Origin of the sequence: Rhizobium sp. BK491, assembly GCF_014194925.1 — a bacterium.
Classification (GTDB): Bacteria; Pseudomonadota; Alphaproteobacteria; order Rhizobiales; family Rhizobiaceae; genus Rhizobium.
This window is the reverse complement of the sequence record NZ_JACIAR010000002.1, coordinates 1,294,829-1,341,354: the sequence shown is the minus strand read 5'-3', so window position 1 is coordinate 1,341,354 and position 46,526 is coordinate 1,294,829. Positions and strand designations below refer to the sequence as shown.

Below are 46,526 nucleotides of genomic sequence, written 5' to 3'. Positions count from 1 at the left end.
GCGTCGATCTGGTCGTACGCCTTGAACTCGCCGAAGTACTTCGTGATCGCTGCCGTCAAGGACGTCTTGCCGTGGTCAACGTGACCGATCGTACCAATGTTAACGTGCGGCTTATTGCGCTCAAACTTACTCTTTGCCATTTGAATGCTTCCTGTGAACGTAATGAGTGACCCCGGCGAACCGGTTTAGTGCCGCCGTTTAAGGCTTTCATCGCATTTGCGCAAGACTTAATTGCAGGCCCTATTCCGGGCGAAGCCTGGCCGATGGCGGATGATCTAAAGCCATCAACATTCCTTCGCCGCGTAAGGTTCGCCGGCCGATCCGGAAAGACAAAAAAGCATTTGCCGGTTCAGGCGCTTACATAGGGAGACACGGCGAAGAAATCCAGTGCCGCTAGTGGGGTAGGCATTCGTACGATCTCGAACGCAAAGCACCCTCTCCCGGCAGGAAAGGGCGCAGAATTATCAAACCACAATCAATCGTCGCTTGTCACGATGCATCATTCGACGCAGCCGATCGGAGACGCCGAAGCTTTGCAGCGATCAGTCGAGAAGATCGGCCGGCACCTTGCCGCCATTGTCCGCAAGCTTCTTCAGAAGAGCCTTGTGGAGGAACATGTTCATCTTGGCGGAATCGCCGGCATCACCGGTATAGCCAAGCTCCTGAGCCAGTTCCTTGCGCTCGGAAAGGCTCGCATCCATGCCAAGCGCCTTCATCAGGTCGACGATCGAATGTTTCCAGTCGAGCTTCTGGCCGCTTTTCTTGACAGCAGCATCGAGGATGGAGGCGATATCCACCGGCGCGGACGGTGCGCTGGTGGCAGGCGAGGTTGCTGCCGTCGTCGCTGAAGGAGCTGGCGTCGGCGCAGGCGCCGGATTGGCAGTTGCGGAGGTGGTCGACGGTGCCGGAGCAGCCTCGGCAGCCTTTGCCTGTCCCCAGATTGCACCCTTGATCTTGTCGAAGATACCCATTTGCGCTCTCCCGTTTCGGTTGCCTGAGCAATATGTATCGCTCGCGCAAATATAAGCAACCCTTCATGTCAAATATGCAAAGACAGAAGCCAACACGCCGAGACCGAAGCCGCCATCAGGACCGACAAGCATGCAAGGCACAATATCCTCTTCGCTGTAACGAAGAACGATGAAGATGCTAACAAACTGAAATTCTTGGAGCGGGTAGCGGGAATCGAACCCGCGTATTCAGCTTGGAAGGCTGCTGCTCTACCATTGAGCTATACCCGCGGGATGGTCAAGATCCGGCACGGAATGGTGGAGGGAGTTGGATTTGAACCAACGTAGGCTGAGCCAACGGATTTACAGTCCGTCCCCTTTAACCACTCGGGCATCCCTCCAGTATTCCGACTGGATCTTGCGACCAAGCTTGTCAGACCGTGGCGTCGCCGCCGTGATCTGCGCCGCGTATATGGCCGGACCACTTCCGTCTGTCAACACAAGGAATTACCAAAAATGACAAAAAAATTTCAGCCTGTGGGAAAAGCCCGGCACTGAAAGAGGCTAGGCGCTTGCGGACGCGCTGGTTATAAAGCCGCATGAGCAAAGATAAAATTTCCGGCCGCGCCGGCCCAGACAGCACCTCCGACGACAAGTCGGCCAAGGACACGCATTACGCCACCCTGCGTCGCGCGCATCGCGATGCCAAGCGCGAGCGCGGCGAAATCCCGACGCCGACGCCGCAGAAGCGCAAGAAGACTGGTGCTGACGATTGGAAGCCGCCGGCGCTCGCACCCGACCAGGTCTTTCTCTATGGCCTCCATACGGTCCGCGCCGCGCTTGCCAATCCCGAGCGCAAGAACATCAAGCTGTCGACGACGCAGAATGCGCTGGTGCGGCTGGAAATCGGCCCCGCCGACGCGCTCGGCATTCCCGTCGAGATCGTCTCGCCGCAGCATATCGATAAGGTGCTCGGCCCAGAAGCGATTCACCAAGGCGTCATGCTGGAAACGCGCCCCCTGCCCGTGCGCCGTCTCGAGGCATTGAAGGATAGCCCGTTGCTACTGGTCCTCGATCAGGTGACGGACCCGCACAATGTCGGCGCCATCATGCGCTCAGCGGTCGCTTTCGATGCGGGTGCCGTCATCACGACACAGCGCCACAGCCCGACCGAATCAGGCGTGATGGCAAAATCGGCCTCGGGCGCGCTGGAACTCATACCTTATATACAGATCACCAATCTCGCCGACGCACTCGGCGAGCTGCACCGGCTCGGCTTCACGACCATCGGGCTCGATTCGGAAGGTCCGGCACCGCTGGAAGGCACCTTCAGCGGCGACAAGATCGCCCTCGTGCTCGGCTCCGAGGGCAAGGGCCTGCGCCAGAAGACACGGGAGACGGTGAATGCGCTCGCTCGGCTCGATATGCCGGGCGCCATCAAGTCGCTCAATGTCTCGAATGCTGCCGCGATCGCGCTATATGCGACGCGGTCCTATCTCAAATCATAGTGGCGCCCTTGGCGGCCGCAGCACGTTGGGAGAATTTGCTTTGATCCGTCCTCTTGGTCCTGCGGCGGTTGCCGCTGCCCTTGCTTTGGCCATAGTCCAGCCGGCGCGCGCCGCCGATGACGAAATGATCCAGGCGCAAGCAGGCGTCTGGCTGGTTGCGCCGGAAAGCGGCGCCAAGGGCTGCCGCCTCACCTTCGGGACGAATGCGGTCTCCGGCGGCTACGAGATTACAGGGGCAGATGCATGTGCGACGCCGCTCCCCGCCCTTACCGCGGCCAAGATCTGGAATTTCACCGATGATGGCGCGCTGGCGATCGCGGACGGTGGGGGCAAGCCACTCATGCGCTTCCAGCAGGAGGAAGGCTCGCCGTGGGAAAGCGAAGGCGGCGATCGGACCTGGCTGCTGCCGGCGCTCGGCGTTGTCGATCACGTGCCGACTACCGAAAGCCTTGCAGGCACGTGGCGCATCCAGACGCCGGACGGCAAGCCCATCTGCGATATCACGCTCACAACCGACAAGGATCAGGATGGCACCGCCAAGATGTCATCCAGCGGCAACTGCGCCGGCGAAGTCGGCGACCTCAAGCTTTCCCTGTGGGCGACAGAAGGGTTCGGACTTGTCATGCTGGGCAGCGATGGCTCCTCGCTCTCTTTTGATATGAAGCCCGACGGCAGTTTCCAGAAGTCCGAGGAAGAGGAAGGCGAGCCGTTGCTGCTGGTCCGCAAATAGGTTGGTTGAAGCATATCGAAGCACGCTCACCGCGAGCGCTAAATCAAGCGCGTAATGCTCATCGCACGATCATCGGCGCCCGATGCCAGGCCGATTGGCGCCAAAGCACCCTCTCGGTAACCGGGCAGCCGTCCTGCAGCTTCGCCCAGGAGGTGACATTGAGGTTCATCTCGCATTGCGCGAGGTAGCTCCGCCCCCCGACGGTCATACAGGCGACCTCGCCGACCGCATGCTGCTTTCCATCCGCATTTTTACAGTAGCAGTTTCCACCAGCTAACACTGATGCGCCTGTAAACGCCGTGATCACGACAACCGGCAATCCCAAGGCGGCATGCCGCGATATCCCGCGCATGGACGTATCCTCTCCACCATTGACGGATAAAGTGTATGCCGATTTCTGGCGTTGTAAATGCATCTGCAATCCCGAGCAGGCAGGCGAATGGATGCATGAAGAACCGGGGGCGATTTGATGCGCTCACCAAGACCTATCGGCAGGCTCAGTGAACCATAGGGTCCGCTTCATCGAAGAACGACCTGATGCCATCGCGGGCGATCGTCGCCAGGAACTCGTCGAATGCCTCGCGATCAGTCGCGAAGGGCTCTTCCCATTCGATCAGATCCTCTTCCGGCGTGATTACCTCCATCCGCCAGTCGGCATTGGTGCCGGCCGGGCGAAAGATATCGACCAGGACGGTCACGCCATCGTCGGTGAATTCACCCGAAAGCTCGGAGTGTTCGAGTTTAGGCTTCTTGGGCTTGCTCGGCATAGGGTTCCAGGCACACGAATATAGGATTGATGACTGTTACGGGCGTTCGGAGCCCGTTAGCAACGAGATATTATGTCGTTGTCGCCGGTTTTCCATACCGGAGATGAAACGATCGACAATATTCAGGAAAAAATGGTGCCCCCGGCAGGGTTCGAACCCGCGACCCCCTGATTACAAATCAGGTGCTCTACCAACTGAGCTACAAGGGCGTATGGGCATGCCAAATAACAGACTTTGAAATCCTGTAAAGGGAAAATCGGTCGATCCACGTTAAAGCTGGGGATCGACCGATTCACCAGTTCGCGCGAAACGTCTTGTCGCGACAAGGGAATAACATTACGAAGAATCGCTATTCAGAGGACATTGCATGTCGCGCAATCTTCAATCCGTTTGTTTTCTCGCCTCCACCGCGCCAGAGGCTCAAGCGGCGCAGGAAGAGCTTATTGGCCTCTACGGCCAGACATCGCAGGAAGATGCGGATATTGTCGTGGCTCTCGGCGGCGATGGTTTCATGCTGCAGACGCTGCACAAGACGATGAATACCGGCAAACGCGTCTATGGGATGAATCGCGGCTCCATCGGCTTCCTGATGAACGACTACCGCACGGACGGTTTGGCCGAGCGCATCGAAGCAGCCGTCGAAAACGCGTTTCACCCCCTGCAGATGACCACACGCAATGCCGACGGCAGCTCCTGCGTCGCGCTCGCCATCAATGAAGTGTCGCTGTTTCGTCAATCCTATCAGACGGCAAAGCTTAAGGTGGAGATCGACGGGCGGGTTCGCCTGCCGGAACTAATCTGCGATGGGCTGATGGTGACGACGCCGGCGGGCTCCACCGCTTACAATCTTTCCGCCCATGGCCCGATCCTGCCGCTGGAAGCGCCGCTGCTTGCCATGACGCCCGTCAGCGCCTTCCGCCCCCGCCGCTGGCGCGGCGCGCTCCTTCCCAACAGAGTGACGGTCGACATCACCGTGCTTGAGGCGGAGAAGCGCCCCGTCAATGCCGCCGCAGACAATACCGAAGTCAAATCGGTTCTCGGCATTCAGATTCGCCAGAGCGAGGATACGACGGCCCGCATTCTCTCCGATCCGGACAGGTCATGGTCGGACAGGATCCTGGCAGAACAGTTTTCGGATTGACCGAGCTATCTGCATCAGGCCCAAGAGACGGGAAGCAGCCGGCCAGAAGCACCATGAAAAAAGCCCCGTCTCCGGGGCTTTTTTCTATGCATGAACGGATGCGGCCTTATTCGACGTCGTCGACGACCGCATCGGCAGCACCGCTGATGCGATGCGCAAGAGCAGCTTCCATGAACTCGTTGAGGTCACCGTCCAGAACATCGCTGGGTGCGGTGCTGGAAACGCCGGTGCGCAGGTCCTTGACCAGCTGGTAGGGCTGCAGGACGTAGGAGCGGATCTGATGACCCCAGCCAATGTCCGTCTTCGAGGCGGCTTCGGCATTGGCCGCCTCTTCCCGCTTCATCAATTCGGCCTCGTACATACGGGCGCGCAGCATGTCCCACGCCTTGGCGCGATTCTTGTGCTGCGAGCGTTCCTGCTGGCACTGCACGACAATCCCGGTCGGGATGTGCGTGATACGCACGGCCGAATCGGTCGTGTTGACGTGCTGACCGCCGGCGCCCGACGAGCGGTAGGTATCGATGCGGCAATCGCTTTCGTTGATCTCGATCTGGATCGAGTCGTCAACGACCGGGTAGACCCAGATCGAGGAGAATGACGTGTGACGGCGCGCATTGCTGTCATATGGCGAAATGCGCACGAGGCGATGCACGCCCGATTCGGTCTTCAGCCAGCCATAGGCATTGTGGCCCTTGACGAGCAGCGTTGCAGACTTGATGCCGGCTTCTTCGCCGTCATGGACTTCCAGCAGCTCCACCTTGAAGCGCTGGCGTTCGGCCCAGCGGGTATACATGCGCAGAAGCATGTTCGCCCAGTCCTGGCTCTCGGTGCCGCCGGCGCCGGAGTGGACTTCGAGGTAGGTATCGTTCGAGTCAGCCTCGCCCGACAGCATGGCTTCCACCTGCCGTCGCGCGGCTTCCGCCTTCAAGCCCTTGAGTGCTTCTTCAGCCTCGCGGACGACATCGGCGTCGCCCTCTTCTTCGCCCAGCTCGATCAGTTCGACATTGTCGGCAAGCTGCTGCTCCAGCGCGCGCACGCCACTAATGCCATCGTCAAGCTGCTGACGCTCGCGCATCAGCTTCTGCGCCTCAGCAGCGTCGTTCCAGAGGGTCGGATCCTCTGACTTGTTATTCAACCAGTCCAGTCGTCTTACCGCCTGGTCCCAGTCAAAGATGCCTCCTCAGCAGGGTGATAGCCTGCTTGGTTTCATCGACTACTTTCTCGATTTCGGCTCGCATAGTCCCACTTCTTCATTTCACCGCTCAAGACAAGCGGTCATCCAATTCAAAGAGTGCTGGTGACATAGATATACATGCCGCTGGTGTAAAGCCCCGCGGCCTGTCGATCAGACAAATAGGGTCAGATCAGAAGAGACCGCCGGATCCGGAGGTGACCGCCTGGTTCGCCTGCGGCGACGTTCTGAGGATTTCCTCAGGCGCAACCTGCGCCGCGGCATCGCCGCCGCCGATGACCTGCAGGCTGGTAGCCGGGCCGGTGCCGGGCTTGAAGGCTTCCATAATGGCATTCGGCTCGCCGGGCTGTGCGGCCATGCCGGTCGCGCGGTTGACCGCAACCATCGTCATGCCGGCCGGAACCTGGAACTTCTCAGGCGCCTCATCCTTCGTGGCAGCCTGCATGAACTCGTTGAAGATCGGCGCGGCAAGGGCGCCGCCGGTGCCGCCGCGGCCGAGCGTGGCTGGCGTATCGTAACCGATGTAAAGGCCGGCGACGAGGCTCGGCGTGTAGCCGACGAACCAGGCATCCTTCTCATCATTGGTGGTGCCGGTCTTGCCGGCGACATCGGTATTGAGCTTGATTTTGCCGGCGGCCGTTCCGCGGATGATGACGCCCTGCATCATCGACGTGACCTGATAGGCCGTCATCGGATCGAGCACCTGCTCGCGATTGTCGGCGATGACAGGCTCGTCCTGATTCTGCCAGGCGCTAACGTTGCAACTGTCGCAGACGCGTTCCTCATGCTTGAAGATGGTCTTGCCGTAACGGTCCTGGATGCGGTCGATGAGCGTCGGCTTGATCTGCTTGCCGCCATTGGCCATGACCGAATAGGCCGAAACCATGCGCAGCACTGTCGTTTCGCCGGCACCCAACGACATGGCGAGCACGGGGTTCATATGATCGTAAATGCCGAAGCGCTCGGCATATTCGGCAACCAACGGCATGCCCATGTCGGAAGCGAGACGGACCGTCATGAGGTTGCGCGAGTGTTCGATGGCAAAACGAAGCGTATGGACGCCGCCGCCCTCGCCTTCGTAGTTCGTCGGCTTCCAGACATCGCCATTGCTCAGCGTGATCTGCAGCGGGTCGTCCAGAATGACGGAGGCCGGTGTATAGCCATTATCCATGGCGGCCGCGTAGACGAAAGGCTTGAACGACGAACCGGGCTGCCGCTTGGCCTGCGTTGCACGGTTGAATTCGGACTGCGCGTAGGAGAAGCCGCCGACCATGGCGAGCACGCGGCCGGTATGCGGGTCCATGGCAACGAGACCGCCCTGCACCTTCGGCGGCTGGCGCAGGCGATAGCTGCTCGAATCGGCATTGCCGGTCTTCTGCACGTAAATCACATCACCGGGGCTCAATACGCCGCTCGGCAATTTGGCCGACTTGCCGCCGGCCGAGCGATAGGCCCAGCGCATGTCGGCGGGGGAGATCGTGCCGCGTGTCCGCTCCGTCGATACCTTGCCGGCGGCATCGACGCGCGGCTGCAGGCCGATATCAACGCCTTGATCCGATACGGAAAGGACGACGGCGACCCGCCATTCCGGCACGTCGCTCAGGCTTGGAACCTTCGCCAGCTCGACGCCCCAATCCTGTGAGGTGGCAATCTGCTTGAGCGGGCCGCGATAGCCGCGGCGCTCGTCATAATCGATCAGACCATCCTGAAGGGCCTTGCGAGCTTCGAGCTGCATCTGCGGGTCGAGCGACGTACGAACGGAAAGGCCACCTTCGTAGAGGGTCTTCTCGCCATATTGGTCGATCAACTGGCGGCGAACTTCCTCGGCAAAATAGTCGGACGCGAAGAGCGACGGGCCGCTCTTCGGCGGCACGACGCCGAGCGGCTGCTTCTTCGCCTCTTCACCGTCGCTCTGGCTGACATAGCCATTCTCGACCATGCGATCGATCACCCAGTTGCGGCGGGTGAGCGCTGCTTCGGCACGGCGGAAGGGATTATAGTTCGACGGACCCTTAGGAAGCGATGCCAGATAGGCCGATTCGGCGATGGTCAGTTCGTTGACCGACTTGTCGAAATAGGTGAGAGCAGCGCCGGCGATGCCGTAGGAATTCAGGCCGAAATAGATTTCGTTCAGGTAAAGCTCGAGGATCTTGTCCTTGCTGTAGGCCTGCTCGATGCGGAAGGAGAGAATCGCTTCCTTGATCTTGCGGTCGAAAGTCTGGTCGGCGGACAGCAGGAAATTCTTGGCGACCTGCTGCGTGATGGTGGACGCGCCGACGAAGCGGCGGCCGGAACCGATATTCTGCAGATTCACGGCCACGGCGCGGATAAGGCCGCCGACATCGACGCCGGGATGGTTGTAGAAATTCTTGTCTTCCGCGGAAAGGAAAGCCGCCTTGACGCGATCGGGAATGGCCTGGATCGGCACGAAAAGCCGGTTCTCGCGCGAATATTCCTTCATCAGCGCGCCGTTGCCGGCGTGGATGCGCGTCGTGACCGGCGGCGCATACTTGGCAAGCACCTCGTAATCGGGCAGTTCCTTCGAGACCACGCTCAGATAGATGGCAGCCGCAGCCGCCACACCCAGAAACAGGAGGCAGCCCAGGCCAAAAAAATATCCAATCAGTCTGATCATCTGATACTACCGGTGCTTGTTCTTCATGCGGCACGTGCGCGAGATCATCGCATAATCACGGGCGTTTTGCACGCTCGCGGCGTGAATGCAAGACGGCAATGGGACAAAGCCGTGCTTCATACGCGAGCAAATGATACTTCGCTGTAACGGCGGGAATGTGAGCAAAATAGGGCCTGACGCCAGCATTCCAATTTCATCCAGTCCTAAAGTACATCGCTGTTACATGGAAGCCACGACGGATCATCCAATCCGAAGCCATCAGCCGCCATTGGCGATGATGGCCACGCGATACTGCTTCACCGCCTCCGTCAGACGATCGGCGACCTTCTCCCGCCAATTGGCATCGAGCAGCAGCTTTTCATCCTCCTTGTTGGAGAGAAAACCGAGCTCGAGCAGGATCGAGGGCACGTCGGGCGCAGTCAGGACCTGGAAACCCGCATGGCGATGCGGATTATTGATCATGGCGATCTGGCCGTTGAACGAGGACAATACATCCTGCGCCAGCGAAATGGAGAAGGCTTGAGTCTCGCGGCGTGTCAGATCCATGAGAATATCATTGACGGCGGCCGGCTGCGTCTGAGCCTCGGCGCCGGCGATCTGATCGGAATTGTTTTCACGATCGGCCACCTCGCCGGCAAGACGGTCCGACGCCTTGTCCGAGATAGTGTAGACGGTCGCGCCGCGGATATCCTTCTGCTTCAGCGTATCGGCATGCAGCGAGATGAAGAGCGAAGCGCGATTTTGCCGGGCGATGGTCACGCGTTCGGACAGCGAGAGATATTGATCCTTATCGCGCGTCAGGAAGGCCTTGATGCCGGGCTGCGCATTCAGCTTGTCGGCAAACATCTTCGCAAATGCGAGCGTAATGTCTTTTTCCTGCGTGACGCCGTCCGTGCCGGTCGCGCCGGCATCGATACCGCCGTGACCGGCATCGACCGCAACGAGGAAGACATTCGGATCGGCTTTCTGCGCCGGCTCGACCGGACCGACGTCCTTGGCGGTATCGTCGCTCGTCCAGCTCTGCTTATTTACAAGCTCGGCAAATTGTTCGGCAGGCAGCATCTCGGCATCCAGCACGAGGCGCTGCCCCTTGCCGCTCTCATCGGCCTGAACCTTGGCCGTGACCAGCTTTACCGGTTTCTTTGCCGTCAGCACGATACGGGCGCTGTCCGCATCCATCGTGCCGTAGCGAATATCCTTGAAGAGGCCGGTCGGCTTCAGACTGCCGGCCGGGAAGCCGAATGCAGTTGATGGGAGATCGACGACGACACGGACGGGATTGTCAAGGTAGTGAACCGTGAAGGTGGGAGCCCGGTCCATGTCGATGACGATACGCGTGCGGGCATCGTCGCCGGCAATGCGGGCGCCATAGGCAAGCACAGAAGCATCCGCCGCCGCTGCGGGCGCAAATGCAGAAACCGAAACGAGAATTACCAGAGCAAAGGCCGCTGCCGCAAATCGCAAAGCCCTCACGCCACTCTCCGCCACATGCCGCAATCCCTTTACCAAGTGCCCAACGCGCCCCATATTGGTTTCGGCGTTGTTTTTGAAGTGCCAATAACGGGAACCAGGTTTGACCTGATGGCTGCATCAGTGATGCGCCGGGAGACGAATCGACAAGACATCCTCCCGCGTCCTCATCATCCGACGAATCCATCAATATTATGGCATACTTGGCTTTTCCCTTGCTATTGTGACAGATAAAACATACAACGCATATTAGGGTAGAAGTGTTGACGGGATAGAGTCGTCGCAAAGGCAGCCGCCTCGAGTACCAGGCGCCAATAAGCGGCATTCATCCGCCGTCTGCAGTACTTCTGCTCGAAACAGTGGATATCTGAATTTCCGGCTTCAAACGGGAAATTCATCGGTGGAGAGCCACCAAACGCTCTTTAGAGAGCACCTTCATCGGACCCATTTGTGGGTCTAAGGCATAGTCGATCTCGCTTGGTTACGGATGTTACCGCAGCAGCTTTTTCAGAAAGTCAACAGACCCCAGGGATATGATGCCCCGGCTGCCGTCTGGATGCTGTCATCGCCGAACCAATCGCGACTTTCATTATCCGGCGCAACAATTGCGGATCACATCCGGCCTGTCCCAGTGACAGGCAGGCCCCCATCCGACTGTCTGCGCCGAGGAGCACAGCTTTCATGGCAGACAAAATGCTTATCGATGCGTCTCACGAGGAAGAGACGCGCGTCGTTGTCGTTCGCGGGAACCGCATAGAAGAATTTGACTTCGAGTCCCAGCACAAGAAGCAAATTCGCGGCAACATCTATCTTGCAAAGGTAACGAGGGTCGAGCCCTCGCTTCAGGCCGCTTTCGTTGACTACGGCGGCAACCGGCACGGCTTCCTGGCCTTTGCCGAAATCCATCCCGATTACTATCAGATCCCGCTGGCCGACCGGCAGGCGCTTTTGAAGGCTGAGGCCGAAGAGCATCGCCGCGACGACGACGTCGAGCATGTCGAAACGGCGCTCGATCTTTCACAGCAGGAACAACCCGATATCGGCATTGTCCCGGCGCAGGCGGAAGACGCCGCAGTGCCGGCCGCAATCGCGGAAGAGGCTCCTGCCTCGGAGGCTGTCGAAGCCACCGAAAAGGCAGCGCCTGCCAAGAAGGCAAAGCCGCGCCGCAGCCGCAAGAAGGCCGCAGTTGAAGAAGCCCCCGCCCCTGGAGCGACGGACGCAGTCGATGCGCCGAGCGAGGACGAAGAAGGACCGTCGGGCGAAATGGCGGCGATGGTTGAAACCGATTCGATCTCGGAAGACGTCGCGACCTCCAAGCGTCGTCGTGATGACGACGACGATGATGATGACCATGAAGAGGAAGTGATCGAATCCGTCGGTGCCGAAGACGCGATGGAAGAAGTTCCCGATCGCGCCCAGCGCAAGCCGCGCAAGCAATACCGTATCCAGGAAGTCATCAAGCGCCGCCAGATTCTACTGGTTCAGGTGGCGAAGGAAGAGCGCGGCAACAAGGGTGCGGCACTCACCACCTATCTTTCGCTCGCAGGCCGCTATTCGGTTCTCATGCCGAACACGGCGCGCGGCGGCGGCATCTCCCGCAAGATCACCAATCCGCAGGACCGTAAGCGCCTGAAGGAAATCGCCAAGATGCTCGAAGTGCCGCAGGGCATGGGCGTCATCCTGCGTACTGCCGGTGCCAACCGCACCAAGGTCGAGGTCAAGCGCGATTTCGAATATCTGATGCGCCTGTGGGAAAACGTCCGCACGCTGACGCTGGCATCGACGGCTCCTTGCCTCGTCTACGAAGAAGGCAGCCTGATCAAGCGCTCGATCCGCGACCTCTACAACAAGGATATCAGCGAGATCATCGTCTCTGGCGAGGAAGGCTATCGTGAAGCGAAAGACTTCATGAAGATGCTGATGCCGAGCCACGCCAAGGTGGTTCAGCCGTACCGCGACATCCATCCGATCTTCTCGCGCTCCGGCATCGAAGCGCAGCTCGACCGCATGCTGCAGCCGCAGGTCACGCTGAAGTCCGGCGGCTACCTGATCATGAACCAGACGGAAGCGCTGGTTTCGATCGACGTCAACTCCGGCCGCTCGACCCGCGAACATTCGATCGAGGACACCGCGCTCCAGACGAATCTCGAAGCAGCCGACGAAGTGGCTCGCCAGCTTCGCCTGCGCGACCTTGCCGGCCTGATCGTCATCGACTTCATCGACATGGAAGAAAAGCGCAACAATCGCGCCGTCGAGAAGAAGCTGAAGGAATGCCTGAAGAATGACCGCGCCCGCATCCAGGTCGGCCGCATCTCGCATTTCGGCCTTCTGGAAATGTCGCGCCAGCGCATCCGCGCTTCGGTTCTCGAAAGCACGACGCAAATCTGCTCGCATTGCGGCGGCACGGGTCACGTTCGCTCGCAGTCTTCCGTTGCCCTGCATGTCCTGCGCGGCATCGAGGAATATCTGCTCAAGAACACGACGCACGACATCACCGTGCGCACGACGCCGGACATTGCGCTCTATCTGCTCAACCACAAGCGCCAGACGATCATCGATTACGAAAGCCGCTTCGGCGTCGCGATCCTCATCGATGCCGACAATGCCGTTGGCACGCAGCACTTCGCGATCGACCGTGGCGAGCCGGTCGCCAATCCGGTGAAGATCGAAAGCCTGTTCAACTTCGCAGCCATTCCGGACGATGATGACGACGATATCGTCATCGAAGCCGATGAGGATGAAGACGAAGAGTTGGAAGAAAAGGCTGCAAGCGCCGAGCAGCAGCCTGCCGCTCGCTCTGAAAGCAATGATGGCAACCGCAAGCGCAAGCGCCGTCGTCGGCGTCGTGGCCGCGGCAATGATAACCAAGCCGCTCCTGCTTCCGAAGATGGCTCCACGGCCGATATCGCCGATGATGGAGACGAAGGCGACGATGACGAGGATGATGCCGGCGCAGATAACGCCGCATCCGCTGGCGGCGACGATGACGCGCAGCAGAAGCGCAAGCGCCGTCGCCGCGGCAAGCGTGGTGGCCGGCGTAATCGTGAAAACGAAGGCAACGAACAGGCCGCTGCAGGCGAGGAAACCGGTTCCGGCGAAGCTGATGAGAATGATGCCGAAGACGGCGACGAAGCAACCGTAACGGTGGCCGAGATCGCGGTCGCCGAAGGCGAAGCTGCCGTCGAGGCGCAGCCCGCCATGGCAGCGGTCGAAACCGCAGCAGCCGTCACCGAAGACATCAAGCCCGCCAAGGGCCGCGGTCGTCGCAAGGCAAAGGCCATCGAGGCATCGCCCGTCGAGACGCCCGCGGTTGACGAAGCGCCGGCAGCGGATGTCGAAATCGAAGCGGTCGCCGAGACCACCGAAGCTTTGGACAATTCGGCGGAAGCGGCAACGCCCGAAGCGACTGAGGATGCAGTCAAGCCGGCCCGAGCCAATCGCGAATCGAACGTTTCCTCCTCTGCTCCAGTGGTAAAATCCACTCGCACCAATGAAGGTGGCGAGAGCGACGGAGAGTCGGCGAAGCCGAAGAAGGCCGGCTGGTGGCAGCGCCGCGGCTTCTTTTAAGAAAACCGACTGAGAATAATTTGACAAAAATCCGGCCGTGGCGACGCGGCCGGATTTTTCGTTTCCGTTGCACGATTTATTCGTCAGTCATGCCCAAGCACTGAACAGATCGAGGCCAAAGCGTACAGCTCGTCGACTTGCGAAAGCACTTTCGCAAGCTCGCACAAGCTGTTTATTGCGGATTCTATTTCAGCCACGCCGCCATGCGTTCGGTGGCTTCCTCGATCTCGGCATTCGAGCCGGCATAGGAGAAACGCATCGCGCGATGTCCTTCCACGGGATCGAAATCGAGGCCGGGCGTGGCGGCGACATTGATTTCCGCCAGCATCTTTTGCGCGAAGACCATGCTGTCGTTCGTGAAGCGGCTGACATCGACATAGGCGTAGAAAGCGCCATCCATGGGCGAGGCAATGTGAAAGCCGATTTCCGGCAGCCGACGCATGAGGAAATCGCGGTTGCGGCCGTAGCTCTCACGATAGACATCCAATTCGGCACCTGCGCCGAGCGCTGCCTCGGCGGCGATCTGCGACAATTCCGGCGCGGAGATATAAAGGCTCTGGGCCACACGTTCGACGGGGCGGACCAGCCGCTCCGGCAAGACCATCCAGCCGATGCGCCAGCCGGTCATGCAATAATATTTCGAGAAGGAATTGATGACGATCACCTCGTCCGTCAGTTCCAGCGCGCTCGTCTCCTCGCCGACGAAGGTCAGCCCGTGGTAGATTTCATCGGAGATGAAGGCGATGGAGCGATCGGCGCAATAATTCGCCAGCGCCTTTAAAGCCGCCCTGCCCGTCACCGTGCCTGTGGGATTGGCGGGGCTTGCCAACAGCACGCCCTTCAGTCGCTTGCCGCTTGCCGCCTGTGCTACCTCCAGGCTCGCGGGCGTGAGTGTAAACTGCGTCTCCTCGGTGACCGGAACCTCGATGACATCGAGACCGAGTGCGGCAAGGATGTTGCGATAGGCCGGATAGCCCGGCCGTGCGATGGCGACGCTGTCACCGGCGTCGAACAAGGTCAGAAAGGCAAGGTTGAAGCCGGCCGACGATCCGGTCGTGATCGCAATGCGCTTCGGATCGATGCTGAGGCCGTGGTGTGCCTGGTAATGGGTGGAAAGTGCCTGCCGCAGGGCTAGAGTGCCGAGCGCATCCGTATAGCCGATGCGGCCATGGCCGAGAGCCGCACGCGCAGCCTCCAACGCCGCCTGAGGTGCGGGATGAGACGGCTGTCCGACAGCCATGGAAATGACCGCATGTCCGGCTTGGCGTCTCCGCGTCGCTTCCGCCAGTACGTCCATGGCATGGAAGGGTTCGACATCGCTGCGCTTGGATAGGGAAAACAAGGTCAATTCTCTCTCGGATCGAATAGGCTAGCGACATTTGCCGCAATATCGGCTCGTTCACAATCCTGCGATTGCGGCTTTGTCGTGAAAATTCCTGTTTCTGGAAATAAGGACGCACCGTAAATTGTCGATGCCTATTTGCGGATGTTAACCCGACGATGCTATGGCGCATCCGAGAATGACGTCTCCGATCAGATCCAAACGAGGACCCAATGACCTTTTCTCTCAAAAGCCTGCTGACGGTTTCGGCGATTGCCCTGACAGCGTCCTTCGCCACAATCCAGCCGGCCGCGGCGCTGGACGACCAGCAGAAGAAGGAAATCGGGGATTTCATCAAGGAGTATCTCGTCGAGCATCCGGAGGTGCTGCTGGATGCGCAGGCCGCGCTCGAAAAGAAGCAGGACGAAGCCCGGATCGCACAGTCGTCGCAGGTGATCACACAGAATAAGGACGCGATCTTCAATTCCAAGGATGATGTCGCCATCGGCAATCCGAAGGGCGATATCACCGTTGTCGAGTTCTTCGACTATAACTGCACCTATTGCCGGCATGCGCTTGGCGACATGGACAAGCTCCTGCAGCAGGACAAGAATGTTCGCTTCGTGCTGAAGGAGTTCCCGATCCTTGGCCAAGATTCGGTAGCAGCCTCCCGGGTTTCCAGCGCGTTCCGCCTGCTCGCTCCGGAAAAATATGCCGAGTTCCATCACAAGCTTCTTGGCAGCGACGGCCGCGCTTCCGAAGATACCGCCATCGATGTCGCCACCTCGCTTGGTGTCAGCGAAGCGGCCATCCGCGCCGAAATGGCAAAAGCGCCGAATACCGCCATGATCAAGGCCACCTACCAGCTTGCTACCGATCTCGGCGTCAACGGCACACCCGCCTACGTCATCGGCAACGAGATGATTTCCGGCGCGGTTGGCCTCGATGCCATCAAGGAGAAGATCGCCAACGTTCGCAGTTGCGGCAAGACGAGCTGCTGAGCGGCGCAAAAATGCCAAAATCGCGGCGTTTCCACATCTAGAGGCGCGCAACCTTCGCACCGGGGCTTTCCTATAGGGCCTCGGGAGTCTATAGGTTGCGCTGCACTTTGACGGAACCACTGATGGCGCAAACTATTTTCGTCCTTAACGGACCCAATTTAAATGCTCTCGGCAAGCGCGAGCCGGGCATCTATGGCGGCAAGACGCTCAAGGATATCGAAGCCGACTGCAAGTCCGTCGGTGAAAGCCTGGGCTTCGTTGTCGATTTCCGGCAGAGCAATCACGAAGGCGTGCTGGTGGACTGGATCCATGAAGCCGGCGACAAGGCCGTCGGTGTCGCGATCAATCCCGGCGCCTACGGTCACACGTCGATCGCTCTACGCGATGCGATCCGCGCCATCTCCATTCCCGTCGTGGAGGTGCATATCTCCAATATCCACGCACGCGAAGAATTCCGGCACAAATCGATGATCGCGCCCGCTGCAAAGGGCATGATCTGCGGTTTCGGACCTCATAGCTACATCCTGGCGCTGCACGCGCTGAAATCCATCACCCAATAACAAAAATACAGGGCAAGAAATCCAATGGCTGAAAAGAAATCGGGTATCGACCAGGCGCTGATTCGCGACCTCGCCAATATTCTCAACGACACGGATCTGACCGAGATCGAAGTCGAACAGGAAGATTTGCGCATCCGCGTGTCGCGCGCCGGCGCGACGCAATATGTTCAGGCGCCGATTGCCGCCCCGGTCGCCTATGCCGCTCCCGCCGCCGCTGCAGCAGCACCGGCCGCAGCGGCTCCGGCAAGCAACGCCCGCAATCCCGACAACGTCGTCAGCGCGCCCATGGTCGGCACTGCCTACCTGGCGCCGGCACCGGGCTCTGCTGCCTTCATCCAGGTCGGCGCGTCCGTCAAGGAAGGGCAGACGCTGCTCATCATCGAAGCCATGAAGACGATGAACCAGATTCCCGCGCCGAAGTCCGGAACGGTAACTGAAATTCTCGTTCAGGACGGTCGTCCGGTCGAGTACGGCGAAGCCCTGGTCGTCATCGAGTAAGGTCGGCCCATGCCCATTATTTCGAAGATTCTCATAGCCAATCGCGGAGAGATCGCTCTGCGCGTGCTGCGCGCCTGCAAGGAGCTTGGCATTGCGACCGTTGCGGTGCATTCGACCGCTGACGGCGACGCGATGCATGTGCGTCTGGCGGATGAAAGCGTTTGCATCGGCCCGCCGCCGTCGCGCGACAGCTATCTCAACATCCACCAGATTGTTGCCGCCTGTGAAATCACCGGCGCGGACGCCGTGCATCCCGGCTATGGCTTCCTTTCGGAAAACGCCAAGTTCGCCGATATTCTCGATGCACACGGCATCACCTTCATCGGTCCGACGGCGGAGCATATCCGCATCATGGGCGACAAGATCACTGCCAAGACCACGGCGCAGCAGCTCGGCATTCCGGTTGTCCCCGGCTCCGACGGCGAAGTGAAGACCGAGGCGGATGCGCTGAAGACGGCGCGCGAAATCGGCTATCCGGTTCTCATCAAGGCAACCGCCGGCGGCGGCGGCCGCGGCATGAAGGTTGCCCGCACGGAAGAGGACCTGATCGAGGCATGGTCGACGGCCCGCACGGAGGCCGCAGCAGCCTTCGGCAACGAATCCGTCTATATGGAAAAATATCTCGGCAAGCCGCGCCACATCGAAATCCAGGTTTTCGGTGACGGTGAAGGCAATGCCATCCATCTCGGTGAACGCGACTGCTCACTGCAGCGCCGCCACCAGAAGGTCTGGGAAGAAGCCAACTCCCCGGCACTCAACGTCGAACAGCGCATGAAGATCGGCCAGATCTGCGCCGACGCGATGAAGAAGCTGAAATATCGCGGCGCCGGCACTATCGAGTTCCTTTATGAGAACGGCGAGTTCTATTTCATCGAAATGAACACGCGCCTGCAGGTGGAACATCCGGTCACGGAAGCGATCACAGGCATCGACCTCGTGCACGAGCAGATCCGCGTCGCTTCCGGCGGTGGTCTTTCGGTCACGCAGGATGAGGTGCATTTCCAAGGCCATGCCATCGAATGCCGCATCAATGCCGAGGACGCGCGTACCTTTGTCCCCTCGCCCGGCACGATCACCCATTTCCATGCGCCTGGCGGCCTCGGAGTCCGTATCGATTCCGGCGCCTATCAGGGCTACAAGATCCCTCCCTATTACGACAGCCTCATCGGCAAGCTGATCGTGCACGGGCGCACCCGCGTCGAATGCATGATGCGCCTGCGCCGCGCGCTGGACGAATTCGTGGTGGATGGCATCAAGACCACCCTGCCGCTCTTCCAGGATCTAGTTTCCAACCAGGATATCGCCAACGGCGATTACGATATCCACTGGTTGGAAAACTACCTGGCAAACACATCGGCCTAGCCAATGCCCGGAGCGCGCGGCAGACATCCCGGCGTTACCCCGGAGATCCTGCTGCGCGCCTATTCCATCGGGCTTTTCCCGATGGCCGAATCGGCTGATGACCCGGAAATCTTCTGGGTCGAGCCGGAACTGCGGGGTATAATGCCCCTGGATACGTTTCACGTCTCCAAGAGCCTCGCCAAGAAAATCCGTCAACACCCCTTCGACATCCGTTTCGATAGCGATTTTGAGGCGGTCATCGCCGCCTGCGGCGAACAGACGAGCGATCGCCCCAGCACCTGGATCAACGAGACGATCCGCTCGCTCTACGCCACCCTGCACCACATCGGCCATGCCCATTCCGTCGAAGCTTGGGAAGGTGACCGGCTGGTCGGCGGTCTCTATGGCGTCTCCCTGGGATCCGCCTTCTTCGGTGAAAGCATGTTTTCTCGCCGCACGGATGCTTCCAAGATCTGTCTTGTCTATCTGGTGGAGCGCCTGCGCGAACGCGGCTTCACCCTGCTCGATACGCAATTCACCACCGAGCATCTGAAGACATTCGGCGCCATCGACGTGCCGAAGGATGCCTATGCGAAGATGCTGGAAAAGGCGATGGAATCGCCCAATCTCAGCTTTTCCGACGATCCGCCCTGAGCGTTTTGGGACCACTTCAAATTCCGATTGTGGTCTGCTATCCCTTCACGCGAAGAGCATTGGTGCACAGAGGTTCCACTTTGCCGTCGTAAATACCGGTCTCATCCAAATCACCCCGTGCCTCAGGGCGGCAAGATGCCGTCCGATGCATGTTCATGTCCATCGGGTGATGGCCTGAGACCGGTTTGGCATTGTCAAAACGCGCCTAATGCAGCCGCCGCTGTCTCAGCTCTTCAGCCGTCCCGCAATATCGCCACACCGCGCCTAAAGGGGCTTGTCTCACTGCCAGCTTGGTGGACTTCCAGACGGAAGACCAAGACGGTATGTGCAATATTCTTCAGGTCCGTTGGACCCTTACGCCCAAAACATCGCCTCAGCCGTGGATCGCCTGCAGCGGCTGCGGATGCCAGAAACCCTTCAGATCGAGCGGCAAGATCCGGCTCAACGCCAATGGCAAGCGGCTCGATGCCTGGCTTGTCTATAAGTGCATCGATTGCGACAAGACATGGAACCGAACGCTCTTCGAGCGCCGGACCGTTCAAGACCTTGGCCCGTCCACGCTCGAGGCGCTGCAGCGCAGCGATCCGGATTGGGTGCAAGCGCAAGAGTTCGATCTTGATGGATTGAAGCGGAAAGCAAAACGTATCGACGAGCCGCCCGACGTTATCCTCCGGAAGCAGACGATACGTGCGGCAAGCGGCTGGACCTTGCTTGATATCGAGATATCAGCCGAATTCCCGGTGAACCTTCGCTTTGATCGGCTGCTTGCATCGGAGTTGGCGATCTCGCGCTCGCGGCTTCAGGCCCTCCGTGACGGAGGCAAGTTGAGAGCCCATCCGGACCGCAACGACGTCTTTCGTCACAAGGTCAAAGACGGCGTGAGGATCATTCTTGACTTGTCGGAGATTGCCGATCGTCAGGCGATAGGTGAATCCGCCGCCAATTCGGATAACGGTTAAGACGATGCCCGCGGGAGCAAGGCTTCTGCGGGCACATAACCCTACTGTGAATGTCTCGAAGACCGATTACTTCGCGCCAGCGGTATCCGGCGCCGGAACGTCGGACTTTTGCTTGCACTCTTTCAGCCAGACGTCATAGATCGGATGCTCGACGGCGTTGAGGCCGGGGCTATCGGCAAACATCCAGCCGGTGAAGATACGGCGGATACGGCGATCGAGGGTGATCTCGTCGACTTCGACGAAACCGTCTACCTTCTGCTGCTCGGTATCGTCTCGCGAATAGCAGGCGCGCGGCGTCACCTGCAGCGCGCCGAATTGCACGGTTTCGTTGACATAGACATCGAAAGTGGTGATGCGTCCGGTGATCTTGTCGAGGCCGGAGAAAACGGCGACCGGATTTGCGATGCGGGCGGCCTCGGCGGTGGAAGCTGCCAAGATGCCGGCGACGAGAGCAATGCCGGCCACGGCCATTGCACGCAAAGAAGCGCTCCCCGTGAAAACCATCATATCCGCCACTCTCCGCTTGGTCTCGGTCAAGGCGCCGAGCAAAAGCCGGCCTATGTCGCGCCTAAAGCCCAATTGTGGCCAAAGGACGAGCCGGCTTCTCGCTTAGTTGCCCGGGGTCCAGGCGTCGTAGTCGCCGGTCACGCGCGGACGCTCGCCGGCAACGGCGAGAGAGCCTGGCGGGCGGTAAGCCTGCGGCGAACCTGTGGGATTGGCACGATGTTCCTTCTGCCATTCCTTGGCGACATAGTTTTCCTTGGTCGGCGGAACGTCGGTGCGATGATGCATCCAGCCGTGCCAACCCGGAGGAATGGCGGAGGCTTCGGCATAGCCCTTGTAGATCACCCAGCGTTTCGGGAGGCCGTAGGAAGACATGCCGCCTTCGTAATAGACGTTGCCGAATTCATCCTCGCCGACACGCTTGCCAAAGCGCCAGGTCGCGAAGCGCGTTCCCAAAGTTTGGCTGTTCCACCAAGTGAAGGTCTGTACGATGAAATTCCACATGTCTTTTCCTCGATACCCGCTGAGGGGCGAGCGATACCAGAATTCGATAGTTTGCTTATGCCGCCCCTAGGCCTGCTTGTCCAGTGATTCCAGCGGGCAAAAGGCTTCATTTCAATAGCATCTTGAAGCCCAGATGCGTCGGCTTGAAACCCAGTCTCTCATAGAAGCGATGCGCGTCCTTGCGGGCATTATTCGATGTCAACTGAATCATCCGCATCCCGCGGCTTTTTGCCTCGTCGATACAGAAATTGATCATGGCGGCACCGATCCCCTGCCCGCGCATATCGGCGCGCGTCTGGACCGCTTCGATGATCATGGCAGAGCCGCCCCGCCCGGTCAGCGTCGTCGTGATCATCGTCTGGAACGTCCCAACCACTTCGCCGGCGCGTTCGGCGACATAGAGCGTCTGCCCAGCCGACGCCGCGATGATGCGAAACGCACGGAGGTAATCGTCATAGGCAGACGGGTCGGTCGTATCGCCATGGCCGCCCACTGCGTCGGCGGCAAATAGACCGATCAGGGCGCGAAGGTCGGCTTCTTTCGCTTCGCGGATTAGCAGGCGGGCGGCTTCCATGAACGGTCTCGTCTATTCTTTCAGTGGGCCGTCAACGGCTTCTCGAAAATCAGTGCTGGAATGCCCGAATGCCCGTTGCCGCAGTTTTCCGTGCGACCGACCTCGACAAAGCCATGAGCCTTGTAGAAAGCAATTGCCGGCTCGTTCTGCGGATCGACCTCAAGGCGCATGATCTCGGCGTCGGGAAAGCAGGTCTCCAGCTCAGCAAATATGTCTCGGCCGATACCCTCACGCTGATGCTTTGGGCTGACATAGAGCATGTGAAGCATGACGGTTTTCGTCATCTCTTTGGACATGGCGGCGTAACCCATGCCGGCGATGGTCTTGCCGTCGTCGGCCACCAGGAATTCCGAGTTCTTGTTCGCCAGCCGCGCCTTCAACGAAGCCGGCGAGTGCCAGGAGGCGTGCAGCTCGCTGACTTTTTCCGGTCCGTAGATCCGGTCATAGGTCGCATGCCAAGTCTCGCCGAGCAGAGCGCGGACCTTTTCAAGGTCCTGCTCGCTGGCGGTACGGACGAAGAACACTGACTATTCCTCTTCGATACCGAGCTTGGCCTTGACCAGCGCCTGGACGGCCTGCGGATTGGCCTTGCCGCCCGTCGACTTCATCACCTGGCCGACGAACCAGCCGGCAAGCGTCGGCTTGGCCTTGACCTTGGCAACCTGATCCGGGTTGGCGGCGATGATCTCATCGACGGCCTTTTCGATCGCACCGGTGTCGGTGACCTGCTTCATGCCGCGGGCTTCAACGATCTCGGCAGGATCGCCGCCCTCGTTGAGCACGATTTCGAACAGATCCTTAGCGATTTTGCCGGAAATGGTTTCGGCCTTGATGAGGTCGATGATCGCGCCGAGCTGGGCGGGCGAAACCGGAGTCTCTTCAATGTCTTTGCCGATTCTGTTCAGAGCGCCTAGGAGGTCGTTGATGACCCAGTTGGCAGCCATCTTGCCATCGCGGCCGGCGGCAACCGCTTCGAAATAATCGGCGATGGCCTTTTCCGAGACGAGCACGGAGGCGTCATAGATCGAGAGACCGAGTTCACGGACGAAACGTTCTTTCTTGTCGTCCGGCAGCTCAGGCAGATGCTCGGCAAGCTCCGCGACGAAGGCATCGTCGAATTCGAGCGGCAGGAGATCCGGATCGGGGAAATAGCGGTAGTCATGCGCATCTTCCTTAGTGCGCAAGGATCGAGTCTCGCCCTTGTTCGGATCGAACAGGCGGGTTTCCTGGTCGATCGTGCCGCCATCTTCCAGAATGCCGATCTGCCGGCGCGCTTCATATTCGATCGCCTGACCGATGAAACGGATGGAGTTGACGTTCTTGATCTCGCAGCGCGTGCCGAACTCGCCGCCCGGGCGGCGGACCGAGACGTTGACGTCGGCGCGCATCGAGCCTTCGTCCATATTGCCGTCGCAGGTGCCGAGATAGCGCACGATAGAGCGCAGCTTCGTCATATAGGCCTTCGCCTCATCCGACGAGCGGATATCCGGCTTGGAGACGATTTCCATCAGCGCGACACCGGAGCGATTGAGATCGACATAGGACATGGTGGCATGCTGGTCGTGCATCGACTTGCCTGCATCCTGCTCCAGATGCAGGCGCTCGATGCCGATCTCGATGTCCTCGAACTGGCCCTGGCGATCCGGCCCAAGTGAGATGACGATCTTGCCCTCGCCGACGATCGGATCCTTGAACTGTGAGATCTGATAGCCCTGCGGCAGATCGGGATAGAAATAGTTCTTGCGGTCGAAGATCGAACGTTTGTTGATCTGCGCCTTCAGGCCGAGGCCGGTGCGCACGGCCTGCTTCACGCATTCCTCGTTGATGACGGGCAGCATGCCTGGCATGGCGGCATCGACGAGCGACACGTTGGAATTCTGGGGCTTGCCAAACTCCGTCGAGGCGCCGGAGAAGAGCTTGGAGTTGCTCAGCACCTGGGCGTGGACTTCCATCCCGATAACGACTTCCCAATCACCGGTGGCACCGGGAATGAAGCGTTTCGGATCAGGCGTACGGACGTCGACAATGGTCATGGGAAGCTCTTGTATAATGCTGTTTTCTGCTTTGGTGAGGTAGAGCAATTGGCGTGACGGCGCAAGGCTTTCGGCATCGACCGCTTGCTATATGCCCGGGCCATAGGCGCCATCGCTGTCATCGACCAACGATTTCGAAAGCCCGACCGTTGGCACGTCGCTGTCGAGCTTGGGGGAATAGACGATCGACAGCCAGCGGATTTCATAGCCGCGTGCCCTGAAGAAGGCGATGGCATCGGTGTTGCCCGCATGGCTCTGCAATGAAACCTTCTCCAGTCCTTGCCCGCGCACATCCGCTTCGATCCGCGCCAAAAGCGCTGTGCCGAGGCCGCGCCTGACGAAATCCGGATCGATCCAGAAATCGGAAATCGCCTCGTCCAGCGCCTCGCGCGCTGCCCATCCTACAGCCTCGCCGTTGAGCTCTATGACTGATATCGTCAGCCACAGATTGCGGGTGAAATTTTCAAAGGCTTCGCTGGCACTCTCCAGCAGTTCACCCGTGCCGCCGATCGCGCTCATCGCCTTCTGCCAGGAGCGCAGGCCGATGCTCGCCAATACCGCAGTTTCACCTTCATGGGCATTGCGAATGTGGATCATCAGGCCCCCGCTATTTGGAGATAGTAAAGCACCCATAGAAAGCATTTGCCAGCGGCGAGATTGGCAAACAGCTACGAAGCAAAACGCATCGAATGGGTTGAACTTGACGACGTGGCACAACCTGTTTTAGAGAGAGACATCAACGGAGTTTTGATGTCTAACTTTTGTCAGTCCCGGTAGAGGCCCCGCTCGCAAGTCTTCTTGCGTGCCGGGCCTGAAAAACGAAGCCCCGACTTCCCCAAGGGAAGGCTCGGATCGTTTTTGTGCGCCCTTTGGCGCTATACGGATTCTGACAACAATGGACATTTCCCGCGCGGAACAGCGCATTCTTCACCTGCTCGCCCAGGGCGGGCGCATCGAAATCGAACGCAGCGACAATAAGAAGATCGAGACAGTCTACTGCTTTACGCGAGATGGCTGGGTCTACCCCGATTTCGACCTCGACCTCTTCCGACGGCTGAAGCGCCTCAAGGCGATAAAATCCACCGACGGCCTTCCCTATCGCATCAGCGAGAAGGGATTGCGGCTGGTGAGGGCGCAGTTGAACAATCGATAAGCCGGACACGAGAGCCGCCGAATGAGGCGGCTCTCGTCGGGCGATACCATTCGGAAAAGAAAGCCCTGGGCGATCAGAAGGTGCGGATGATCTCCGCCACGTCATTACCGCGGCGATCGCTTTCTGCCTGCACCGCATCGCGCCTTTCGTTCATGGCGGCGATTTGATCCTCACTATCCGCCAGAGCCTTCAAATAGCGTTTCTTCAGATCGCTATTGTCAGGTACGGCACCGAGATTCTGTCTTATCCGTTCTTGTTCGCTGGTGGTCTTCTCGATCTCGCTGTCGAGCCGCTCCAGATCGTTCTGGACGGCAACCTGCCTCTTGCGCGCATCTGCGAGGTTTGTGAGCTTATCCGTAAGTGCCTTGTCATGTGCCGAAGCCGACCATCCCAGCAGCATGTCCGGTTCGGCATCGACCAGAGCATAACTGCTGCTCTGAAGCTGCTCGTCGACTGCGGTCAACACTTTCTCCGTGCCTGCCGGCACGATCGCCTTGAGCCGCTGGTGGGTTGCCGTCTTGCCGAAACCTTCAGATGAGGAGAATGACCAGCCATCCCGGATCGGATGCTCGATGACAACAGTCCGTTCGCCGTCCAGCGCGCCCGATACGGTGTATGTTGTCGTCTGGCGATATTTGACGGTGGCATTCATCACGCCATCGACAACCTTCAGCGAGGCAATCTCCTCCGTTGGCGTCTGCTGCTCGCTGATCGTAACCTTGCGATCGGTCGCGAAGCTGGCGAGGCGCGTGTCGTCCTCCGGCAGTGCCGACATCTGGGAATCGCCGACATAGCCCGCCTTGCCGTCATAGAGCGTCAGAATTCCCGCCGGCATGCTGACGCCGGTGGTATTCTTGAGCATCACGGCAGCTATGGGATTGCGATAGGCGCTGCCGGACCGATACATGTCCACCATGTCGGCTTCCACATCCGCGTCCATGATCGGCACCGACAAGGTATCGCCATTGGCCAGATCGTAGGTCCCCGGAAGCTCGAAAGTGGCAGAAATGTCGCTTTCGGTCGCCGTGGCCGGGTCTCCGGCGGCAACCTGCATCGGCTCCGCCGGCCGCGCCAATTCATCGGCCTCATAGGCCTGAGCGTCGGCCATCTTTCCGCCTATGCTCTTCATCGCTCGTCGCGGGGCGGGCATTGCCGGCGCCTCGGCACCAGAAGCGAGACGCCGCCTGTTTGAGAGATCGCCGCTGTCGGGATCGGGGACATTGTTCGACGCCGTGTTGACCGGCACCTCCTGCCGCTCGCGCCAATAGAGCTGGTGCAGACCCTGCTTCAGCGTGACCGGTTCGGCCGAGGTCAGCGTCAACTTCACGCCTTTCCAGTCTTCACCGCTGGCATTTTCCAGCACCGTCCACGCCTGCAGGCGCGCCTTGTCATTTCCGTCGATGACGACCTTGTAAGCCGTCTTCCAGACCGGAGACGGCACGACATAGGTCAGGCCGACGGCGCTGCCGTCCTTCACACCGTTCATTTTGATATCGATGGTGCGTGTGCGATCGTTCTTGCCGTGGGCGATGGCTGCCGCAGCTTTGGCGATCTTCGCTCTCAGTTCGGCATCCTCAAGCCGGACGGATGCGTCCTCGCCCAGTGCCAGCGTCTCCACTGCGCCATCCCTGTCGATAACGGTGAGCAGGTAAGCCGCTGCTTTATCGCCGGACTTTCTCGTCTCGATACCGAGAATATTTCCCTCGACGGTCTTTCCCCCGCTGGTGACGGACACCCTGGCGCCCTGCATTGATGTCAGAAGCGACGGCACGGACGAAAGCGCTTCGGGCGTGAACGGCAGGCCCTTGAAGGTCTCCTGCAACGGCTGCGGCCCCGCCAGCGACATGCCGGCCACCGAGCCCGCCGACCCATTCACCACAAGGCTCTTCAAGATATCATCGACTTGATCGAGCGGTACCTCGATCCGGATCATGCCGTCGCTATTGATATTGGCAGATCTGGAAACCTGGGCCAGACCGCCAGAGGACAAGGTGATGGATCGAATGGCCCCGTTGTCGGCCGCCAGCGCAATCGCTGGAAAGGATGCGCTGAGGAGCAGGATCGCCGTGACTTGCTTGAGCATGAAGAGACCTTCCGATTCGGTTGCAGAGGACGAGACCAAACGGCCGGCTGCAATTTATGATCGTATTTCGGTCCAAAGTGTGATGGCGCGCGGGCGGAATATTGGCACATGAAAAAGGGCCGTCCGGATTTCCGGACGGCCCTTTTTCTATTGGCTTTAAACTCCGCGAAACTTGACGAGATCGCTCATCAAGCCCGCTCGTCCGAGTGTGGCGCTTACCACCACTTCGCCGGCGTGAACTTACCGGCGGCCTGTTCGATGACGTGGGCGGTTTTGAAGAGGGTTTCTTCTTCGAACGGCTTGCCGATGAGCTGCAGGCCGAGCGGCAGGCCCTTCGGGTCGAGGCCAGCGGGGACAGCAATGCCGGGCAGGCCGGCCATGTTGACCGTCACCGTGAAGATATCGTTCAGGTACATCTTCACCGGATCGGACGCGAGGTCCTCGTCGGCGATGCCGAAGGCCGAGGATGGCGTGGCGGGCGTGAGGATCGCGTCGACACCGGCGTTGAAGGCCAGTTCGAAGTCACGCTTGATCAGCGTGCGAACCTTCTGCGCGCGCAGATAATAGGCGTCGTAGTAGCCGGCCGAGAGAACATAGGTTCCGATCATGATGCGGCGCTTCACTTCCTGGCCGAAGCCGGCAGCGCGCGTCTTTTCATACATGTCGACGATATCCTTGCCGTCGACGCGCAGGCCGTAGCGGACGCCGTCGTAGCGGGCAAGATTCGAGGAGGCTTCGGCGGGCGCAACGATGTAATAGGCCGGCAGCGCGTATTTCGTGTGCGGCAGGGAGATGTTGACGATCTCGGCGCAGGCATCCTTCAGCCAGGCGATGCCCTGCTGCCAGAGCGTCTCGATCTCTTCCGGCATGCCATCAACGCGGTATTCGTTCGGAATACCGATCTTCATGCCCTTCAGCGACTGGCCGAGCGAAGCTTCGTAATCCGGCACCGGCAGGTCGACGGAGGTCGTATCCTTGGCATCGACGCTTGCCATCGACTTCAGAAGGATGGCGGCATCGCGCACGTCGCGGGCGATCGGGCCGGCCTGGTCGAGCGACGAGGCGAAGGCGACGATGCCCCAGCGCGAGCAGCGGCCATAGGTCGGCTTGATGCCCACGGTGCCGGTGAAGGCGGCCGGCTGGCGGATGGAGCCGCCGGTGTCGGTAGCGGTCGCTCCTGCGCAGAGATGCGCGGCAACGGCTGCAGCCGAACCGCCGGACGAGCCGCCGGGGACGAGCTGTTGGTTCGAACCCTCGGCACGCCAGGGGTTGATCACGGGGCCGTAATAGGAGCTCTCGTTGGAGGAGCCCATGGCGAACTCATCCATGTTGAGCTTGCCCAGCATGACGGCGCCGTCATTCCAGAGGTTTTGCGTGACAGTCGATTCATAACGCGGCTTGAAGCCGTCAAGAATGTGGCTGCAGGCCTGGGTGTGGATGCCTTCGGTGCCAAACAGATCCTTGATCCCGAGCGGTATACCTTCGAGCGCGCCGGCGTTGCCGGCGGCGAGACGGGCGTCCGAGGCCTTGGCCATCTCGCGCGCCTTGTCGGGCGTAACAGCGATATAGGCATTGATCTGACCGTTGGTCGCATCGATCGCCGAGATATAGGCCTCGGTCAGTTCAGTGGCGGTAATCTGCTTGGCGCGCAGCTTGTCGCGGGCTTCGGCAATGGTCAGGCTGGTCAGTTCGCTCATTTTGTTTCGCTTCAGATCTGGAATTGGGCAACGGGTCGGAAAGGGCTCGAGGGAACCGTTATTCGACGACTTTGGGCACCAGGAAGAAATTCTGATCGGTATTCGGCGCATTGGCGACGATGTCGGCGGCCTTATTGCCATCCGTCACTTCATCGGCACGCTTCTTCATCGCCATCGGGGTTACCGAGGTCATGGCCTCGACGCCATCGACATTCACTTCGGAAAGCTGCTCGACGAAGCCCAGAATGCCGTTAAGCTCGCCCATCATCCGCTGTGCTTCGTCTTCATTGACGGCGATACGGGCAAGATGGGCGACGCGTTTGACAGTAGCGAGATCGACGGACATGGCATTCTCCGGATAGCAAGATTACCCACCGAAGTGGATTTGCTTCACGCTATAAAGGCCATGCCCGCCATACGCAACGGGTATCGTCAGGCAGAAATGCTCTCGCCCGCCTTCGGCGCCGCAACCGCCGTCTTCGAGCCTTCCATGCCGGCGATGAACTTTTCCGGCGTCTGGTCGATGATTGGGAAAGTGCCGTAGTGGCAGGGAATGGCCGTCTTGAAGTTGAAGAAGCGCTGGCAGGCGAGTGCGGCCACGGCACCGCCCATGGTGAAGCGGTCGCCGATCGGCAGGATGCCGATATCGGGCTGATGCAGTTCGTTGATGAGGGCCATGTCCGAGAAGATGTCGGTATCGCCCATGTGGAACAGCGTCGGCTCGTCGTCGAAATGCAGCATCAGGCCGTTCGGGTTGCCGAGCGCGTGGGAAACGCCGTCTTCGGTGATCTGGGCGGAGGAATGCAGCGCATTGGTAAAGGTGGCCGAGAAGCCGCCGAGGCCGACGGTGCCGCCGGTATTGCCCATTTCCAGCTTCTCGACGCCCTTGGTGCTGAGCCAGGAAGCGAGATCGGCATTCGCGAGCACGACCGCGCCGGTGTCCTTGGCGATCTGAACCGTGTCGCCGACGTGGTCGGCATGGCCGTGCGTCAGCAGGATGTGGGTCACGCCCTGCGCAACGTCCTTGATGTTGAGACCGGCGGCCGCAAAGGAAGAATTGTAAGACAGAAATGGATCGATCAGTATTTTTGCCTTGGCCGTTTCGATACGAAAAGCGGCATGGCCGAGCCAGGTGATCTTCATTGGATTTCTCCTTATGACTTGATTTGAAATGAAAGGCTGGTGTCTGGAGCATTTCCGATGGAAACGCTCCTTCTATTGGCTCTTCCGCATTTCCGCAGGCAAAACCGCTGTGCGCTTTTGCTGGAAATGCTCTAGGAGATATCCCAAACCGCAGCAAAGAAAAGCGGTTAGGACTTCAATTTGTTTTGACGAGAGCGAGACCCTGATGACGACGCTGACCATCGAAGACCTAGCCGTGATGCTCCTGCCCGGCCAGCCGATTGCCGGTCTCGATCTCGGCACGAAGACGATCGGGCTTGCGATGTCCGATCTCGGGCGGCGCTTTGCCACGCCTCGCCCGGTCCTCAAGCGCGTGAAATTCACCCAGGATGCCCAAACATTGCTTGCTTTCGCCGAGAAGGAAAAGGTCGCAGCCTTCGTCATAGGGCTTCCGATGAATATGGATGGCTCTGCCGGACCGCGCGTGCAGGCAACGCGCGCCTTCGTGCGAAGCATGGCGGAAAAGACCGCCCTACCCTTCGTCTTCTGGGACGAGCGGCTCTCGACCGTTGCCGCCGAGCGAGCGCTTCTGGAAATGGACGTCTCACGGGCCAAGCGCGCCGAACGGATCGACTCGGCAGCGGCAAGCTTCATTCTTCAGGGAGCGTTGGATAGGCTGTCGGCACTCGGAAGAGCGACCTTGCCCGACCTCGATGCCTGACGGCGCCTCCACCATTCCATGATGGCAGCGCGGCGGCGGAAGCCGAAAATCGCGAAGACGAGCAGGCTGTCGAAGGCGATCGCACGGGCTACCAGCGGCGGGATGGTTTCCGGCGGAATGCCGAGAATCTTGCCGTAAATGTCGAATACGAGGTCATGCATCTGCCGCGTCAGCATGAAGATGCCGAAGCTCATGTCGTAGTACGACAGGTAATACCATGCCCCGAGAAACGAGACCGGTCCGGCCCAGCAAATCAACAACCACTTCATGCGGTACCCCTTCGACGCTGAAATTGCGTCGTGCCAGCCGAAAGGACGAGCCAGTTCGACAGCGCCATGGCGCTCAAGACGATCGCGGGCAGCGTGATATCTAGTGCGAGCACAGCGAAGAACATCACCGCCGTCACGAGAAACACGAATTTAGTGGGTTTCAACCCCATGGCTGCACGCTTGATGGTTAACTAATCATCTTCCAACAGTGACGAGTTAACCGCTGCGACGCAACGTAAACCATTTGTTAAGGTTAATGGCGGAGCGAGCCTGTGGATATCCGCTGCCCCGTGGTCGATATCAGCCGTAGACGCCGCGCACGATCCGCTTCAAGGCCGTTGCCGCCTTCTCCCAATCCTTTGCATTTTTCAGCGCAAGACCGGCGCATTGGTCGCTGACAGCCGCGGCCAGGACGATATGCTGGATGGCCGCAAAGATCATGGCATTGACAGCCTGGGCATCGACACCCTTGGGGGGCATGAGCGAGCCGCGCATGCGCTCAATCCAGCCGGCGAGCGCCTTGGATCGGGCCTCGGACAGTCGGCGCACCTGCTCGCTGTTTTCCGAGACTTCCCAGGCGACGATGCGGCGCATGAGGGGATCAGCGCGCAAAGCATCGAGAAACAGCATCGAAAGCCGCTCCATCAGGTCCCCATAGGTCAGAAGGAACATGCCGCCGGTGTCGTCGGGAATGCGATCGGTGACCCAGCTGCCGAGATCGGTGCCGATGGCCTCCACAAGGCCATTCAAGCCGCCGTAGTAGCGGTAAATCAGCTGCTTGTCGCAGCCGGCGCCGCGGGCGACCGCATTGATACCGAAATTCTGGAACCCCTCCTCCGCCAGAAGCCGTTTGGCGGCGTCCAGGATTGCCTGCTCAGTCGCGGCGCGATTGCGCACGCGCTTTTCGACGACAGGCATTTCCAAAGGGATTTTAACGGCAGCGTTCGCGGGGGCCATCGACTCGACTCCAATCTGTCACCGAGCGGTGAATAACAAGCCAAGTCGCCCTAAACAACAAAGCCGTCAGGCCTCTGTCCGTCAAAACGCGCGAATCCACAGATTAGAGGAACTGACCAAACCACACTGTCGTTTCGGACGCCAGACATCTCTTCAAAGATGCCGACCGACATCCATTCGCCGGTGCAATATACGAATGATCGCGATTTCACCATCCCGCAAAAGATAGTAGATCACATGGGACCCTACGGCATATTTGAAATAGCCGTCGCGGATGTCGGTCGCGCGGCCAATTTTCACACCGGATGCCAATCCCTCGAAAGCCCCGACGATTTCGGCATGGTAGATCTCGGCCTGTCTTACAGACCAGTTCTCGACCGTATATCGCCAGATACCTTCAAGATCGGCCAACGCAAGCGGGGAAAGACCATACTTGCGGGACCTATTCACCATAGGTCGTGCGCATTCGCTTGAGGAATGCGACGTTATCGAAGGAAGCAACCTCCCCAGATTCCTCACCGGCGATCAACGCACTCTGCAGAGCCTTGGCCTTTGCCTCGTGCTCTTCAAGCAAGCGCAAACCTGCGCGAACAACGTCACTGGCAGAGCCATACCGGCCTGTCTTTATCTGTGCCTCGATGAAGGCGCTGAAATGATCCCCCAGCGAGATGGATGTGTTGCGAGCCATGAAGCCCTCCTTGCCGATACCAATAGATAATAAATATTGGTATCGCATCAATCAAGGATGCCGCGACAGAGCCGCTGGCGCAGTGCTATGTCGCAGGCGGATACAATAGATCGACGATGTAGCTGGCATCGAAGCGCGAATCGAGCATGCCATAGGTGGCGCGCCAGCCGCCAGCGAGACGGGTTTCAATGAAGGCATCGGCGATCTTGCCAGCTCCGAGGCGATAAAGCTCGGCGGCCCCGGCCGCGAGCGCCATCTGTTCCACCAGCAGGCGGGCAGCGCCCTCGTCCTGCTCGCAAAGCGCCATGGCGGCACGCAGGACATCGATGGTCTTCTTGCCGGCCGGGCCGAGATCGCGGGCGAGACCGGCAAAGACGGTCTCGAACAGGTCCTTGCCCCGGTTCAACACGCGCAGGACGTCTAGCGCCATGACGTTGCCGGAGCCTTCCCAGATCGCATTGACGGGGGCCTCGCGGTAATGGCGGGCAATCGGGCGCTCTTCGATGTAGCCGCTGCCGCCGATGCACTCCATGGCCTCATAGATCAGCGCGGGCGCGATCTTGCAGCACCAATATTTGGCGACCGGCGTCATGACGCGGGCATAGGCCGCATCTTCCGTGCTGCCGCTCGCCTTGTCGAAGGCTTCGGCCAGGCGGAAGGCGAGTGCAGTCGCGGCGGCGACATCGAGCGCCATATCGGCAAGTACGCGCGTCATGATCGGCTGGTTGACCAGCATCTTGCCGAAGACGCTGCGGCCGCGAGCGTGATGCACGGCCTCGGCGAGCGAGGCGCGCATGATGCCAGCGGATGCCAGAGCGCAGTCGAGTCGCGTCAGCGTCACCATGTCAAGGATGGTGCGGATGCCGCCATCTGGTGCTCCGAGCAGGAAGCCGAACGTATCGGTGAACTCGACCTCGGAGGAGGCATTCGATCGGTTGCCGAGCTTGTCCTTGAGCCGCTGGAAATGCAGGCCGTTGGCCGAACCATCTTCCAAAAGACGCGGCACCAGGAAGCAACCCATGCCGTCCTTGGTTTGCGCAAGCATGATGAAGGCGTCACTCATCGGCGCCGACATGAACCACTTGTGGCCTGAAAGCCTGTAGATGCCATCGCTGACCTTATCGGCACTCGTCCGGTTGGCACGCACATCCGTGCCGCCCTGCTTTTCCGTCATGCCCATGCCGATAGTGACGGCGCTCTTCTGCATGGCGGGCTTGTTGGACGAATCGTACTTACGCGAGAGAATCTTCGGTGCCCAATCCTTCTGCACCGCCGGCGAGGCCATCATGGCGGCAACCGAGGCACTGGTCATCGTGAGGGGGCAGAGGTGGCCGCATTCGAGCTGCGCCGTCAGATAGAAGCGGGCGGCGCGCACTTTGTGCGAATGACCCTTTGCTTCAGGGTCAGCCTGCGCATCCCAGATCGAGGAATGCAGGCCCATCGCCATGGAGCGACGCATCAGCGCGTGCCAGGCGGGGTGAAACTCGACGACATCGAGACGCTCGCCGCGCGGGCCGTGGGTGCGCAGCTGCGGCGCGCCTTGGTTTGCCATGCGCGCCAGTTCCTGGGCCTCGTGCGAGGTGACGAAACGACCATGCTGCTCCAGTTCTTCCCGTATCGAACGCGGCAGGCCGGAGGTGAGATCGACGATCAGCGGATCGGAACGATAGGCATTGATGCCGGTCCAGAGGCTCGGCTGGTTCAGGTCGGCAAAGGGGTCGTCAGTCCGGGTCGCTTGGGTCATGAATCGCTTGTAGAACAAGTGGGTTGCAAAGGGAAACTGGAAGTTACGTCTCCCACCGGCATCGCTCCTGTAGCGGGATTCGGGCGAAATTGCATGGGGAACAAACGGCCTCGGCACATACCCCCGCTTGCCCCATCGGCGCTCCCTCTTTATAGACCGCCTGACGAAATCCGGAGGCAGGTTTATGGTCTTCTTTCCCCACCGCCACCTCATTGGCATCAAGGGCCTCACCGAGCAGGATATCACCTATCTTCTCGACAAGGCCGACGAGGCGGTCAAGATCAGCCGCCAGCGCGAGAAAAAGACATCGACGCTTCGCGGGCTGACGCAGATCAATCTCTTCTTCGAAGCATCGACGCGCACGCAATCCTCCTTCGAGTTGGCCGGAAAACGGCTGGGCGCCGATGTGATGAATATGTCGGTCGGCAACTCGTCGGTCAAAAAGGGCGAGACGCTGATCGATACGGCGATGACGCTGAATGCCATGCGGCCCGACGTGCTTGTCATCCGCCATTCGAGCGCAGGCGCTGCCGCGCTCTTGGCGCAGAAGGTCTCCTGCTCCGTCGTCAATGCCGGCGACGGCCAGCACGAGCATCCAACCCAGGCCCTGCTCGACGCGCTGACGATCCGCCGCGCCAAGGGCAAGCTCTCGCGCATCATCGTCGCCATCTGCGGCGACGTGCTGCATTCGCGCGTCGCCCGCTCCAATATCCTGCTTCTCAACGCCATGGGTGCACGCGTCCGCGTCGTCGCACCCGCCACGCTGCTGCCGGCCGGCATCGCCGACATGGGCGTTGAAGTCTTCCATTCGATGAAAGAAGGGCTGAAGGATGCCGACGTTGTAATGATGCTGCGGCTGCAGCGCGAGCGTATGTCCGGCGCCTTCGTGCCTTCGGTGCGCGAATATTATCACTTCTACGGACTCGACGCAGAAACGCTCAAGGCCGCCAAGGAGGATGCTTTGGTCATGCATCCGGGGCCGATGAACCGCGGGGTGGAAATCGCCTCCGAAGTAGCGGACGGCCCGCAAAGCGTCATTGCCGAACAGGTCGAGATGGGCGTCGCCGTCCGCATGGCCGTGATGGAAACGCTGCTCGTTTCACAGAACCAAGGGCCTCGCAGCGAGGGAGCAGGCGCATGAGCAACTCGATCATCCTTCAGAACGTCCGCATCATCGATCCCTCCCGCGATCTCGACGAGGTCGGCACGATCGTTGTCGAAGACGGTGTCATCGTAGCCTCCAGCAAGGATGCGAAGAGCCACGGCGTTCGCAAGGGCGCGACCGTTCGCGACTGCAATGGGCTTGTCGCCATTCCCGGCCTGGTCGATGCGCGCGTCCATGTCGGCGAGCCTGGCGGCGAACATCGCGAAACGATCGCGTCTGCCAGCCGCGCGGCAGCGGCCGGCGGCGTCACTTCTTTCATCATGATGCCGGACACGGACCCGGTCATCGATGATATTGCCCTTGTCGAATTCGTCAGGAAGACGGCGCGCGATACGGCCGTCGTCAATGTCTATCCGGCAGCGGCTCTCACCAAGGGGCTGGCCGGCGATGAGATGACGGAAATCGGCCTGCTGCGCGAAGCCGGAGCCGTCGTGTTTACCGACGCGCATTCCAGCGTCCACGATAGCCAGATTCTGCGCCGAGTGATGACCTATGCACGCGAATTCGGCGCGGTGATTTCCTGCGAGACACGTGACAAATATCTAGGCGCAAACGGCGTGATGCATGAAGGGCTGCTCGCAAGCTGGCTCGGGCTCTCAGGCATTCCGAAGGAAGCTGAACTCATTCCGCTCGAGCGCGATCTTCGCATCGCGGCGCTGACGCGCAGCCATTATCACGCTGCTATGATCTCCGTGCCGGAATCGGCCGAGGCGATCCGCCTCGCCCGCTCGCGTGGCGCCAAGGTCACATGCGGCATCTCCATCAACAATCTGGCGCTCAACGAGAACGACATCGGCGAGTACCGGACCTTCTTCAAGCTCTACCCGCCGCTGCGCTCCGAGGATGACCGCACAGGCATGATCGAGGCGCTGGCCGACGGCACGATCGACATCATCGTCTCCTCGCATGATCCGCAAGATGTGGATACGAAACGCCTGCCGTTCGGCGAGGCAGAGGACGGTGCGGTCGGGCTGGAAACGCTGCTTCCGGCAGCGCTCCGGCTCTATCATAGTGGCCAAGTCAGCCTGATGCGGCTCATCGATGCGCTCTCGACGCGGCCGGCACAGATCTTCGGGCTGCCCGCCGGCACACTGAAGCCCGGCGCCAAAGCGGATATCGCTCTCGTCGATCTCGACGAGCCTTGGCTTGTCGCAAAAGACATGCTTTTGTCGCGCTCGAAGAATACGCCCTTCGAAGACGCGAGAATGAGCGGCCGGGCGGTTGCAACCTATGTCGCCGGCAAGCTGGTTCACAGTCTCTAAGGCAAGCGCCAGGGTTTACGGAGAATAAGACGCGATGGCTGATTTCTGGACTTGGCAGCTTACCCTGCAGACCGCGCTGGCCGCGCTTGTCATCGGCTATCTGCTCGGCTCCATTCCCTTCGGCCTCCTGCTGACCCGCATGGCCGGGCTCGGCGACGTGCGCAACATCGGTTCGGGCAATATCGGCGCGACCAACGTGCTGCGCACCGGCAACAAGGGGCTTGCAGCCGCAACCCTGCTGCTCGATGCCTTCAAGGGTACGGCCGCCGTGCTGATCACCGCGCATTTCTTTGGCGAGGATGCCGGCGTTCTTGCCGGCTTTGCCGCCTTCATCGGTCACATCTTCCCTGTCTGGATCGGCTTCAAGGGCGGCAAGGGTGTCGCTACCTATCTCGGCATCCTGCTCGGGCTTGCACCGTTGATGGCCCTGATCTTTGCCATCGTCTGGCTGGCGATCGCCTTTACCACCCGCTATTCCTCGCTTTCCGCACTGGTTGCAACTCTTGTCATCCCGGTTGTATTGTGGATATTGGGGGCCGATAAGATCGCCGCCGTCATGGCGCTGATGACCGTCATCTCCTGGTACAAGCATAGGGCCAATATTGCCCGGCTGACCGCGGGAACGGAAGGCAAGATCGGAGCAAAGGGATAATGGACACAGGCAGCGCAAGACGGACGGGAGTTGCGCTGACCGAAAAACAAAGGATCGCCTGGCTCAGGCTCATCCGTTCGGACAATGTCGGTCCGTCCACCTTTCGTGACCTCATCAATCACTATGGTTCGGCTGAAGCGGCTCTGGCTGCGCTTCCGGAGCTTTCGCAGCGCGGCGGCTCGACGCGCGCGATCCGCATTGCCGATGAGCGGGATGCCCTGCGGGAGCTGGAGGCAGCGCACCGCTTCGGCGCACGCTTCATCGGCATCGGTGAGCCGGACTATCCCCCTGCCCTTCGCGAGATCGATGGCGCGCCGCCGCTGCTTGCCGTCAAAGGCAACATGTCCGTAGCTACGAGGCCGGCCATCGGCATGGTCGGCTCACGAAATGCCTCGATCAGCGGCGCCAAATTCACCGCCATGATTGCACGCATCTGCGGCGAGGCCGGTTATGCGGTGGTTTCCGGTCTGGCACGCGGCATCGACACGGCCGCCCATCGCGCAAGCCTCGCCACCGGCACGATCGCCGCCATGGCTGGTGGCCTCGACCAACCCTACCCGCCCGAGAATATCAGCCTGCTCAACGACATATGGGACGGCAACGGGCTTGCCGTCAGCGAAATGCCCTTTGGCTGGGAGCCGCGAGCGCGCGACTTTCCGCGCCGTAATCGCCTCATCGCTGGCATCTCGCTCGGTGTCGTGGTGGTCGAGGCGGCAACGCGATCCGGTTCGCTGATAACAGCGCGACTTGCCGGCGAATTCGGCCGGCTCGTCTTTGCCGTTCCCGGCTCGCCGCTCGATCCGCGCTGCGAAGGAACGAACGGCCTGCTGAAAGATGGCGCGATGATCGTCACGACACCGGACGATGTCGTCGAAGCGCTACGGCCGCTCACCGAGCCGGATCTCTTTCGCCCGCGCCCCGCAACGGCACCCCTCGAAAGAAGCAAGCCGCTCTCCACGCCGCCCGATGATGCAGAGCGGGACCATATCGTCGAGGCGCTAGGGCCGACGCCGGTCGAGATCGACGATATCGTCCGTCACACCGGCTTGTCGATATCGGCCGTTCATTCCGTTCTTCTCGAACTCGACATGGCCGGCCGGCTGCATCGGCATCCCGGCGGACTGGTGTCGATCTCCATGCTGGATTGAAAACTGTGATACGCGTACCGATTCTAAGCATAGCATCGCCGCGCCAAGCGCAAAAATCGCATTACAGCGCCGCGCGTCACATATGACGCGCAAAGGTCGCTGTAACACGTTAGAGGTGCCGCATAATTTTATGCTTCAATCGATTCCGATTTAAGGAATTATGCAATAGCCTCTTGACCGCGACGATTTCCCTGTCCATGTCGGAAGGCCGGGAAGACGGAAAAACCCGGTATCTCCCGCGTCTTATACCGGCGCGACCTCTTATTCAGAGACTTGATGATGAACGTTGTAGTGGTGGAATCGCCTGCCAAGGCCAAGACAATCAATAAATATCTGGGACCCGGATATAAGGTTCTTGCATCCTTCGGCCATGTGCGTGACCTGCCCGCCAAAGACGGTTCGGTACTGCCTGACCAGGATTTCGAAATGCTGTGGGAAGTCGATGGTGCCTCGCAAAAGCGCATCAAGGACATTGCCGACGCGATGAAATCCTCCGACGGCCTTTTTCTCGCGACCGACCCCGATCGTGAGGGTGAAGCCATTTCGTGGCATGTGCTCGATCTGTTGAACAAGAAGCGCGTTATCAACGGCAAGCCGGTGAAGCGCGTGGTGTTCAACGCCATCACCAAGAAGGCCGTGCTCGACGCCATGGCCGACCCGCGCGACATCGACGTGCCGCTGGTGGACGCCTATCTCGCCCGCCGCGCGCTTGACTACCTCGTCGGCTTCAACCTGTCGCCGGTTCTGTGGCGCAAGCTGCCGGGCGCCCGGTCGGCCGGCCGCGTGCAATCCGTGGCGCTTCGCCTCGTCTGCGACCGAGAATCCGAGATCGAACGCTTCATCTCGGAAGAATACTGGAACCTTTCTGCGATCCTGAAAACGCCACGCGGCGATGAATTCGAAGCCCGCCTGGTCTCTGCCGACGGCAAGCGCCTGCAGCCGCGCGCGATCGGCAACGGCGAAGAGGCCGGCAAGCTGAAGGCGCTGCTCGAAGGTGCCTCCTATGTCGTTGGCACGGTCGAGGCAAAGCCGGTCAAGCGCAATCCGAGCCCACCCTTCACCACTTCGACGCTGCAGCAGGCCGCCTCCTCGAAACTCGGCTTCTCGGCCTCTCGCACCATGCAGGTGGCGCAGAAGCTCTATGAAGGCGTCGATATCGGCGGCGAAACCGTCGGTCTCATCACCTATATGCGTACGGACGGCGTGCAGATGGCGCCGGAAGCGATCGATGCGGCACGCCACGCCATAGCCAACCAGTTCGGCAACCGCTATCTGCCGGAAAAGGCACGCTTCTATTCCACCAAGGCAAAGAATGCCCAGGAAGCACACGAAGCGATCCGCCCGACCGACTTCGACCGCGTGCCGGATCGCATCCGCAAGTTCCTCGATGACGACCAGCTCAGGCTTTACGATCTGATCTGGAAGCGCGGTATCGCCAGCCAGATGGCATCGGCAGAAATCGAGCGTACGACGGTCGAGATCCTGGCCGATAACGCCGGCAAGAAGGCGGGCCTGCGCGCCGTCGGCTCCGTCATCCGTTTCGACGGCTTCATCGCCGCCTATACCGACCAGAAGGAAGACGGCGAGCAGAGCGACGACAGCGAAGAAGGCGGCCGCCTGCCGGAAATCAACGCACGCGAAAATCTCGCCAAACAGAAGATCAATTCGACCCAGCATTTCACCGAACCGCCGCCGCGCTATTCTGAGGCGTCGCTGATCAAGAAGATGGAAGAGCTCGGCATCGGCCGCCCCTCCACCTATGCCGCGACGCTCGCAACGCTGCGCGACCGCGATTATGTGACCATCGACAAGCGCAAGCTGGTGCCGCAGGCCAAGGGACGGCTGGTCACAGCCTTCCTCGAAAGCTTTTTCACCAAATATGTCGAATACGACTTCACGGCCGATCTAGAGGAGAAGCTTGACCGCATCTCCGCTGGCGAGCTGAACTGGAAGGACGTGCTTCGCGATTTCTGGCGCGATTTCTTCGCCCAGATCGAAGACACGAAGGAACTGCGCGTCACCAATGTTCTAGATGCCCTGAACGATGCGCTGGCACCGCTTGTCTTCCCGAAGCGCGAAGACGGCAGCGATCCGCGCATCTGCCAAGTATGCGGCACGGGTAACCTCTCGCTGAAGCTCGGCAAATACGGCGCCTTCGTCGGCTGCTCGAACTATCCGGAATGCAATTATACCCGCCAGCTTTCGTCGGAAGGCGGCGCGGAGGCTGAATCCAACGGATTGAACGAACCGAAAGCGCTCGGCACCGATCCGGTGACCGGTGAAGAGCTGACGCTGCGTTCGGGCCGCTTCGGTCCCTATATCCAGCGCGGCGACGGCAAGGATGCCAAGCGTGCATCGCTGCCGCGCGGCTGGAAGCCGGAGGATATCGATTATGAAAAGGCGATGGCGCTGATCTCGCTGCCACGCGACATCGGCAAGCACCCCGAAACCGGCAAGATGATTTCTTCCGGCATCGGCCGCTATGGACCATTCCTGTTGCACGACGGCAGCTACGCCAACCTCGAAAGCGTCGAGGATGTCTTCACCGTTGGTCTGAACCGCGCCGTCACCGTTCTTGCCGAAAAGCAGAGCAAGGCAGCCGGTGGAGCGCGCGGCGGAACACCCGCAGCGTTGAAGGATCTCGGCGCGCATCCGGATGGCGGCGGCTCGATCACCGTTCGCGACGGCAAGTACGGCCCCTACGTCAATTGGGGCAAGGTCAATGCGACTTTGCCGAAGGGGACGGATCCGCAGGCGATCACCGTCGAGGAAGCCCTAGCTCTGATCGCAGCGAAGGCCGGCAAGAGCGGCGGCACCACCAAGAAGGCACCCGCTAAGGCAAAGGCCGCGGCAGCCGGCGCAAAAGCCACGAAAACGACTGCCAAGCCGAAGGCTGCTGCAAAGAAGCCTGCGGCCAAGACGGCGGCGAAAAAGAAGAGTGCAGAGTGAGCAGAGAACCGCGCGGCAGGAACCCATCGTCGGAACGGCGTTCCGGTAAGCCCGGCCGCGCCGGCAAGGCAGGCGGCGAGGTTGAGCCGATGATGGCAATTATCCACGGCGAGCTGCCGCCGCGCGAGGTCATCCTGCGCTTCATCGCCGATCATCCGCAACAAGCTTCCAAGCGCGAACTCGCCAAGGCCTTTGGCCTAAAGGGCGAGAGCCGTGTCGCGCTCAAGGAACTGCTGCGCGAGCTTGAAGAAGAAGGCATGGTGCAGAAGAGCCGTAAGTCTCTCATCCGCCCTGGCGCGCTGCCGCCGATTGCCGTTCTCGATATTACGACGCGCGACAAGGACGGCATGCTGATCGGCCGCCCCGCCGAATGGGCCGACGAAAACGGCGTCGCGCCCGCAGTCATGATCAAGCAGTCCTCCTCGCCCGCCGGCCGCAACGGCAAGGGCAAGGCGCCGGTCGCCGGCATGGGCGACCGCATTCTTGCGAAGATCTTCTCGGCTGTGGATCGCGGCGGCCCAGCCTATACGGCTCGCATCATTAAGGTCATCGACAAGCGGCAGGGCGCCTCCATGGGCGTCTTCCGCGAAACGCCGGGCGGCGGTGGCCGGCTGATGCCGATCGAACGGCGCGGCGAGGAAATGGTCATCGACCCCGATTATACCGGCGGTGCCAAGGACGGCGATCTGGTCGAAGTCGAAGTGGCGCGTCTCGGCCGCTTCGGCCTGCCGCGCGCCAAGGTTCTGTCTGTTGTCGGTTCTGTCGCCTCGGAAAAAGCGATCTCGATGATCGCCATTCACGCACATGGAATTCCGCATGTCTTCCCCGTCGCAGTCATTGCGGAAGCCGATGCGGCCAAGCCGGCCACCATGTCCCATCGCGAGGATTGGCGCAGCCTGCCGCTGATCACCATCGACCCAGCCGATGCCAAGGACCATGACGATGCCGTCTATGCCGAGATGGACCCCTCGCCCGACAATCCGGACGGCGTGATCGTCACCGTCGCCATCGCCGACGTCTCCTGGTACGTGCGTCCGAACTCGCCGCTCGACCGCGAGGCGCTGAAGCGCGGCAATTCGGTCTATTTCCCCGACCGCGTCGTGCCGATGCTGCCCGAGCGCATCTCCAACGATCTCTGCTCGCTCAAGGAAGGCGTCGACCGCCCTGCCCTCGCGGTTCGAATGGTCTTCTCCAAGGAAGGCCGCAAGGCTGGGCATACCTTCCATCGTGTTATGATGAAGAGCGCTGCCAAGCTTTCCTACCAGCAGGCGCAGGCTGCGATCGACGGCCAGCCCGACGACAAGACCGGACCGATGCTGGAGCCGATTCTCAAGCCGCTCTGGCACGCCTATGAGATTTTGAAAAAGGGCCGCGACCGGCGCCAGCCGCTCGAACTCGATATGCCCGAGCGCAAGATCCTGCTGAAGCCGGATGGCACCGTCGATCGTGTCTTCGTGCCGCCGCGCCTCGATGCACACAAGCTCATCGAAGAAATGATGATCCAGGCGAACGTCGCTGCGGCCGAGACGTTGGAAAAGCGCAAGCAGGTGCTGATCTACCGTATCCACGATGGCCCAACGCTCGCCAAGCAGGAAATCCTGCGCGAATTTCTGGCCACCCTCGGCATTTCGCTTGCCAAGGGCGGCAATGTGCGCGCCAACAGCTTCAACGGCATTTTGGCGAAAGCCGAGGGTACGGCGCATCAGACCATGGTCAACGAGATGGTGCTGCGCTCACAGAGCCAGGCGATCTACAGCCCCGACAACATCGGGCATTTCGGCCTGAATCTGATGAAATACGCCCACTTCACCTCGCCCATCCGTCGCTATGCGGATCTGATCGTGCATCGCGCGCTGGTCGGCTCGCTTGGCCTTGGCGAAGGTGCGATCACGCCGGAGGAAGAAGCTTCGCTCGACGATATTGCAGCCGAAATCTCGACCTTCGAGCGCCGCGCTATGGCCGCGGAGCGCGAGACGGTGGACCGGCTCATTGCCCACCACCTCGCCGGTCGTGTCGGCGCGGAGTTCGAGGCGCGCGTCGGCGGCGTCACCAAGTCGGGGCTTTTTGTCACCCTGCCGGACTATGGCGCCGACGGTTTCATCCCTATATCTACGCTCGGCACCGATTACTTCATCTACGACGAGGCCCATCAGGCGCTGACGGGCGAAAGAACGGGGCTCGGATATCGTCTCGGCGACGATGTAACGGTGAGGCTGGCGGAAGCCGTGCCACTTGCCGGAGCGCTGCGCTTCGAAATGCTGAGCGATGGCAAGCCGATGCCGACGGCGGTGCGTTCCTTTCATAAGGCCACCCGCCGCAACAAGAGCCAGGCGCGCAAGGCACCGGGCACGAGACCGCCGCGCGGCCGCAGGTAAAGAACGGCTGCCGGCACGGAGGAAGCGCATTCATGACGGGCAGCCCATCCGACTCCCCCATCCGCTTCGGTGGCTCAGACGAAAGCGAACGTCCGCTCGGACGCTCGATTCTACGCGGCATGCTGAACCGCTGCCCGCGCTGCGGCACCGGCAAGCTCTTTCGCGCCTTTCTGAAGCCAGTCGACCGATGCGCGGTCTGTGATGAAAATATCTCTCATCAGCGAGCCGACGACCTGCCGCCCTATCTGGTGATCCTGGTTCTCGGCCACCTGATCGTCGGCGGCTACATGCTGACGGATATGACCTTCAAGCTGCCGCTCTGGGCGCATCTTGCCATTTGGGCACCCATCACCATTATCGCGGCACTTGCCATCATCCAGCCGATCAAGGGCGGCGTCATCGGCCTGCAATGGGCGCTGCGCATGCATGGCTTCGGTGGCCATGACGACACCCCAGAGGAATGGGATCAAGGAAACGGCCGGTCGTGACCATGCTATCCGGTTCATGCCGCCGGTCTCTATCGTTGGCAGAGATTGCTTCCGCGCATTGCGCTTCTATATCGGAAACCGCAGAGGTTTTGTCGCTTAATCGTGCTTCAGACGAACTGCTTTGCCGGCAACCGCTTGACATGAGCAGCATTTCTTGTCTGAACATGCCGCGCGTCATAGGGACTACTCCGGAGGGTGTGATCGATCACATGAAAGCCGACCCGTCACCTGAATTTGGCCGAGCCGTGGCTTCCTGTGCTCCACATTGCGATCGATTCGCGCGCCTCATGCCCCAGGGATTTTTTTATGCTTGAACCGACGAACGACAAGGCCGGCCACGTCGAAGAAATTCACTGGCCTTCGCTCGTCGCAGCCATTACCTCCGTATCCGCCGTTGGCATCGCCATCGGGCTGGGACTGCCGCTTCTGAGTATCATTCTCGAAAAGCGCGGTGTTCCCTCGAGCCTCATCGGCCTCAACACGGCCATGATGGGCGTCGCCTCGATGCTGGCAGCGGTCGTTACCACCAAGCTCGCGCATCGCTTTGGCGTCGTGCAGACAATGATCTGGGCGGTTTTCCTATCGGCTCTGAGTTCACTCGGTTTCTACTATGCGGAAAATCTGCTTCTATGGTTTCCGCTGCGCATCGTCTTCCATGGGGCGACGACAACGCTCTTCATCCTGTCGGAATTCTGGATCAACGCCGCCTCGCCGCCTTCCAAACGCGGATTCGTGCTCGGTCTCTATTCCACCGTCTTCTCTCTGGGATTTGCGGCCGGCCCCCTCGTCTTTTCCGTCGTCGGCAGCGAAGGCCTGATGCCCTTCCTCATCGGCGCCTGCATCATCCTGGCCGCCTCCATCCCGATCTTCATTGCGCGAAACGAGAGCCCGATGGTTGACGAGAAGCCGGAACTGCATTTCGTGCGCTACATCTTCCTCGTGCCGACGGCCACGGCTGCGGTCTTCGTGTTTGGTGCGGTTACCGTCGGCGGCGGATCGCTCTTCACCAGCTATGCAACCCGCCTCGGTTTCAACGAATCACAGGCGGCACTGCTGCTGACCGTCATGGGTGTGGGCAACTTCGTGTTCCAGATCCCGCTCGGGCTGCTTGCCGACCGCATGCGGGACAAGCGGCCGCTGCTGTCGATCATGGCCACGATCGGGTTTGTCGGAGCGCTCCTGCTACCGTCGCTGTCATCGAACTGGATCATTCTTGCCATCATCCTGCTCTTCTGGGGTGGCTGCGTTTCCGGCATGTATACGGTCGGCCTCAGCCACCTCGGCACGCGATTGACCGGCGTCGATCTCGTCGCCGCCAATGCGGCCTTCGTTTTCTGTTACGCCGTAGGCATGGTCCTCGGGCCGCCGACGGTCGGCACGGCCATGGATCTCGCCAATCCCAGCGGCTTTGCCTGGGCCGTGGCGTTTTTCTTCGGTCTTTATGTCCTGCTTTCGGGGATCCGACTGCTTTTCATGGGCAACAGAGGTTGACTTTTCGGGCGCGATTTGTATTTTCGCGCCAGAATTCGCCGTGGACCTCCGCACTGGCCGTCCACGGCGTTCATTTTTATTAAAGGCAGGACGACCATGGCCAAGGCTACCACCATCAAGATCAAGCTGCTGTCGACGGCCGACACCGGTTTCTTCTACGTCACGACGAAGAACAGCCGTACGATGACGGACAAAATGACGAAGACGAAGTACGACCCGGTTGCTAAGAAGCATGTCGAGTTCAAGGAAACGAAGATCAAGTAAGTTTCCTAAACTCCAGGTTACAAAAAGGCGCGACCTTCGGGTTGGCGCCTTTTTTGTTTTATAAACCTCATCTCGATCGCCGTCCGATTTTGCAATAGCGGTTGGAAACGCCTCAGTCGAACAATGCCTTGCCGGCACGGCAAAGAAAAACGCCGCCCTTCAGAAAGAAGAGCGGCGCTTTGAATGGGGGTCGGCTAGCCTGCAAAACGGCACGAGGAACCGTTATCTTCTGCCTGCCAGCCGACCGACCCCACGACCCAGGAGATGCGGCGGACCTGAGCATCATGGGGTATCTCGGATACCCTAATCGGTTGTCTGTATACGGGACTAAATTCGCGCGAAATCAAAAGAAAATCAACAAATTCTTAATGATAAAAAATGCCTGTCTG

Annotated in this window: 45 protein-coding genes and 3 tRNA genes; 21 read left to right on the top strand and 27 right to left on the bottom strand. The window is 60.1% G+C overall.

The annotated features are described in order from the left end of the window. The 4 genes from FHX05_RS14445 to FHX05_RS14430 form a co-directional block, all read right to left on the bottom strand. Positions 1-140: GTP-binding protein (locus tag FHX05_RS14445; protein ID WP_234836486.1), on the bottom strand; the 140-nt coding region annotated here is incomplete at its 3' end. A 402-nt stretch (positions 141-542) separates the two neighbouring features. After that, positions 543-971, bottom strand: coding sequence for a DUF3597 domain-containing protein (locus tag FHX05_RS14440; protein WP_112337476.1), 429 nt, complete (start codon positions 969-971; stop codon positions 543-545). 196 nt (positions 972-1,167) lie between these two features. Then, positions 1,168-1,241, bottom strand: a tRNA-Gly gene (locus FHX05_RS14435). A 25-nt stretch (positions 1,242-1,266) separates the two neighbouring features. Beyond that, positions 1,267-1,351, bottom strand: a tRNA-Tyr gene (locus tag FHX05_RS14430). Between the two features lie 198 nt (positions 1,352-1,549). Between FHX05_RS14430 and rlmB the strand changes: the two genes are divergently transcribed. Both rlmB and FHX05_RS14420 read left to right on the top strand, forming a co-directional pair. Then, positions 1,550-2,458: a 23S rRNA (guanosine(2251)-2'-O)-methyltransferase RlmB gene (rlmB, locus tag FHX05_RS14425; RefSeq protein ID WP_183872370.1), complete on the top strand. Its 909-nt coding sequence runs from the start codon at positions 1,550-1,552 to the stop codon at positions 2,456-2,458. Positions 2,459-2,498: 40 nt separating this feature from the next. After that, entirely contained in the window at positions 2,499-3,188 is a 690-nt protein-coding gene (locus tag FHX05_RS14420) for an AprI/Inh family metalloprotease inhibitor (RefSeq protein ID WP_183872368.1), read from the top strand. A 58-nt stretch (positions 3,189-3,246) separates the two neighbouring features. Here FHX05_RS14420 and FHX05_RS14415 read toward each other — a convergent pair whose 3' ends face one another. The 3 genes from FHX05_RS14415 to FHX05_RS14405 form a co-directional block, all read right to left on the bottom strand. Next, positions 3,247-3,540, bottom strand: a complete 294-nt coding sequence (locus FHX05_RS14415; protein ID WP_112607076.1) for a hypothetical protein — start codon at positions 3,538-3,540, stop codon at positions 3,247-3,249. Between the two features lie 145 nt (positions 3,541-3,685). Beyond that, positions 3,686-3,955, bottom strand: a complete 270-nt coding sequence (locus tag FHX05_RS14410) for a hypothetical protein (RefSeq protein WP_069614918.1) — start codon at positions 3,953-3,955, stop codon at positions 3,686-3,688. Between the two features lie 133 nt (positions 3,956-4,088). Continuing rightward, positions 4,089-4,164: transfer RNA gene (locus FHX05_RS14405), tRNA-Thr, on the bottom strand. A gap of 158 nt (positions 4,165-4,322) precedes the next feature. On the opposite strand from FHX05_RS14405, the gene FHX05_RS14400 reads away from it, so the two are divergent. Then, the gene (locus FHX05_RS14400; protein ID WP_112410567.1) at positions 4,323-5,096 is read left to right on the top strand and encodes an NAD kinase; all 774 of its coding nucleotides are present in this window, start codon (positions 4,323-4,325) and stop codon (positions 5,094-5,096) included. A gap of 106 nt (positions 5,097-5,202) precedes the next feature. Here the strand turns inward: FHX05_RS14400 and prfB are convergent. The 3 genes from prfB to FHX05_RS14385 all read right to left on the bottom strand — a co-directional run bounded on the left by prfB (position 5,203) and on the right by FHX05_RS14385 (position 10,396). Further along, positions 5,203-6,334 (bottom strand): peptide chain release factor 2 gene (gene prfB / locus FHX05_RS14395; RefSeq protein WP_112337480.1). Its coding sequence is split into 2 segments (ribosomal slippage): positions 5,203-6,264 and positions 6,266-6,334, totalling 1,131 coding nucleotides; the frame shifts between segments, so codons are not numbered across the junction. Between the two features lie 126 nt (positions 6,335-6,460). Continuing rightward, positions 6,461-8,923, bottom strand: coding sequence for a penicillin-binding protein 1A (locus FHX05_RS14390; protein WP_183872366.1), 2,463 nt, complete (start codon positions 8,921-8,923; stop codon positions 6,461-6,463). 258 nt (positions 8,924-9,181) lie between these two features. Then, on the bottom strand, positions 9,182-10,396 hold the full coding sequence (locus FHX05_RS14385; protein WP_112607082.1) for an N-acetylmuramoyl-L-alanine amidase: 1,215 nt from the start codon (positions 10,394-10,396) through the stop codon (positions 9,182-9,184). A 678-nt stretch (positions 10,397-11,074) separates the two neighbouring features. Between FHX05_RS14385 and FHX05_RS14380 the strand changes: the two genes are divergently transcribed. Next, complete coding sequence (locus tag FHX05_RS14380) at positions 11,075-13,960, top strand: Rne/Rng family ribonuclease (RefSeq protein ID WP_183872364.1); 2,886 nt, start codon at positions 11,075-11,077, stop codon at positions 13,958-13,960. A gap of 184 nt (positions 13,961-14,144) precedes the next feature. Here FHX05_RS14380 and FHX05_RS14375 read toward each other — a convergent pair whose 3' ends face one another. Then, positions 14,145-15,302: an aminotransferase class I/II-fold pyridoxal phosphate-dependent enzyme gene (locus tag FHX05_RS14375; protein ID WP_183872466.1), complete on the bottom strand. Its 1,158-nt coding sequence runs from the start codon at positions 15,300-15,302 to the stop codon at positions 14,145-14,147. Between the two features lie 212 nt (positions 15,303-15,514). Here FHX05_RS14375 and FHX05_RS14370 point away from each other — a divergent pair, with 212 nt between their 5' ends. The 6 genes from FHX05_RS14370 to FHX05_RS14345 all read left to right on the top strand — a co-directional run bounded on the left by FHX05_RS14370 (position 15,515) and on the right by FHX05_RS14345 (position 20,294). Then, positions 15,515-16,282 carry a DsbA family protein gene (locus tag FHX05_RS14370; RefSeq protein ID WP_112337484.1) on the top strand — a complete coding sequence of 256 codons (768 nt, stop codon included), beginning with the start codon at positions 15,515-15,517 and terminating at the stop codon, positions 16,280-16,282. A gap of 122 nt (positions 16,283-16,404) precedes the next feature. Next, positions 16,405-16,842, top strand: a complete 438-nt coding sequence (gene aroQ, locus FHX05_RS14365) for a type II 3-dehydroquinate dehydratase (protein ID WP_183872362.1) — start codon at positions 16,405-16,407, stop codon at positions 16,840-16,842. Between the two features lie 24 nt (positions 16,843-16,866). Further along, a complete protein-coding gene (accB, locus tag FHX05_RS14360) occupies positions 16,867-17,340 on the top strand; it encodes an acetyl-CoA carboxylase biotin carboxyl carrier protein (protein ID WP_183872360.1) in 474 nt (157 codons plus the stop codon). Between the two features lie 9 nt (positions 17,341-17,349). After that, complete coding sequence (accC, locus tag FHX05_RS14355; RefSeq protein WP_112337486.1) at positions 17,350-18,702, top strand: acetyl-CoA carboxylase biotin carboxylase subunit; 1,353 nt, start codon at positions 17,350-17,352, stop codon at positions 18,700-18,702. A 3-nt stretch (positions 18,703-18,705) separates the two neighbouring features. Next, positions 18,706-19,335, top strand: coding sequence for a leucyl/phenylalanyl-tRNA--protein transferase (gene aat, locus FHX05_RS14350; protein WP_112607090.1), 630 nt, complete (start codon positions 18,706-18,708; stop codon positions 19,333-19,335). 323 nt (positions 19,336-19,658) lie between these two features. Further along, positions 19,659-20,294: a DUF1062 domain-containing protein gene (locus FHX05_RS14345; protein ID WP_112607092.1), complete on the top strand. Its 636-nt coding sequence runs from the start codon at positions 19,659-19,661 to the stop codon at positions 20,292-20,294. 66 nt (positions 20,295-20,360) lie between these two features. Here FHX05_RS14345 and FHX05_RS14340 read toward each other — a convergent pair whose 3' ends face one another. From FHX05_RS14340 to FHX05_RS14315, 6 genes are all read right to left on the bottom strand, one after another. Then, positions 20,361-20,801 carry a DUF2155 domain-containing protein gene (locus tag FHX05_RS14340; RefSeq protein ID WP_183872359.1) on the bottom strand — a complete coding sequence of 147 codons (441 nt, stop codon included), beginning with the start codon at positions 20,799-20,801 and terminating at the stop codon, positions 20,361-20,363. A gap of 102 nt (positions 20,802-20,903) precedes the next feature. Then, positions 20,904-21,302, bottom strand: coding sequence for an NADH:ubiquinone oxidoreductase subunit NDUFA12 (locus tag FHX05_RS14335; protein ID WP_095434555.1), 399 nt, complete (start codon positions 21,300-21,302; stop codon positions 20,904-20,906). 106 nt (positions 21,303-21,408) lie between these two features. Further along, positions 21,409-21,876, bottom strand: coding sequence for a GNAT family N-acetyltransferase (locus FHX05_RS14330; RefSeq protein WP_183872357.1), 468 nt, complete (start codon positions 21,874-21,876; stop codon positions 21,409-21,411). 20 nt (positions 21,877-21,896) lie between these two features. Beyond that, entirely contained in the window at positions 21,897-22,400 is a 504-nt protein-coding gene (locus tag FHX05_RS14325) for a GNAT family N-acetyltransferase (protein ID WP_183872355.1), read from the bottom strand. A 3-nt stretch (positions 22,401-22,403) separates the two neighbouring features. Beyond that, on the bottom strand, positions 22,404-23,909 hold the full coding sequence (gene gatB, locus FHX05_RS14320) for an Asp-tRNA(Asn)/Glu-tRNA(Gln) amidotransferase subunit GatB (protein ID WP_183872353.1): 1,506 nt from the start codon (positions 23,907-23,909) through the stop codon (positions 22,404-22,406). Between the two features lie 87 nt (positions 23,910-23,996). Next, the gene (locus FHX05_RS14315) at positions 23,997-24,506 is read right to left on the bottom strand and encodes a GNAT family N-acetyltransferase (protein ID WP_015339561.1); all 510 of its coding nucleotides are present in this window, start codon (positions 24,504-24,506) and stop codon (positions 23,997-23,999) included. Between the two features lie 298 nt (positions 24,507-24,804). Here FHX05_RS14315 and FHX05_RS14310 point away from each other — a divergent pair, with 298 nt between their 5' ends. Continuing rightward, entirely contained in the window at positions 24,805-25,062 is a 258-nt protein-coding gene (locus FHX05_RS14310) for a YjhX family toxin (protein WP_112398577.1), read from the top strand. A gap of 73 nt (positions 25,063-25,135) precedes the next feature. Here the strand turns inward: FHX05_RS14310 and FHX05_RS14305 are convergent, their stop codons facing one another. From FHX05_RS14305 to FHX05_RS14290, 4 genes are all read right to left on the bottom strand, one after another. Next, positions 25,136-27,145, bottom strand: coding sequence for a DUF4139 domain-containing protein (locus FHX05_RS14305; RefSeq protein WP_183872351.1), 2,010 nt, complete (start codon positions 27,143-27,145; stop codon positions 25,136-25,138). A gap of 215 nt (positions 27,146-27,360) precedes the next feature. Continuing rightward, positions 27,361-28,842, bottom strand: coding sequence for an Asp-tRNA(Asn)/Glu-tRNA(Gln) amidotransferase subunit GatA (gatA, locus tag FHX05_RS14300; RefSeq protein WP_183872349.1), 1,482 nt, complete (start codon positions 28,840-28,842; stop codon positions 27,361-27,363). A gap of 58 nt (positions 28,843-28,900) precedes the next feature. Then, the gene (gene gatC, locus FHX05_RS14295) at positions 28,901-29,188 is read right to left on the bottom strand and encodes an Asp-tRNA(Asn)/Glu-tRNA(Gln) amidotransferase subunit GatC (RefSeq protein WP_037194314.1); all 288 of its coding nucleotides are present in this window, start codon (positions 29,186-29,188) and stop codon (positions 28,901-28,903) included. Positions 29,189-29,274: 86 nt separating this feature from the next. After that, positions 29,275-29,985, bottom strand: coding sequence for a metal-dependent hydrolase (locus FHX05_RS14290; protein WP_112607106.1), 711 nt, complete (start codon positions 29,983-29,985; stop codon positions 29,275-29,277). Positions 29,986-30,190: 205 nt separating this feature from the next. Here FHX05_RS14290 and ruvX point away from each other — a divergent pair, with 205 nt between their 5' ends. Next, the gene (gene ruvX / locus FHX05_RS14285; RefSeq protein ID WP_041677359.1) at positions 30,191-30,685 is read left to right on the top strand and encodes a Holliday junction resolvase RuvX; all 495 of its coding nucleotides are present in this window, start codon (positions 30,191-30,193) and stop codon (positions 30,683-30,685) included. Here the strand turns inward: ruvX and FHX05_RS14280 are convergent. The 6 genes from FHX05_RS14280 to FHX05_RS14255 form a co-directional block, all read right to left on the bottom strand. Continuing rightward, complete coding sequence (locus tag FHX05_RS14280; RefSeq protein WP_041677358.1) at positions 30,622-30,954, bottom strand: DUF6105 family protein; 333 nt, start codon at positions 30,952-30,954, stop codon at positions 30,622-30,624. The two genes, ruvX and FHX05_RS14280, sit on opposite strands and share 64 nt — an antisense overlap. Continuing rightward, on the bottom strand, positions 30,951-31,124 hold the full coding sequence (locus tag FHX05_RS14275) for a hypothetical protein (protein WP_183872347.1): 174 nt from the start codon (positions 31,122-31,124) through the stop codon (positions 30,951-30,953). Before FHX05_RS14275 ends, FHX05_RS14280 begins: the two co-directional genes overlap by 4 nt. Before the next feature lie 130 nt (positions 31,125-31,254). Beyond that, positions 31,255-31,911, bottom strand: a complete 657-nt coding sequence (locus FHX05_RS14270) for a TetR/AcrR family transcriptional regulator (RefSeq protein ID WP_112607108.1) — start codon at positions 31,909-31,911, stop codon at positions 31,255-31,257. 153 nt (positions 31,912-32,064) lie between these two features. Continuing rightward, on the bottom strand, positions 32,065-32,364 hold the full coding sequence (locus FHX05_RS14265; RefSeq protein WP_112607110.1) for a type II toxin-antitoxin system RelE/ParE family toxin: 300 nt from the start codon (positions 32,362-32,364) through the stop codon (positions 32,065-32,067). Continuing rightward, positions 32,354-32,599 carry a type II toxin-antitoxin system ParD family antitoxin gene (locus tag FHX05_RS14260; protein ID WP_112607112.1) on the bottom strand — a complete coding sequence of 82 codons (246 nt, stop codon included), beginning with the start codon at positions 32,597-32,599 and terminating at the stop codon, positions 32,354-32,356. The genes FHX05_RS14265 and FHX05_RS14260 overlap by 11 nt, the downstream gene beginning before the upstream one ends. Positions 32,600-32,684: 85 nt before the next feature. After that, positions 32,685-34,343 carry an acyl-CoA dehydrogenase family protein gene (locus tag FHX05_RS14255; protein WP_183872345.1) on the bottom strand — a complete coding sequence of 553 codons (1,659 nt, stop codon included), beginning with the start codon at positions 34,341-34,343 and terminating at the stop codon, positions 32,685-32,687. Between the two features lie 184 nt (positions 34,344-34,527). Between FHX05_RS14255 and FHX05_RS14250 the strand changes: the two genes are divergently transcribed. From FHX05_RS14250 to rpmG, 9 genes are all read left to right on the top strand, one after another. Next, positions 34,528-35,484: an aspartate carbamoyltransferase catalytic subunit gene (locus tag FHX05_RS14250; RefSeq protein WP_112410580.1), complete on the top strand. Its 957-nt coding sequence runs from the start codon at positions 34,528-34,530 to the stop codon at positions 35,482-35,484. After that, a complete protein-coding gene (locus FHX05_RS14245; protein WP_183710304.1) occupies positions 35,481-36,770 on the top strand; it encodes a dihydroorotase in 1,290 nt (429 codons plus the stop codon). Before FHX05_RS14250 ends, FHX05_RS14245 begins: the two co-directional genes overlap by 4 nt. A gap of 34 nt (positions 36,771-36,804) precedes the next feature. Further along, positions 36,805-37,422: a glycerol-3-phosphate 1-O-acyltransferase PlsY gene (gene plsY / locus FHX05_RS14240; RefSeq protein ID WP_112414706.1), complete on the top strand. Its 618-nt coding sequence runs from the start codon at positions 36,805-36,807 to the stop codon at positions 37,420-37,422. Next, a complete protein-coding gene (dprA, locus tag FHX05_RS14235; RefSeq protein ID WP_183710315.1) occupies positions 37,422-38,570 on the top strand; it encodes a DNA-processing protein DprA in 1,149 nt (382 codons plus the stop codon). Before plsY ends, dprA begins: the two co-directional genes overlap by 1 nt. Positions 38,571-38,849: 279 nt before the next feature. Continuing rightward, a complete protein-coding gene (gene topA, locus FHX05_RS14230) occupies positions 38,850-41,519 on the top strand; it encodes a type I DNA topoisomerase (RefSeq protein ID WP_183872464.1) in 2,670 nt (889 codons plus the stop codon). Continuing rightward, a complete protein-coding gene (gene rnr, locus FHX05_RS14225; protein ID WP_183872343.1) occupies positions 41,516-43,894 on the top strand; it encodes a ribonuclease R in 2,379 nt (792 codons plus the stop codon). Before topA ends, rnr begins: the two co-directional genes overlap by 4 nt. 32 nt (positions 43,895-43,926) lie before the next feature. After that, positions 43,927-44,382 carry a DUF983 domain-containing protein gene (locus FHX05_RS14220; RefSeq protein ID WP_015339543.1) on the top strand — a complete coding sequence of 152 codons (456 nt, stop codon included), beginning with the start codon at positions 43,927-43,929 and terminating at the stop codon, positions 44,380-44,382. Between the two features lie 306 nt (positions 44,383-44,688). After that, a complete protein-coding gene (locus tag FHX05_RS14215; RefSeq protein WP_183872341.1) occupies positions 44,689-45,873 on the top strand; it encodes an MFS transporter in 1,185 nt (394 codons plus the stop codon). A 96-nt stretch (positions 45,874-45,969) separates the two neighbouring features. Beyond that, the gene (gene rpmG / locus FHX05_RS14210; RefSeq protein ID WP_003547442.1) at positions 45,970-46,137 is read left to right on the top strand and encodes a 50S ribosomal protein L33; all 168 of its coding nucleotides are present in this window, start codon (positions 45,970-45,972) and stop codon (positions 46,135-46,137) included. Positions 46,138-46,526 lie beyond the last annotated feature (389 nt).

Coding starts and splice junctions, on each gene's coding strand:
- gatC (WP_037194314.1), bottom strand. CDS start 29,188: ATGTCCGTCGATCTCGCTACTGTCAAACGCGTCGCCCATCTTGCCCGT.
- FHX05_RS14440 (WP_112337476.1), bottom strand. CDS start 971: ATGGGTATCTTCGACAAGATCAAGGGTGCAATCTGGGGACAGGCAAAG.
- FHX05_RS14245 (WP_183710304.1), top strand. CDS start 35,481: ATGAGCAACTCGATCATCCTTCAGAACGTCCGCATCATCGATCCCTCC.
- FHX05_RS14265 (WP_112607110.1), bottom strand. CDS start 32,364: ATGGTGAATAGGTCCCGCAAGTATGGTCTTTCCCCGCTTGCGTTGGCC.
- FHX05_RS14330 (WP_183872357.1), bottom strand. CDS start 21,876: ATGGAAGCCGCCCGCCTGCTAATCCGCGAAGCGAAAGAAGCCGACCTT.
- rlmB (WP_183872370.1), top strand. CDS start 1,550: ATGAGCAAAGATAAAATTTCCGGCCGCGCCGGCCCAGACAGCACCTCC.
- FHX05_RS14380 (WP_183872364.1), top strand. CDS start 11,075: ATGGCAGACAAAATGCTTATCGATGCGTCTCACGAGGAAGAGACGCGC.
- rpmG (WP_003547442.1), top strand. CDS start 45,970: ATGGCCAAGGCTACCACCATCAAGATCAAGCTGCTGTCGACGGCCGAC.
- FHX05_RS14260 (WP_112607112.1), bottom strand. CDS start 32,599: ATGGCTCGCAACACATCCATCTCGCTGGGGGATCATTTCAGCGCCTTC.
- dprA (WP_183710315.1), top strand. CDS start 37,422: ATGGACACAGGCAGCGCAAGACGGACGGGAGTTGCGCTGACCGAAAAA.
- FHX05_RS14215 (WP_183872341.1), top strand. CDS start 44,689: ATGCTTGAACCGACGAACGACAAGGCCGGCCACGTCGAAGAAATTCAC.
- plsY (WP_112414706.1), top strand. CDS start 36,805: ATGGCTGATTTCTGGACTTGGCAGCTTACCCTGCAGACCGCGCTGGCC.
- FHX05_RS14370 (WP_112337484.1), top strand. CDS start 15,515: ATGACCTTTTCTCTCAAAAGCCTGCTGACGGTTTCGGCGATTGCCCTG.
- FHX05_RS14400 (WP_112410567.1), top strand. CDS start 4,323: ATGTCGCGCAATCTTCAATCCGTTTGTTTTCTCGCCTCCACCGCGCCA.
- FHX05_RS14310 (WP_112398577.1), top strand. CDS start 24,805: ATGGACATTTCCCGCGCGGAACAGCGCATTCTTCACCTGCTCGCCCAG.
- FHX05_RS14290 (WP_112607106.1), bottom strand. CDS start 29,985: ATGAAGATCACCTGGCTCGGCCATGCCGCTTTTCGTATCGAAACGGCC.
- gatA (WP_183872349.1), bottom strand. CDS start 28,842: ATGAGCGAACTGACCAGCCTGACCATTGCCGAAGCCCGCGACAAGCTG.
- FHX05_RS14415 (WP_112607076.1), bottom strand. CDS start 3,540: ATGCGCGGGATATCGCGGCATGCCGCCTTGGGATTGCCGGTTGTCGTG.
- FHX05_RS14390 (WP_183872366.1), bottom strand. CDS start 8,923: ATGATCAGACTGATTGGATATTTTTTTGGCCTGGGCTGCCTCCTGTTT.
- aroQ (WP_183872362.1), top strand. CDS start 16,405: ATGGCGCAAACTATTTTCGTCCTTAACGGACCCAATTTAAATGCTCTC.
- FHX05_RS14280 (WP_041677358.1), bottom strand. CDS start 30,954: ATGAAGTGGTTGTTGATTTGCTGGGCCGGACCGGTCTCGTTTCTCGGG.
- FHX05_RS14270 (WP_112607108.1), bottom strand. CDS start 31,911: ATGGCCCCCGCGAACGCTGCCGTTAAAATCCCTTTGGAAATGCCTGTC.
- accC (WP_112337486.1), top strand. CDS start 17,350: ATGCCCATTATTTCGAAGATTCTCATAGCCAATCGCGGAGAGATCGCT.
- FHX05_RS14410 (WP_069614918.1), bottom strand. CDS start 3,955: ATGCCGAGCAAGCCCAAGAAGCCTAAACTCGAACACTCCGAGCTTTCG.
- accB (WP_183872360.1), top strand. CDS start 16,867: ATGGCTGAAAAGAAATCGGGTATCGACCAGGCGCTGATTCGCGACCTC.
- topA (WP_183872464.1), top strand. CDS start 38,850: ATGAACGTTGTAGTGGTGGAATCGCCTGCCAAGGCCAAGACAATCAAT.
- FHX05_RS14340 (WP_183872359.1), bottom strand. CDS start 20,801: ATGATGGTTTTCACGGGGAGCGCTTCTTTGCGTGCAATGGCCGTGGCC.
- ruvX (WP_041677359.1), top strand. CDS start 30,191: ATGACGACGCTGACCATCGAAGACCTAGCCGTGATGCTCCTGCCCGGC.
- FHX05_RS14315 (WP_015339561.1), bottom strand. CDS start 24,506: ATGATCCACATTCGCAATGCCCATGAAGGTGAAACTGCGGTATTGGCG.
- FHX05_RS14220 (WP_015339543.1), top strand. CDS start 43,927: ATGACGGGCAGCCCATCCGACTCCCCCATCCGCTTCGGTGGCTCAGAC.
- FHX05_RS14345 (WP_112607092.1), top strand. CDS start 19,659: ATGTGCAATATTCTTCAGGTCCGTTGGACCCTTACGCCCAAAACATCG.
- FHX05_RS14305 (WP_183872351.1), bottom strand. CDS start 27,145: ATGCTCAAGCAAGTCACGGCGATCCTGCTCCTCAGCGCATCCTTTCCA.
- FHX05_RS14275 (WP_183872347.1), bottom strand. CDS start 31,124: ATGGGGTTGAAACCCACTAAATTCGTGTTTCTCGTGACGGCGGTGATG.
- aat (WP_112607090.1), top strand. CDS start 18,706: ATGCCCGGAGCGCGCGGCAGACATCCCGGCGTTACCCCGGAGATCCTG.
- FHX05_RS14335 (WP_095434555.1), bottom strand. CDS start 21,302: ATGTGGAATTTCATCGTACAGACCTTCACTTGGTGGAACAGCCAAACT.
- FHX05_RS14250 (WP_112410580.1), top strand. CDS start 34,528: ATGGTCTTCTTTCCCCACCGCCACCTCATTGGCATCAAGGGCCTCACC.
- FHX05_RS14255 (WP_183872345.1), bottom strand. CDS start 34,343: ATGACCCAAGCGACCCGGACTGACGACCCCTTTGCCGACCTGAACCAG.
- gatB (WP_183872353.1), bottom strand. CDS start 23,909: ATGACCATTGTCGACGTCCGTACGCCTGATCCGAAACGCTTCATTCCC.